Genomic DNA, 57,671 nt, shown 5'->3' on the forward strand with positions numbered 1-57,671 from the left:
GCCAAAGAAGAATCGTGACAAGGGCGGCGATCGCTAGCAGCAGTGCCGAACGAGGTTTCTCAGGGTCTGAAATATCCAGCGGCGTGGATTTGGGGTCTGGACGATAGCCAAACATACGCTCCCCAGCATGGATTACCGCTTCGGTGCCAAAAACATGATCATATTGCGCCCCTCTTGCTTGGGTGCCTGCTGCACTTCGGCCACCGCTTGCAGGTCATTGGCCATACGGTTGAGGAGTTCTTCGGCTAGGTGGGCGTGTTGAATTTCCCGCCCGCGAAAGGTCACAGTGGCCTTCACCTTGTCTCCAGCCTTAAGGAAACGCTCGGCGCGGTTGATGCAAACGTTGTAATCGTGTTCTTCGATTTTGTAGCGCATCTTCACCTCTTTGACATCGGAGGTGTGCTGCTTTTTGCGGGCTTCCCGCGCCTTCTTCTCCTGCTCAAAGCGAAACTTGCCGTAGTCAATAATTTTGCAAACGGGGGGATCTGCCTTGTCACTGACGAGAACAAGGTCAAGTTCCTTTTCACGGGCGATCGCGATCGCCTCTTGGGACGACATAATCCCCAATTGGGAACCATCACTATCCACCACCCGCACCCGAGGAAAACGGATGCGCTCATTAATCATGGGTTGTTCTTGCTGTGTTTTCTTGGTAAGAGCCACTGGTACCTGTACTGTCGTTGATAAAGGTTGGTGCAAGGACTGTCCTAGGCTCTAAGGTGAGCCAGCAATGACCCCCTGCCCCTTGCTCTACATCTTAGCGGAGGATTGCCAATAGGAGCTATTCTCGATTTCGCCTAGATACACAGAAACTAATTATTAAAGCAGCACTCGCCATAGGGGCCTCTAGGCTAGACTGAGGATGTTTATTGCCCACTCTGGGTGACATTGTAAGGTCTGAGGTATGGTGCAACGGCAACTGTTCACGTCAGCTCTCCTAGGCAGTCTTTGCTTCCTTGCTACCGCCTGTGGCCAACCAAAGGCAACGGCTCCCCCACCAGCGGCACGGGTGAAACTTGCGGCGGTTCAAACGGAAACCCTTTCGCAAACCGCTGTTTACAATGCCTCTTTGCAATCCCGTGAGTCGATCACGCTACAACCCCAAGTTTCGGGTCGAATCGCCCAAATCAATGTTCAAAACGGCCAGTTTGTCACTCAAGGCCAGCCCCTCATTCTTATTGACCCCTCAGAACAGCAAGCCGTTGTGGCCAGCAATTTAGCCGCAATTCAATCTGCCCAAGCCAATGTAGAGAATGCCCGCTCGATCCTCCGCGCCCTTGAAGCCCAGCGCCGCTCCAATCTGGCCACCGTAGAGTTCAATCGGATTCAAGCGCAACGCTATACAGCACTCTTTGAAGAAGGGGCTGTTTCCAAAGAACAAGCGCAATCCTTCATCACCAGCTTTCGCACTGCCCAAGCAGCACTCCAACAAACCGAGGCGGATATTCGTGCCCAACAGGCTACCATTGCCCAGTTAGAAAAAGCTCTCTTGGCTGCCCAAGCCAATGCCCAGCAGCAGGCCGTTGTCCTGAATTGGTTTCAGGTGCGTGCTCCCTTTAGTGGTGTTGTCGGCAATATTCCCCCCAAAGTGGGCGATTTTGTAACGCCCCAAACCGACCTCCTTACCCTGACCTCAAATCAACCCCTAGAAGTCTATATCCAAGTGCCCATTGAGCAAATCCCCCGCATTCGGATGGGGACGCCGGTGGAATTAATAGACATGAATGGCAATGCCGTCGGTACGAGTTCTGTCTTTTTCATTGCCCCCAATACCACAAACAATACCCAAACCATTTTAGTGAAAGCGCTCTACGACAATACGCGGAATAATCTCCGTGCCGATCAACAAATTCAAGCCCGCATTATTCTCGATCAGCAACCGGGGATTTTGGTGCCGACCACGGCGGTATCCAATCTTGCCGGGCAAAACTTTGTCTTTGTGGCCGAAAAAGACGCCGAGGGCAAAATGATTGCCAAACAAAAGCCCATTCAAGTGGGGGCAATCCAAGGAAATAGATATCAAGTTTTTGAAGGCCTCAAACCGGGAGAGCAAATTGTTGTCTCGGGAATTCAGCGCTTGCGCGATGGTGTGCCCATTACTCCTGAGTCCTAAAAGAGCATGATTAGCGATTTTTTTATTAAGCGCCCGGTTTTTGCCACGGTTTGTTCTCTGCTGATTATTTTGGTGGGGACGATCGCGCTGCCAACGCTGCCCATTGAGTATTACCCTAACGTTACACCGCCAACAATTCAGGTGTCTGCCAACTATGCAGGTGCCAACGCTGAAACCGTTGAAACGAATGTCACCACGATCTTAGAAACGCAAATTAATGGCGTGGAGGGGATGGATTACATTGACTCCACCAGTGACAGCTTTGGCAACAGCAATATCACGATCACCTTCACTGAGGGCTATGACCAAAACATTGCAGCGGTGGATGTGAATAACTTAGTGGCATCAGTCACCTCCCAACTGCCACCAGAGGTCATCAACACTGGGGTAAATGTCAGCAAATCCACAAATCAGATTGTTTTGGCCTTAGCCCTATACCCAGAGGAGGGATACAACTACGACGCCACATTCATTAGTAACTACGCGACCCTCTACGTGGTGCAACCCCTGCAACGTCTGAACGGGGTAGGGCAGGTTCAGGTCTTTGGTCAACGCACCTATGCCATGCGGATTTGGCTTGATCCCAATCGCTTAGCCAGTCGCGGTCTGACGGCTCAGGATGTGGTGCGTGCCCTCTCCGATCAAAATGTCCAGGTGGGAGCCGGGATTATTGGTGCCCCCCCAGCACCAGAGGGACAGGAGTTTCAAATTTCCATTCAAGCCCAAAGTCGCTTGGCCTCAGAAGAAGAGTTTGCCGACATTATTATTCAGCGCGGCGACGATGGTTCTGTGATTCGCATTCGCGATGTCGGTCGCACCGAGCTAGGAGCACAAAACTACAACACCAACTTTCAGTTTGATGGCCGTGACGCCGTTGGGATTGGTATCTATCAACTCAGTGGTGCTAATGCCCTCGACATTGCCCGCGCTGTCGAAGCGGAGATGGCTGTTTTAGCTGAGAAATTTCCCCCCGGTCTGAAGTGGAGCGTGGGATTTAGCACCACGGATGCGGTACAGGAATCAATCAAAGAGGTGGTCATTACACTCATTGTGGCCATCATCCTTGTCATTGCCGTGATCTTTTTGTTCTTGCAGGATTGGCGTGCCACGATCATTCCCTCGATCACGATTCCCGTTTCCTTGGTGGGCACCTTTGCCTTTATGAAGGCTTTTGACTTCTCAATCAATAGCTTGACCATGTTTGGTCTCGTGTTGGCCACGGGGCTGGTGGTGGATGATGCCATTGTGGTCGTGGAAAATGTCACCCGTCTCATGGAAGACGAGGGCATGACCCCCCAAGAAGCTGCCAGTCGCTCGATGGAGGAAGTGACAGGGGCACTGATTGCCACCTCGTTGGTAATGATGGCGGTCTTTATCCCTGTGGCCTTTTTTCCGGGGGTCACTGGGCGGCTCTATCAGCAGTTTGCTTTGACGATTGTTTTTGCGATCGCCCTTTCTACGTTTAATGCTTTAACCCTCTCTCCCCCTTTGTGCGCCCTGCTCCTGCGGCGGGAACGCCCCCCGATGGCGAACTTTATTTTGTTTCGCTGGATTAACCGCTTTCTCGATACAATGCGGCGGGGCTATGAACGCAACCTGACTGTGGTCGTGCGCCTAAAATACTGGGTGCTGGCAGGCTTTGTGGCACTGCTGGGGGTGACCTACGGGCTGTTTCAGATTGTCCCCGGTGGCTTTGTCCCCGAAGAGGATCAAGGTTATTTTGTTACCCTTGTGCAATCGCCTCAGGGGGTGTCCCTCGAATACACGAGCAATATTGTCTTCAAAGCAGCGGACGCGATCGCCCAAAATCCAGTGGTCGAACATACCTTTGCCATTGGCGGTTTTAGCTTCTTCGGCATAGGTTCAGACAAGGGGATTATCTTTACGAGTCTCAAGCCCTGGTCACAGCGGCCAACCCTTGATCAGTTGCTGCCCCAGTTTCAGAAGGCCGTCGTGGGTGAACTCGGAGCAGTGGTGTTTTCATCCAATGTGCCGACCATTAACCTTGGTGGCAGCGGCCTTGGCGGCTTTGATATGCAGGTGATGGATCAGCAGGGTCTCGGCCTTGAAGCCCTTGCGAGTTCAGTGAACGAGCTAATCCTCAAAGCCAATGCAACCCCCGGCCTTGTGTCAGTGAATACCCCCTTTGCCATCAACGCTCCCCAGTTAAATGTAACGGTCGATCGCACCCGCGCCCTTGCCTTGGGGATTCCCCTCAAGGACATTTTTAATGCCATGCAGATTTACTTGGGGTCGTTATACGTTAACCAATTCACGATTTTTGCCCGCAGTTACCAAGTGATTGTGCAGGCGGATAAGCAGTTTCGCGCGAATCCCGATGACATCAACCGCATCTATGTACGCTCGGAGCAAAATGCGCTCATTCCCCTCAGTAATCTCGTCACGATTGAACAGGTCTCGGCACCGCCGATTATTTATCACCATAACTTGTTCCGTTCGGCGGAGGTGACTGGTCAAAATGTGCCACCCCTCAGTGATAGTCAAGCGATGATGACAATGGCATCCTTGGCTCAGGAGGTTCTCCCCAATGGCATCGGCTATAGCTGGACGGGGTTATCCCTAGAGTCCACCCGCTCCGCAGGCCAAGCACCGTTGATTTTTGGCCTTGGTCTCGTGTTTGTGTTCCTCGTGCTCTCGGCGCAGTACGAAAGCTATATTGACCCCTTGATCATTATCCTTTCGGTGCCTTTGGCGATCATGGGCGCTTTGTTGGCACAGTGGTTGCGGGGGCTGAGTAATGATGTATTTTGCCAAATTGGTTTGGTGATGCTGATTGGCCTCGCCAGTAAGAATGCAATTCTGATTGTGGAGTTTGCCAACCAAATTCGCGAAAGCAAGGGCACGTCCATTGTCAAGTCGGTGATCTATGCCGCCGAGGAACGGCTGCGCCCCATTTTGATGACGGCCATCTCCTTTATTCTGGGCATCTTCCCGCTGGTCATTGCTACGGGTGCTGGGGCAAAATCCCGTCACTCCTTGGGAACAAGTGTCACAGGCGGCATGCTTGCAGCCACATTTCTCAGTTTCTTTGTGGTGCCGATCATTTACATCCTCATTAAGGAACTAGTGGCGCGGCTGACCAAGGAGAAGCTTGAGGAAGCAACCCCAACGGAGTCTTAACTTACTTTACAATTCGCAAAACGCTTGTATTGTGGGGAATGATCCTTTCGCTCGTTGGTGATCATGCCCAAACAACTGGATTTGCTGACCTCTGGACAGGTGATCCCAACACCACTGCACAGTGAAATGCAACGCTCCTATCTGGAGTACGCCATGAGTGTGATTGTGGGGCGGGCACTACCAGATGTGCGGGATGGGCTAAAACCAGTGCATCGGCGGATTCTCTATGCCATGTATGAGTTGGGGTTGACGCCCGATCGCCCCTTTCGCAAGTGTGCACGGGTGGTGGGGGATGTGCTGGGGAAATATCACCCCCATGGGGATCAAGCGGTCTATGAGGCACTGGTGCGCTTGGTGCAGCCCTTTAGCAGTCGCTATCCCCTCTTGGCAGGGCATGGCAATTTTGGCTCCATTGATGATGATCCTGCGGCGGCAATGCGCTACACGGAAACGCGCTTGGCAGCGATCGCCCACCGCACGCTACTGGAGAATATCAGCGACGCCATTGTGGATTTTGTCCCCAACTTTGACAGTTCCCAAGAGGAGCCATTGGTGCTGCCGGCGCAACTGCCGATTTTGCTGTTGAATGGCGCAACGGGAATTGCTGTGGGCATGGCCACAAACATTCCACCCCACAATCTGGGGGAAGTGGTGGATGCTCTGATTGCGCTTATTGACCGTCCCCATCTCTCCCTAGAGGAACTGCTCACCCACCTGCCGGGACCGGACTTTCCCACGGGGGGTGTGATTGTGGATGGGGCAGCATTGCTGCGCGCCTACGCCACGGGTCGAGGGACGATCACCCTGCGGGGGGTGGCCACCCTTGAGGATATTCAGCCCGGACGCGGCCGCCACCGTCGCCAAGCCATTGTGGTGACAGAGCTACCCTATCAGGTGAATAAGGCGGCATGGATTGAGAAGGTGGCGGATTTGGTGAATCAAGGTCGCCTTGAGGGCATTGCCGATCTGCGGGACGAAAGCGATCGCGAGGGGCTGCGGGTGGTCATTGAACTGAAGCGGGATGCCTCAGCGGCACAACTCTTGGAGCAACTCTACCGCCTGACGGCCCTACAAGTAACCTATGGCATCAACTTGATGGCACTGGTGGGCAATCAACCCCGCCAACTCTCCCTTAAGGAGATTCTCAGTGAGTTTCTGCAATTTCGCGAGCAGACCCTGCTACGGCAATATCGCCATGATCTCGAAACGGCTCAAGCCCGCCAGCATGTGGTGACGGGACTCTTAATCGGCCTCAATGCCGTGGATCAGGTGATTGAGATTTTGCGATCGGCAGCGGATGGCAGTACTGCTCAGCGGGAATTGATGACCCGCTTGGGTTTGAGCGATCGCCAAGCCAGTGCCCTGATTGCCATGCCCCTACGCCGCCTCACTCAACAGGAGCGCCAAGACCTAGAACGGGAACAGGCGGAGCTACAAGCGCGGATTGCCCAGTTGGCAACCCTGATTAGCCAGCGTCCTGAGCGCCTCAAGGCACTGAAGAAAGAATTGCGGCAGTTAAAGAAAGCCTTTGCCGATCCCCGCCGCACTCAAATCCTCACGGCAGCGCCGCCGCCCCCCACCGCCGTGGAGACCAATGATCGTGACGATACGCCCCTCTGGGTCGAAGTGAATCATCGCGGTTACGGGCGCTGTCTGTCCCAGGGCAGTCGGGGGAGTCTCCAGTGGCAAACGTGGCTACCGTGGTCAGAGCCATTGCCTTTGGCCTTCTCGGTACAGGCTAGCGATCGCCTGTGGGTGTTTACGGAAAGTGGCAAGGTGTATCCATTGCCCGTAGAGCGATTACCCGTTACCAGCCGCCGTGAGAGCGATCGCGGGCAACCGCTGCTGACCCTCTTGCCGGAGTCGGCGCAAGGGGAAACCCTCCTGACGGTCGTGCCCAGTCAACCCCCAGCAGAGAAGCTGATTTTGCTGACGCGCCAAGGCCGCACTAAGGTCATTCCAATCTCAGATCTGCAAGACCTGAGCGGGCGGGGTCTGCAACTGATGAAACTCAAGGCGGGGGATGCCCTCGGTTGGGTACTGCCTGCGGATACGGATCACTTAGTGTTGGCCACCTCGCGGGGGCGGGTCTTTCACTTTTTCATCCCCGACATTCCCGCTTTAGGGCGGCTGAATCCAGGTCAAGCGGCGGTGCGCCTCAGTGGGCAAGAAACCTTGGTGGGGGCGATCGCCCTGTCGGAACTGGAGAATGTGATCCTCGTTACCACTTCAGGCCTTGGTAAACAAGTGCCGCTGCCCCTAATGGAAGTTGTGCCCCTTGGTCATTTAGGCCAGTTGGCGATGCCTCTGCGGCAAAAAGCGGATCGCTTGGCGGGCATTGGCCGTGGCGGTAGCCCCCTGGCACTGGTGACGAACCAAGAGCGAGCCTGGATCACCAACGGCGAGGAGATCCCCATCCTCAATAAAGAGGCGGTAGGGGTGGCGATCGCTCCCCTTGATCCGCAGGAACAGATTCAGGCGGTGGTGCCGTTGGCCTGATCAGTTCAAGCCACTGACCACAGACCCGCAGGTGGTACCCCCCCGGCAGCGTTGAGGTTTGGCTGCCATTACCTGCCGTGATCAGAGGACGCACCGCTTCAATCAGGCTGAAATCAATGCCCCGTTTCAGGTGCTGACGCAAAAATCGCTGGATCAAGCGGCGTTGCAGCGCAAGGGGCAATTCCCGTAGGCGCAGCCGCTCCAAGGCAGGGGGATGCTCGCGGATCACGGTGGGGGCAAGACGCTCCACCTCAGCCTCGAAATAGGCGCGATCGCTAGCCAGCAGTTCAGCGGTTTGGGCAAGCACCTCTTCCACATTCGGATTAAAGTGCGCTTGCAGATAGGGAATTAACTCCAAACGCAGCCGATTGCGGCGATAGTTGAGATGGTGGTTCGTTGCATCCTGCCAGACGGGTAACCCGTAGGTTTGGCAAAAGGTAGCCGTTTCCGCTCGCGTCATCCCTAGGAGTGGACGTACTAACTGAATCGCACCCAAAGCACGGCTAGGTAAGAGGGTGGCTAGGCCATCGGGGCTGGTGCCGCGCAGTAGATGTAGTAGGAGACTTTCGGCGCGATCGCTCTGGGTGTGGGCGGTCACCACATGGGTGCAATCCAACGCCTTGGCCACGGTCTCAAAGACTTGGTAACGCCATGAACGGGCTGCGGCCTCAGTTTTCGGCAGCGGCGGCGCACTCACCACCTCACAGGGTAGATGCCATTGCTGCGCTAGCGCTTGGACAAAATTTGCATTGGCAGCGCTATCTGCCCGCCAGCGGTGATCACAGTGGACAGCCGCCAAAAACCACTGCCAGTAGGGCTGTAGATCCAATAGCAGGCGCGTTAAACAAACGGAATCTTGCCCCCCCGATAGAGCAATCAGAATTCGTGCCCCCCTAGGGAGCCATTGTTGGGTTTTTAAGGTGGTATGCAGGCGGGCGTGGTAGATGCCCCACACGGGCAAAAAACCGCTAGAAAAACCAACCGTAGGAGTGTAGGCCTTTCCCCAGCAGGTTCACCCCCAAGTAGCACACCCAGACCACCCCAAAGCCAACGGTGGCGAGAATGGCCGGCTTGCGCCCCTGCCAATCACGGGTCATGCGGGCATGGAGATAAGCAGCATACACCAGCCAGACAATCAGTGCCCAAGTTTCTTTGGGATCCCAACTCCAAGGCGCCCCCCAAGCCTCATTTGCCCAGACCGCACCAGAGATAATGCCGATGGTTAGCAGTGGGAAGCCAAGACCAATCATGCGGTAGCTCAAGTTATCGAGGGTCTCAGCCAAGGTGAGGCGTTGCAAACTCAATTGCAGGGTGGGTTGGGTCAGTACCGTGGTGCCGCCGCCCCCAGTCGAGGGTTCTAAGGAAGGTTCTGGCGCGCGACTGCGGAAGCTGCCTGTGCCCACAGAGCTGCCCTTAAGGCTGACGGGTTTGCCCCATGTGACCACTAGGAAGGCGATCGCCAGCAGTGACCCCACCATCAACGTGGCATAGCTGAGCATCATCACACTGACGTGCATCATTAACCAGTTGGACTTCAGGGCAGGCACCAGGGGCGCTGACTGCTGCATTTCCGGGGGGAGCGAGAGAGCCGCAAAAGCCGTAATTCCCATGGCAACAGGTGCAGTAACAACCCCCACAAGGCGCTGGCCACTGATGGACTCGGCGACAAAGTGCATGGCTGTCAAACCCCAGCACAGGAAAAAGAGGGATTCATAGAGATTGCTGATGGGAAAGTAGCCCCCCTCAATCCAACGCGCCGCCAGCAGGCCCGTAATACAGAGATTGGCGATCGCCATCCCCGTGCGACCCGCAGCCGTGAGAACAGGCCATTGGGGAAACGCTGCCCCACACCAGTAGAGCAACATCGTGATCAAAAGCACCGCAAAGGCACTGTTATCGAGCCAACCTTCTAGGGTTAATAAATCCATAGCTTTTTATTTTGCCAGCCTGCTACTCTTTTGTATTGTACTGTCCGAACCGTGCTTTTCTGGGATAGTGGCGCATCTCCCATTCTTGTGAAAAGGGTTGTACCACAATTTCAGCCTGAATCCCTATAATCAGGGGTGAAGAATCATCATGTTCTATTGTGCTGCTGCTGGAGCGAGAACCCCATGAACGAGCTACGGGCTGCGCTGGAATTGGCGACGGAGGAGGAGTTGCAAGACCTAACAGAAATTCTGTTTCGTCGTCGGCTCAATCCCTTGGACTATCTCACAACGCCGGATCCCATTGCCGTCCAAGCTCAGGATCGCCAAGCATGGCTCGATGATATTGAGGAGCGGTTTCGCTTTTTGGCGGCAGATGGTCTGACAGTACTCAAGGGCAAAGCACAGCAAATCAGCTATCGGCAAACGTTGATGCGGGTCTGTCGCTATCTGAAAATTAAGTTTTCCCCCAGTTGGACAGTCCCCGAACTGGAAATGGAAATCTTCTTGAATGTGTTGCAGCGGATGTGGAAAAAGCTGGGGGATGAGGATCGCAAGGTCTTGGCTGCCCAAATCCAAGATAGCTTGCCCGAACTGCGCAACGGCCACCCGATTTCTATGGAAACTGTACGCCTGATCCTAGAGGGAGGCGCGGCGATCGCCATCAGTTCTGTTGTCCGCTCCATGGTGGTGCAGCAGGTGGCTCGTCAATTTGCCATTCACTTTGCTGGGTACAAGCTCTCCATCACTCCCTTGGTGTCTCGGGGCGCTGCCGTGGGAGCCGCTAAATTTGCCCTCGGTCGCAGCGTCTTAGCCTTTGCCAGTACAGCTTTGTGGGTGTGGTTTATTGCCGACTTGGGTTGGCGTGCCATTTCCACCAACTATGCGCGCATTATTCCCACCATTTTCGCGATCGCCCAAATTCGCCTCCTACGCGGTGAGCAGGCATCCCAGTGGGCAATGGCCTAGAGTGTGATCACCCGCTCTTTGTCCAGGGTGAGCAGTTGCCGCAGTTGATCGAGGTTGAGTTCGGTTAACCACTGTTCGCCACTGCTCACAATCATGTCCGCAAGCGCTTTTTTCTGCTCAATTTGCTCGTGGATCTTTTCTTCAAGGGTACCCGTGCAGACAAATTTGTGGATTTGGACAGTGCGGGCTTGGCCAATGCGGAAGGCGCGATCGCTGGCCTGATTTTCAACCGCGGGGTTCCACCAGCGATCGTAGTGAAAGACATGATTGGCACGGGTGAGATTTAAGCCCACGCCCCCCGCTTTTAGGGAAAGAATAAAGACCGTGGGTGCCTCAGGATCGTGCTGAAAGCGTTCCACCATGAGTTCTCGCTGCGCTTTGGGGGTGCGTCCCGACAGGAAAAAGATCTCCTGCTGTAGTGCCTTTTCGAGATAGGTTTTCAGGTGGGTGCCAAATTCGGCAAATTGGGTAAAGACAAGAGCGCGATCGCCCACTTCCTGAAGCTCTTGCAACATTTCTATGAGGCGTTGCAATTTACCCGAGCGATCGGGGGCATAGTCTTCCTGTTTGAGATACTGGGCGGGATGGTTACAGATTTGCTTGAGTTTGGTCAGCGTAGCCAAGATATGGCCGCGCCGCTGGATACCTTCACTATTTTCAATGGCAGCAAGGGAGTCTTCCACCACCGCAGTGTAAAGCTGCATCTGCTCTAGGGTGAGACCGCAATAGACCAGCATCTCCTGTTTTTCGGGCAGGTCTTGGATAATGCTGCGGTCAGTTTTCAGGCGCCGTAGAATGAAGGGCTGAACATAGGTGCGCAGGGCGTTGAGGGAGGTAGTGTCACCATAGCGTTCAATGGGTCGCACATAGCGGTGCTGAAAGTAGGTGCGATTGCCCAAGTACCCCGGATGCAGAAAGTCCATAATCGACCAGAGTTCAAGCAGGCGATTTTCTAGGGGGGTTCCCGTCAGGGCAATGCGAAACTGGGCGGAGAGTTCTCGTGCCGCTTGGGACTGCTGGGTGTTGGCATTTTTGATGTTTTGGGCTTCATCGAGGACCAGATGCTGCCATGACACCTGTTGCAAGGTGGCGCGATCGCGCTGCAGGAGGGCATAACTGGTGAGAATCAGATCGTGAGTTTCGACGTTTTTCAGAAATGCCTTGCCCTTGGGGCGATCGCTGCCGTGGTGGACATAGGCACGCAATGTCGGTGCAAATTTTTGGCACTCCCGTAGCCAGTTGCCCAGGACCGAGGTGGGACAAATCAACAGTGTCGGTCGGTAGGCACGTCCTGCTTCCTTGAGGTGGAGCAAAAAGGCCAACAGTTGAATCGTTTTCCCTAAGCCCATATCATCGGCCAAGCAAGCCCCCAACCGCCAGCGTTCCAAGAAACTCAACCACGCCACCCCTCGCGCTTGGTAGGGACGCAGTTCACCACAAAATTCCTGCGGTGTCGGCACTGGATCAAGGGTTTGTTTACCCGTGAGGCCATCGAGTAGTGCCTGAAGGGCAGCATTGGCGTCTAAACCAAGAATGGGTAACTTGGCCACCGTTACCGTATCCCCGGTGGCAATGCGCAGCGTATCGGCAAGGGAGAGCTGGGTCTTTTGGGGAGACTGGAGAAACTCTTGAGCGGCCTTGACCTCTTGGGGACGCAGCAGCACCCACTCACCATTGAGATAAACAAGGGGACTCTCTTGGCGGCGCAGTTGATCAAAATCTGCTTCCGAGAGGGGATGCTGCCCCAACTGTAATTGCCACTGAAACTGCATCAAGCTCTCAATACTCAAGCCGCTGGTGGCGGTGGGCGGCAATGAAGCAATCATCCTCAGACCCAAGCGATGCTGGGCGCTATTGCGGCGCAAACTCGGCGGCAAAATAATTGCAACCCCCTGCTGCTCAAGGAGCGGAATGGCACTTTGCAAGAAGGCATAAACTTCCGTGGTTTGCAGCGTCAGACCCACAGGGGAGGGTTCTTGGAGACTGCGATCGAGGGGACGATAAATGCGTGAGGCCAAACCCAGTCCCCGCAGCAGGGTTTCTTGGGGCTGCCAGAGCACTTGTCCGTGATAGAGGAGGGACTCTTGCGTACATTGCCAAATCTCGGCTGCCGCCAGCATCGTTTCCGTTTCGCCCTCCGTTTGTAGGCCAAAGGCCAAGCGCCAATCACCCTCGGCAGTATCTGGGGGCACCAGTTGCAGTGCCAAGCGCCATTGGGGGCGCAGATCCAACTGCTCGCGGTAGGGTTCTTGCCAACGTTGGAGCCGTTCCACAAAAGAAGGTGGCAGTTCCGTTGCTTGCCCTGTTTTGAGGAAAGTCAGCCAGTGACTATGCTCCTTAGCCAAGCCCACTTTGGGTAACTCTAGGGTGGCAAGGGCAGTGTGGAGATAGCCCTGCAAGGTGTGGTGCAGAAAATCTGCCAATAGATCGGTGGCATGGGGCGGAAACCGCAGCGCCGTGGCATCAGTTTGATAACAGCGACATAAATGCGGCATCCGTTGGCTAAATTGCCGAAAGCGATCGCGATCGCCCCCATGGGTGAGCAGAATCCGCCACCCTTCAGCCGTAGGCAAGTATTGGCCGCGCACAATTAAATCCAGTAACCAGCGACTAACGTGCAGCCAATAGCGCAGATCATCGCCAATAGCAGCGCTTTCGCGACCCTGAAGACCCAGTTGATGTAGTTGCTCTAAAACCCCTGAGGCAGGAATCGCCCAACCCGGCACCTGCCAGAGAAACAGCGGTTCGCCGTTGACTTCCGCTAGGGGAGGCGGTAATAGGTGATGCTCCTGAATCTGTGCGGGCAAAGCAGCATAGGCAACACTCGGACTGGCCTTGACCAGCGGAGGTGTCTTCAGTTGGGTGGCATAGGGATAAACAGGCACAGCAGTCGGAACCCAAGGCGTGATTGCCTGAGTGAGCGATCGCCATTCTTCTGCCCATACAAAAAAGCGCGGCGTCGGCGTTGCCAGCCACGTCCCATGGAAAACAGCCATGCCAATATTTTAGTGGGCTTTCAAGAGGGATGCGAGTGCTTCAGCAGGCATGGGTCGGGCAAAGAGATACCCTTGACCATAATCACACCCCAGTCGCTGCAGGATGTGCAGTTGGTCGCGGGTTTCAATCCCTTCGGCAATAACGCGGTAGCCCAACTCCTGAGCAAGGACTAAAATCATCTTGGTAATTTTGAGGTTGCGCTGGTTGTCTTCCAATTGCTGGACAAAGGCGCGATCCACCTTGAGGTGGTGAATCGGTAGGCTGTGGAGATAACTCAGGCAGGAATAGCCCGTTCCAAAATCGTCAATACTAATTTCAATGTGGCGCTCCCGCAGTGACTCTAGGAGACTCAGCATTTCACTGCCCAATTCAAGGGCGATGCTTTCGGTGAGTTCTAGAACCAACTGTCCTCTGCCCAAGGGATACTGTTGCTGAATGCGGCTAAGGTGGTGGAGGAAACTGGGGTGCTTCAGTGTCTTGGCCGAGACATTCACACTCAGGATCAAGTTGGCTGCCCCTTGGAACTGCTGTTGCCACAACCAAAACTGTCGACAAGCCTGCTCCAAAACCCACTTGTCAAGGTCAACAATCAGCCCTGTATCCTCAGCAATTGAGATGAAAGCACCCGGCAGAATCAGTCCGCGTTCAGGATGTTGCCAACGCACTAGGCTCTCCATGCCCACCAGTTGTTGATCTGCCAAATTAAAAAAGGGCTGATAAAACAGCTGCAGTTCTCCATGCCTGAGGGCATGGCGCAGATCGTGTTCAAGGTGGAGGCGCTCTAGCACCTGTTCGTACATCTGGGCGTTAAAGATGGCGTAGCGTCTTGTGGAGTGGGCTTTCGCTTGATACAGGGCAATATCGGCATCCCTGAGGACAGCAAAAGCCGTTTTATACTCATTTTGGGCAAAGACGACACCAATACTACTGCTGAGGAAAATTTGCCGCTCCTCTACGACCAAGGGTTCTTGGAGGCAACGGGTAATTTGCTCGCAAAGAGCAATGGCACTCTCCAAGTTGGGTAAAGCGGTTGCCAAAATCACAAACTCATCTCCGCCGAGGCGAGCCACAATATGCCTATTTTCGATGAGACGCCGCAGCAAAGTGGCAAAGGCAATGAGCAGGCGATCGCCCACTGCATGGCCGAGGCTGTCATTGATCACCTTAAAGCGATCCACATCCAAAAACAGCACGGCATAGTGAAGCTCAGGATTCCTTTGAGCTGCGGCAATTGTGGCTGCCAACTGCTCCATGAAGTAGAGGCGGTTGGGCAACCCTGTCAGGGGATCGTGATAGGCCTCATGCTCTAGCTGCAATTGCACCTGTACCCGACTGGTGACATCGCGGGAACTGGTCTGCAACTGTTGCAATTGTCCCTGACTGTCGTAGCGGGGCTTGAAGAGGGTTTCTAGCCAGAGCAACTCCCGATTCGCTGTACAGGCTCGATGGGTGATGGGCCAAAACCGCTGCTGCTGAATCATCTGTTGCAGTTCCTGCTTGACCCGCGATCGCTCATCGGGATGGCACAACTGCGTAAAATGCTGACCAATGAGCCTCCCAGAAGACCAATCCAATAGGGTTTCATAGGAGGGACTAACATGCAAACACCGGCCTTCCCGATCTAAAAGGCACACAATATCGGTCATGTTTTCCGCCAGCAGTCGATAGCGTTCTTCGCTTTCGCGCAGCGCCAGTTCAGCAGCTTTGCGGTCTGTAATATCAATATGGGTACCCACCACCTTAGAGGGGCGACCTTGGGCATCCCGAATTAACACGGCATTGCTGTGGAACCAGCGGTAGGTTCCATCGTGGTGGCGCAGGCGAAAATCAATGTCATAGTCCGCTTCACCGCGCAGAAATTGCTCGTAGGCCGCAAGGGCGCGATCGCGATCCTCGGGATGGAGTTGCTCCTGCCAATCTGCGCAACTGAACGCTTCAGTCCTAGGCAGGTCGCCCAGCTGGGCTCTGTGGGTTGGCGAAACAAGCATGGTTCCCGTAGAGAGGTCATGAAAATAAAAGCCAATCTTGGAAGCACGGATAGCCACCTCTAACTGAGCCTGCTGCTCCTTGAGGCGCTCTTCGGCCAAATGGCGCTCAGTGACATCCAAGATCACGGTGTACCAGACCACGACCCCATTAGCCGCCAAGGTGGGCTGTCCGGCGCCCTCTAGCCAGCGCACTTCGCCGCTGGTGGGATGAATAATGCGCCATTGCCAAAGCCATGGCGTCAAATTTGCCGCAGAACAGAGAACCGATTGCCATGTGGCTTCCCGATCCTCTGGATGTACCAGCTGCCACAAACTTTCACCATCCTCAGCAGCCACCGCCGCCGGGATGCCCCAAAGACGTTCGCACATTGGATTCAGATAAAATACCCGATTGCGACCATCGGGGTACTGTTCATAGCGAAACAGGGCACCAGGTAGGTGAAGAGCTGTCAAACGAAACCGTTCTTCACTCTTGCGCAATGCCGCGGCAAGACGGGAACGTTTAGCCAGTTCTTTGCGGGCTTGGGCGTATAGATTGGCCTGGTAAACCGCCACCTCCAGTTGGGTGGCAATGGTACGCATAAAATTGATTTCCACTTCTGACCACGCATGGGTTTGGTGCGGCACAAACAAACTCAGGCTGCCCCAAGGGCGCTCTTTAACAATCAAAGGCACCAGTAACCATGCCCCCGGCAATTGTTCCGCAAAGGCTCGATTCACTGCATCGGTCAGTTGGCAGGTGTCGGCGATGGCAACCACTTCTCCTGCCTTCAGCCGTGTGGCCAAGGGATTGTCCTGATCTGGGATTTCAAAGCCAAGAAACCGCGGCGCATTGGCATCGCTGTGATATTCAGCAACCGGCTGCCACACCTGCCTTTCCGGAAGGTAGCGAACCACACAGGCATCCCATCCCAGCCCTATTTCCACAATTTCCCGCACAGCGGTGTCAAAGATGGTTTCAAGGTCAAGGGAATTGCGGATGGCTTGAATGACACGATTGAGAGCCTGCTCGCGCAGTAGTTGATTTTTGAGCGTGGTCACATCTCGGCCAACGGATTGAATCCCACTGAGGGAACCATCAGCCGTAAAAACCCCTGAATTCAGCCACTGGATCCAGCGACTCCCTTTTTGGGGATGAGGTAGGCAACTTTCGCAGGTAAATAGGGGCGCAGCGGGTGTAAGCTGCATCACCTGCGCTTGGAAACAAACGGCATCTTCACAGCAGACCAACTCCCCTAAGGGGCGACCAATGACTTCAGCAGCAGAACAGTTAAAGAAGCGGCAAAAGGCCTCATTGGCAAATAGGATGGTGGTATCTGGGTGCAGGGATAGAAGAAAATCACCTTGGTCTTGGAAGATGCCGGAGTCACACTGCCTAGAATCAGGCTGCTGCTGACGAGAACAGGCAAGCCCTTGGGGCTGTATTTTCTGAGGTTGGCGCCCAGTAATGTCCTGAAACGTGAGCACAATGCACTGCAGATTGCCGCTGGGATCAACAATGGGGCGGGCGTGGATTGCTAGGGTTAATCGCCGATCGCTCAACAGCAGATCTACGGCCACAGAACAGGGTTCTAAACGCTGGTGGACTTGCCTATTGGGCAACTCTTCCTTGGGATAGGGGCGATCGCTACCGCAGTAGTAAACCTGCAGATTTGCCCAAATGTCGGCTGCCGCCGCTTGGGGATCCGTCACCGCCAAGAGTCTTTGGCCAAAGGGGTTAATGTAGCTAATTTCCCCCGCGGGATCAGCAAGAGCCACAGCAATTGGTAACGCCCCTAGGATTGCTGTTAGGTAGTGCCCCCCATCACTTTTCCCCATTCCATCTGACCGGTCGATCACTGAATCTGCACCGCCACTGGCATTGGGGGTGGCAGGCCTTAGGAAAGTGGGGAACAAACTATCCATAGGATTAATCGTAGGAAGTTACTGGGGCTCCTGACTAAAGCTAAGCGCAGCAGCTTTCTGATTACATATTCGTAATAATTACGATGGTACTTGCTATTATTTTTTTTTTTTTTGACATATAACTGATTTATAACTGATTTTCTTAAGAAGTATAAAGTAATTTCCTATTCTCCTTCCTTGGTTTTGAGTGTGGCTTCCCGCTGAGCCAGCCAGCGCGCATACAGATCTGGGCGGCGTTGGCGAGTGCGTTCAATTTGCTGTGCCCGCCGCCAAGCAGCAATTTCCCCATGGTGACCAGAAAGTAAGACCGGCGGTACCGTCCACCCTCGAAACTCTGCGGGTCGAGTGTAGTGGGGATAGTCCAATAAACCGTCCTCAAAACTGTCTTGATGCAGGGAAGCCGCTTTGCCCACCGTGCCGGGCAGCAGTCGCAGCACACCATTGAGAATCACCAGAGCTGGAATTTCCCCACAAGTGAGAACAAAGTCGCCAATGGAGATCTCTTGGGTCACCAAATGCTGGACGACCCGCTCATCCACGCCCTCATAGTGACCACAGAGAATCACTAGTTGATCTCGCTCCTGCGACCAATGCCAGAGGTGCTGTTGGGTCAGGGGTTGCCCTTGGGGGGTGACATAGATCACTTCACGGCGGGGCAAGGAGGGCAGCGATTCCACCGCCGCAAAGAGGGGTTCAGGCTTCATCACCATGCCCACACCCCCCCCGTAGGGTTCATCATCCACCCGCTGGTGCTTATCAGTACTAAAGTCACGCGGATTCGTCAGGACGACCTCGGCAATCCCGCGTGCCAAGGCTTTGGCCATTAAGCCACTGCCGAGGGGGGAGGCAAAGAACTCTGGAAAGAGGGTAATAATATCGAAACGCATTACTGGCGGTGGCAAGAGAGGGAACCATAGTAGGCAAGGGCGCGCAATTGGCTGAGGGCACACAGTTGCTCTTGTTTCCACACCTGCTGGGTTTCTGGTGCTGGGGGAGGTGACTGGACACCAAAGAGTTGATTGATCAAAGGGGAGCGATCGCGCCGAAAACGGACAAGGGCATATTCTCCTTCCTTGAGCTTGGCAGCACTAGCAAGGGCACTGAGGGTGTCTGGACGGCTGCGGGTGCCATCAATGAGGCGATAGCGCTGCGCCTGCTCGTTACTGAAAATCATTGCTCCCATTTTGTTGCGAATAACACTGGGATCAATGCCCCGTGCCTGCGCCACATGATTAATAAACTTGCTGTACTCCTGTTCAAGGCCGGCTTGGAAGACCTCAATTTCTTGGGGGGTGAGGCGACGGAAGGGATTGCCAATATCTTTGCTACGACCGGCGCTCAGTGTCCGTTCTTCAATACGGTTGGCAGTAACGCCTCCCATCAATAGGCCATTATCGAGACTGGTGGGGCGATCGTAGTAGAAAACACTAGGGCCGAGAATGCCAATACTGCCAATCATGCTGCCGTGATCAGCGTAGATCCGATCCGCTGTCACCATAGCCCAAACGCCACCGGAGGCAGAAATGCCCTCAATAAAGGCATAGAGCGGTTTTTGGGTGGCTGCGCGGTAGCTCCTAATGCCTTCGGCGATCGCCTGCGAGCCAAAGATCGTGCCGCCGGGAGTGCTGATATTGACAAAGACAGCCTTAATCGTTTCGTCCTTAGCCGCCTCTGCCAACTGCCGCTGCACTTCATAGCCGTAGGTGACACCGACAAGGGGCGCAAAGAAGCTATCTTCTTCGTTTTGCGGGCTGCCGAGAATTGGCCCAGTAATGTCAATTCTGAGAATGCGATCGCGACTGCCCTCCTTGCCGCTAACGTGCTCGTAGGGACTGGTTTCACTGGCGGGCGCCAACAAGACCCCGAGGAGGGCAAAGAAGATCGTGGCACTGAAGCCCACCACCCCCAATGTGAAAAAAAACGTTAGCGTGCCAAAAAAGATCACACCGCAGCGGTGAAACACACTGGGCCAAAAGGGGGGAAGGGAGCGCGTCATAGAGGAGGAAAGGGTTGAGTATAATCTGAAAAGTTTTTAGTCAAATGTTTTACTTATTTTAGCCGCCCCCTGCGGTTTTCTCCTGTTTTTGCCCCTCACAAGCCACCCTTGCCGTGTTGACCTGTCACGATCCTTTTGCGAGGTAGGTTCTCTCTACGAATGAAACCCTCGATGACCGCTGAGCAGTATCTCAATCACCCCACCTTTGGCTTGCTTTATGGGGTGTGCCCTATTGATGAGCATCGGCAACTTTTTACCACGTTGTATGCACAGCGGCTGTTCTTCATTGTCAGCCAACGGCCGGCAGGGATGGCGTTTGAGTCTATTAGTCGCACCGATGCGCGGATGCTCATTGAACAGCGGTTGCGATCGCTGCGCCGTCTTGGCAAAACTGCTGAATACCAAGCCCTACAAGCGATTCATCGCCAAGCCTTCATGTAACCCGATCCAGATTTCGCTAGACTGAGGCTAGGTTTTGGGGAGCAAGGATGAGCTACGACTATGACCTATTTGTGATTGGTGCCGGCTCCGGTGGCTTGGCGGCCTCAAAGCGGGCAGCTTCCTACGGCGCTAGGGTGGCCATTGCCGAAGGGGATAAAGTCGGCGGTACCTGTGTGATTCGGGGGTGTGTCCCTAAAAAGCTCATGGTCTATGGCTCCAAGTTTAGCCACCTCTTTGAAGACGCTGTCGGCTATGGCTGGCGCCCCGTTGCAGCCAAGTTGAACTGGGAGCGACTGATTCAAGCAGTGAACCAAGAGGTAAATCGCCTCAGTCAACTGCACATTAGCTACCTTGCCAAAGCCGGGGTCGAACTGCTGCCCTTTTTTGCCCGCTTTGCTGACCCCCACACCCTAGAACTCGTGGATCGCCAAGGACAGGTGCAACGGCGAGTGAGAGCGGCGAAAATCTTAATTGCTGTCGGGGGCGAAGCGATTAAGCCCAATGTGCCGGGCATTGAACACAGCATTACCTCGCGGGAGATGTTTTTGTTGCCCAAGCAGCCAAAGCGCATGGCTATCCTTGGGGGCGGCTACATCAGTGTTGAGTTTGCCGGCATTATGCAGGGACTCGGCACGGAGGTCATTCACTTTCTGCGGGGCGATCGCCCCCTGCGCGGCTTTGATCAAGACATTCAAGATGGTGTCTATGAGGGGATGATTCGCCACGGCATTGATGTCCGTCCCCAGTGCCACATTACGGGCTTGAAGCTCACCAAGAAGGGCAATATCCGCATTCGCTACGAACAGCAGGGGCAAGCCTGTGAAACTAAAGTTGATATGGTGCTGTGTGCCGTGGGGCGTGCGCCCAACTTGCAGGGGCTAGGTCTTGATCAGGCGGGGGTGCATCTTACGGCCAATAGTCAAGGGATTGTCGCCATTGCTGTGGATGAATACTACCGCACCAATCAAGAACACATTTTTGCTGTCGGGGACTGCACTAACCGCGTCAACCTCACTCCCGTAGCCATTGCCGAAGGACGCGCCTTTGCTGATACGCAATTTGGTAATCTACCGCGCACCCTCAGCTATGAGAATATTCCCTCGGCGGTGTTTTCCCAGCCGGAGGCGGCTTCGGTGGGGCTGTCTGAGGCGCAGGCCAAGGCGAAATTGGGGGAAGAGAATGTGACAATCTACCGTGCGGCCTTTCGCCCGATGTACCACAGTCTCACGGGTCGAGATGAAAAGGTGATCGTCAAATTGGTGGTGGAGAAAAATACGGAGTGGGTGCTCGGTGCCCACATGGTGGGGGATCATGCGGCTGAGATTATTCAAGGGATCGCGATCGCCCTCAAAATGGGCGCCACCAAGAAGGACTTTGATGCCACGATGGGCATTCATCCCTCGACGGCGGAGGAGTTTGTCACCCTGCGTTAGTGGCCACTTGCACCGGACTGTGGAGCAGCTCTAGGGCCGCCAGATATTGGGGATCTGCTGCTGTACCCATAGCCATGAGACTCTCGGGAGCATCGAGAACCCGCCGATCTGGCTCAATCCCCACTTTGTTGATGTTGTGGTGATTAGGGGTTTCGTAGTGGGCAATGGTAACCGCAAGGCCAGAGCCATCACTGAGGTTAAAGAGGGACTGAATCGAGCCTTTACCAAAGGTGCGATCGCCCACCAGTCGAGCACGGCCATGATCTTGCAGGGCACCGGCTAAAATCTCACTGGCACTGGCGGTTCCGCCATTCACGAGGACGACGAGCGGATCATGGGTGAGGGCACCGCCACTGGCATTGAGGCTATCCACAATCCCTTGGCGATCGACGGTATAGACAATGACCCCCGAATCCAACCACAGTTGAGCAATTTCCACCCCCGCCTGCAACAGTCCCCCCGGATTATTGCGCAGATCAAGAATGTACTCCTCCGCTCCCTGCTGCTCTAGCATTTGAATGGCTTTGCGCATTTCTGTGGCCGCCATAGCGCTAAATTGACCAAGGCGAATATAGCCAATGGTGTGTCCCTGCACTTGGCGAACCTCAGCCATAACCGGATTAATCTCAATGTGTCCCCGTTTCAGGGTGATTTCTTGAGGAGCTTCACTGCCCCGTTGTAACAACAAATGCACAGCAGAACCGGCGGCTCCCCGCATTCTTTCGGCGGCTTCATCAAGGCTGAGCTGGGTGGTGGAGACGCCATCAATGGCAAGAATGCGATCGCGGGGTTGAATCCCCACTTGGGCAGCAGGGGAGCCATCAATGGGAGCAATCACTTCGAGGACACCGGTTTCAGGGTCAGTGCTAATTTGCAAGCCGACACCAGTGAGTTCCCCAGCCGTGGTGGTTTGCAGGCTACGAAATTGGGCGGGGCGCAGTAGCCGTGTAAAGGGATCCTCTAGGCTCGCCAACATGGTTTGAATGGCCTCATAGGTCGCCTCGCGATTGGGTAGGGGACGTTTCAGCGCCTTTTCGCGCACCAGCCACCAGTTTTGGCCATTAAAAGAGGGATCTACGTAGGCTTGGTTGACAATGCGCCATGCCTCATTAAAGAGTTTTTGTTCCTCCGTTAGGGCGATCGCCGAGTCAGTGGGGAAAATGCCCCAGACTCCCACCAAGACCACCAAACAACAAATGAGACGTTGCAGCCAACGAACCCCCATTCCTTCACCTGCTGATTGCTTCTTTTTCCTAAGCTAGCACTAGAAAAATGTTTCGGAAGACACCGTTATGCCTTGAGAACCACCTTGGGATGCAGGCGATCGCCCCCACTCACTCCGATCCCCACACAGGTAGCGGCAAAGGTGACGCCCACGAACCTCTCCGCCGGCGGTAGCCCCTCACCAATCACGGCGCGGCCATGATACCAGTCGTTGAGTTGTACTTCATTGAGTTCAAGCCACGGTAGATGTGAGAGAACCGCTTGGGGCGGGCGCAGTGGTAAATGCTCTGGCGAAATGCTTTCTAGGGAATGGCTCTCCTCAATCCTCAGGCCACCACTTTCAATCCGTTGCAGGGCTGCCAGCGTTCCCCCTACCCCCAGTGCCGCCCCCAAATCGCGGGCAAGGGCGCGAATATAGGTGCCACCGCCACAGGTAATGCGCAGGGTCAATACTGGGTAGCATCCTGCTTGCCAATCTAAGACATCAATGCTGTACACCTCAACGATCCGCGGCGGCACGCTCACGACTTCACCCGCACGGGCACGGGCATAGAGCCGCTGGCCATCCACTTGAATCGCACTATAGGCGGGGGGATATTGCTCAATCTGGCCAATGAATTGGGGAAGCTGTTCCTCAATGGCCTCAAGGGTGAGGTGACTGGCAGATTGTTCTTGGCAAATGTCACCCGTAATGTCATCCGTGGTTGTGGTGATGCCAAAGCGCACCGTGCCAATATAGGCCTTGCGATCGCTCAAATAGGGGAGGAGTCGCGTCGCTGCACCAAGGGCGATCGGCAGCACCCCTGTGGCCATTGGATCTAATGTGCCCCCATGACCGATGCGTTTGAGCCGCAGCCGCTTTCGCAGTTCGTTAATGCAGTCGTGGGAAGTGCAGCCGGGCGGTTTATTGAGATTCAAAAAACCAAACATCAAGGCGTTGCCGTCAAGGGTAAGCCACTCACAAAGCGTTGCAGGGCAGCGATCGCTCGGTTGTAGTCAATGGTAGAACTCAACAGGTTGCTCTGGGCTTGAATCAGAGCCGTTTCTGCATTGCTCACCTCCGCTTGGGTGCCAATCCCTGCTTGGAAGCGCAGACGGGCAAGGCGCAGTCCCTCGGTGGCTTGGCGCACTGCCACTTCATTGGTGCGGATATTTTCCTGACTGGATTTGAGCGTGTAGTAGGCCTGCTCCACTTGAAAGCGAATTAAGTTGCGAAAGGCGGCATACTGGGCTTCAGCGATCGCGGCAGCGCTTTCCTGCTGGGCGGCACTGGCACGGGAGACCCCGCCATCAAAGAGGGTCAGGTTCATTTGACCCCCAACCGTATATCCCCAACGGGGTGCCCTCCCATCTGTGAGGCTATCAAGGGTGTTAAAACTTCCGCCGGCCACCAACTGCGGCCCTAGATTCCCCAAGGCCACCCGGCGCTGCTGCAGTGCTGCATTTCGTTGTGTCAGTTGCTGTTCCAATTCCACACGATTCCGAAACGCCAAGGCAATGCTCTCCTCAAGGGAGAGTTTCCATTCCCCAACTACCCGAATGGGGTCAGCCGCCCGCACATTGGTTTTGTCATTGAGACTGAGCAGCTGTGCCAGTTGGCGTTGAGCCGTTTGCAGTTGGCTTTGGGCTTGCACGAGTTGCTGTTGGTTATTGGCCAGTTGCACCTGTGCTGTGAGGACATCGAATTGCGTGCCTAAGCCAGCCCGTTCGCGGGCGATCGCATCCCGTAGACTAATTTGCGAGTTTTGTACCGCTGCTTCACCAATGCGCACCAGCGCCTCCGCCTGTTGAATGTTGTAGTAGGCATTGGTGACATCCTGCTGCAGTTGTTCAAATTCTCGCTGCAGATCCAGTTCGGCATTGCGCACCTGTTCCTGTGCTGCTTTGATACTGCCATCCCGTTGGCCAGAGGTGAAAATGTTGTAGCCCAGTTGCACCGTGCTGGTCCAAGTATTGCTGGTGGGATTGGCCTGCAAGGGGGGTGGTAGTTGGGCATTTTGCAGGCGAATCGCCGCTGAATCCGTGCGACTAATCCCCAATTGCAAGGAGATGCTGGGATAGAGAGCCGCCTCCGCTTGGCGCAGAACCGCCCGACTTTGTTGCAGTTGCGCCTCAAGGATTTGCAGTTGGCGATTATTCCGCCGCGCCAGTTCAATCGCTTCATTGAGGGTAATGGGGCGATCCAAATCAATTTTTACTTGATCGGGACGACTCGGGAGATAGAGGGGATCGGGATTGGGATTGAAGGGCAGGAGATCGGTGGCCGTAGGGTTGGGTTGGGCGATCGCCCCCCCGCTCATGGTGATCAAGACCGCCACAAGGCTCCCCAGCAGCAGACTGCTTTGTTGGCAGATGGATGGTTGACCCATGCTCACTCCCGACACCGTTACAACTACGGATTCTTGCTACCACATAAGACTATAACAGTCCTTTCTCAAGGAATCGTTACCCAAAAGGCGGTACACTGACACTGAACTGGTTCCAATTCTGCAAAATTCAAGGCTTGATCCAGCGCTGTGGCAACCATTTTACGCACTTGGAGCTATCAATATCCGTGGCTCTACGACACCATTAGTGCCCTCGCAGCAATAACGGTGGGGGGGAGCGATCGCCTGCATCGGTTGGCTTGGCAAGATTTGGACTTACCCCGCAGTGCCGTGGTTTTAGACCTTTGCTGTGCCCATGGCGTGGTGACTCAAGCCTTAACTCAAGCCTTTGATCAGGTCACGGGACTAGATGCTTCCCCGAAGGCGATCGCCCGTGCTCGGCAGCGCGTGCCCCAAGCCACCTATGTGGAAGCCTTTGCGGAGAAGATGCCCTTTGCCGATGCCACCTTTGATCTGGTACACACCAGCATGGCGCTGCACGAAATGACTGCGGAACAACTGCGTGCCATTGTGGCGGAAGTGTGGCGGGTTCTCAAGCCCGGTGGCTGGTTTGCCCTGATTGATTTTCATCGTCCCCAAGTGCCTCTCTTTTGGCCGGGGATGGCCCTTTTTTTCTGGCTCTTTGAAACGGAAACCGCTTGGCAACTGCTGCAAACGGACTTAGCTGAGCAGCTACGGTTACAGGGCTTCACTGTCGAGCGGCAGACCTACCACCTCGGGCGCAGCTTGCAGGTGCTCCATGCCCGCAAACCCTGCCCAAAGAATTAAGATATATGAACGATTTGCAACACGAGTGCGATAGCGATGGTAAGTTCACTGCCCCAACTGGAGATCAACTTAGAGACCGATGCCGAATTTGTCGCGCGGCACATTGGCATTACGCCCACCGATCTACCCAAAATGTTGAGCCTGTTGGGGTATGGCAGCCTCAAGGAGCTGATCACTGCCGTCATTCCCCCGGAAATTCGCTTGCAACGCCCTCTCGCTCTGGGTGAAGGTCTCAGTGAAACAGCAGCCCTGCAAAAATTACGCACCCTTGCCCAGCAAAACCAAGTTTGGCGCAGCTACATCGGCATGGGCTATTACAACTGCATTACGCCAGCGGTGATTCAGCGCAACATTCTGGAAAACCCCGGCTGGTACACCCAGTACACCCCTTACCAAGCGGAAATTGCCCAAGGACGCCTCGAAGCCCTCCTCAACTTTCAAACCCTTGTCAGCGATCTAACGGGCTTGCCCATTGCCAATGCCTCTCTCCTTGATGAGGCGACGGCTGCCGCTGAAGCCATGACGCTGAGCTTGAATGCCTGCCGTCAAAAGGGAGCCAACCGCTTCTTGGTGGCGCAGGATAGCCATCCCCAAACCCTAGCAGTGCTGCGCACCCGTGCCCTGCCCCTTGGCATTGAGATTGTACCCATTGACTCGATCGCCAGTGAATTGCCTTGGGAGAATGCCTTTGGCCTGCTCTTGCAATATCCCGCCAGCGATGGTGCGGTGCGATCGCCCCAAGCCCTGATTGCCGCTGCCCATGAACGGGGACTCTTGGTGACGGTGGCCACTGATTTGCTGGCCTTGACATTGCTGACACCGCCGGGAGAATTGGGGGCAGATATTGCCGTCGGCAGCTCCCAGCGTTTTGGTGTGCCCTTGGGCTATGGGGGGCCTCACGCCGCCTTCTTTGCCATCCGGGAAGACTTTAAGCGGCAATTACCCGGACGACTAGTGGGGGTTTCCCACGATGCTCTCGGTCAAAAAGCATTGCGCCTTGCCCTGCAAACCCGTGAACAGCACATCCGCCGCGAAAAGGCCACCAGTAACATCTGCACTGCCCAAGTTCTCCTCGCGGTTGTTGCCAGTATGTACGCCGTCTATCATGGAGCCGCGGGGCTGCGGCAAATCGCTGAGCGCATCCATCAACGGGCAGTGACCCTAGCAGCAGGCTTAGCAGCAGCGGGCTATCCACTCTACCATTCTGAGTTTTTTGACACCCTACGCATTGGCTTGGGGAACCTGCCAGTACAGGTGCTCAAGGAGCGGGCAGCAGCGGCGCAAATCAACCTGCGTTACTTTGAGGATGGCAGTGTCGGCATCAGCCTCGATGAGACCACCACCGAGCAAGATGTGGCGGATTTGCTGGCGCTCTTTGGCACAAGTCCTGCGGCAGTTGCCGCGGGCGATCGCCTACCGCCAACCCTAAAACGCCAATCTGCTTACCTGCAGCACCCCGTCTTTCAGGACTACCACAGCGAACACGCCCTGCTGCGCTACATTCACCGCCTTCAGGCCAAGGATCTCTCCCTCACCACCTCGATGATTCCCCTTGGCTCCTGCACCATGAAGCTCAATGCCACGGCGGAAATGCTGCCCATCAGTTGGCCAGAATTCAATCAACTGCATCCCTTTGCCCCGGCTGAGCAAGCCCAAGGCTATCAGCAGCTGTTCCGTGAGCTAGAGGCAATGCTGGCAGAAATTACCGGCTTTGATGCCATTTCCCTACAACCCAATGCCGGTTCCCAAGGGGAATATGCGGGACTCCTAGTGATTCGCCAGTACCACCACAGCCGCGGCGAAAGCCAGCGCAATGTGTGTTTGATTCCCACCTCTGCCCATGGCACCAACCCTGCCAGTGCGGTCATGGCTGGCATGCAGGTGGTGGCAGTCAATTGCGATGCCCAGGGCAATATTGATGTGGCGGATCTGGCGGCCAAGGCCGAAACCTATGGCGATCGCCTAGCGGCCTTGATGATCACCTATCCCTCGACCCACGGTGTCTTTGAAACGGGAATTCGCCAAATTTGTGAGATCATCCATCGCTACGGCGGTCAAGTCTATATGGATGGTGCCAATATGAATGCCCAAGTGGGGCTGTGCCGTCCGGCGGACTTTGGTGCCGATGTCTGCCATCTCAACCTCCACAAAACCTTTTGTATTCCCCACGGCGGCGGTGGGCCGGGGGTGGGACCCATCGGGGTCAAGGCGCATTTAGCCCCCTTCTTGCCAACCACGCAGCTGATTCCCCAAGGATCGGAAATTGGCCCGGTGACTGCCGCCCCTTGGGGCAGTGCCAGTATTTTGCCGATTTCGTGGATGTACATTACCCTGATGGGGGGGGTGGGGTTGACACGCGCCACCGCAATTGCCATCCTCAATGCTAACTACATTGCCAAACGCCTTGAACCCTACTACCCGGTTCTCTACAAAGGTGCCCACGGTTTGGTGGCTCACGAGTGTATTCTCGATCTGCGTCCGCTGAAAAAATCCGCGGGAATTGAGGTAGAAGATATTGCCAAGCGGCTGATGGACTATGGCTTCCATGCCCCCACCATTTCTTGGCCGGTGCCGGGCACGCTGATGATTGAACCGACAGAAAGTGAAACCAAGGCGGAATTGGATCGCTTTTGTGAGGCGATGATTGCCATTCGCGCCGAAATTGCTGAAATTGAGGCGGGCGTCAGCGATCGCCAGCAAAACCCCCTGAAAAATGCCCCCCATCCCGCCCTGATGCTGGCCACAGAGCCATGGCCTTACCCCTATTCACGGCAAGTGGCTGCCTACCCCGCCCCTTGGCTGCGGGAGTACAAATTTTGGCCAGCGGTTGCCCGCATTGACAATGCCTATGGCGATCGCCACCTCGTGTGTAGTTGCTCAGTGCCCATCACTTCACCAGAGTCTTAAGCAAAGCTGAAATTTTTGCAGCGGTTCGCCATTCTCCTTGTCACCGCTCAAAGGGGGTTGCTAAAAGTAAGGCAGATCAACCCCTAGGGTGGCGTTATGACCTTGGCTAGTCTCGATACCATTGTTCTCTCCCGTTGGCAATTTGCCCTCACGGCCATTTTCCATATGCTCTGGCCGGTCTTGACGACGGGCATGAGTATTTACCTCGTGGTCATTGAGGGGCTATGGCTGAAAACCAAGAACCTGACCTACTATCACCATGCTCGCTTTTGGTCAAAGCTGTACATCCTCAACTTTGGTATTGGCGTGGCTTCGGGGTTGCCCATGGCCTTTCAATTTGGCCTCAACTGGGCACCCTTCTCGGAAGCAGTGGGGGATTTCTTCGGCACTGTCTTGGGGTTTGAGGGCACCATGGCCTTCATGCTGGAAGCCAGCTTCTTGGGCATTATGATTTTTGGCTGGCAACGGGTACCGCCAGTGATGCACTGGATTTCGACCATCTGTGTCGCCTTTGGTGCGAACCTCTCCACCTTCTGGATTCTCTCGGCCAACTCATGGCTCCAGACACCAGCGGGGGGCGTCTTTGTCGAGGGTAAGTTCCGCGTTCAAGACTACTTCCAAGCCATTGCCAACCCCTTCATGGTCAAGAGTTTTTTCCACATGTTCTTTGCCACCCTAGAAACCTCGCTGTTTGTTATTGGCGGCATTAGTGCTTGGTATCTACTGCAAAATCGCCTGCCCAATTTCTTCACGAAATCCCTGAAGGTGGTGTTGGTGATGGCCTTGGTGATTGCACCGCTACAGGTGTTTGTTGGCCACCTCAGTGCTGAGCAGGTCTATCATTACCAACCCGCCAAATTAGCCGCCATGGAAGCCCTGTGGGAAACAATACCCGCAGGCACCCCTGCCAATTGGAGTGTGATTGCCTTACCCAATGAGGCCGCCCAAGCAAATACCTTGGAACTGAAAATTCCCGGCCTGCTGAGCTACCTACTGGAGTTGAAACCGCAGTTAGACACACCGATCTTGGGCTTGAAGGAGTGGAACGCTAGCGATCGCCCCCATTTGATTGGCCTGATTTACTATTCTTTTCGCCTGATGGTGGCCATTGGTCTGTACCTCGCGGCTCTCGCGATCGTCACCGTTTTTGTCTGGTGGCGCACAGGCCTCGAGGGCGATCGCCTACGCAATTACCAGTGGCTCTGGTGGGGCTGGATCTTTGCAGGACCCTTGGGATACCTTGCCGTCGAAGCCGGTTGGATTGTCCGCTGTGTCGGGCGTCAACCGTGGATTGTCTATGGCCAGTTGCGGACGGCAGAAGCGGCCTCCAATTTACCGCCCCAAGTGGTGCTCTTTTCCCTTAGTGGCTTGGTTGCCCTGTACACCATTTTCTTCTTTGCTGCCCTCTTCTTTGGCAGTCGCATCATCCAAAAAGGCCCCAATGTTGCCTTGCCGGTGCCGGGGCTGCACAATGCTGAACAACTGGAAATCCGCATCAAACTAGCAGAGCACCAACCGGATCGCCGTCCCCTAGAAACTCAACAATAAGGGAGTACACCATGGAACCGAATCCCCTTGCACCCTTGGAGCACTTTTTGCCGCAGGTATGGTTTTTTATCCTAGGGTTGTTTCTCTTTCTCTACATTCTCCTAGATGGGTTTGATCTGGGCATTGGCATTCTTTCTCTCACCAGCAGTAACGAACGGCGCCGCAATATCCTCATGACCAGCCTTGGCAATGTTTGGGATGCCAATGAAACATGGCTGGTGCTGATGGGGGGGTCGCTGTTTGGTGCTTTTCCCTTGGCCTATGCCACCATCCTCAATGCCCTTTACCTACCCGCAGTGATTATGGTGGTGGGGCTAATTTTGCGGGCAGTGTCCTTTGAGTTTCGCGAGAATGCCAATAATAAACGGGTGTGGAACCTTGCCTTTGGCATTGGCAGTTTTTTGGCTGCCTTGGGGCAGGGCTTTGCGGTGGGCACTGTTTTTGAGGGCATCAAAGTAGATGCTGCGGGTCACTTTGCTGGAGGCATGTGGGATTGGTTGACGTGGCACTCGGTGTTAGTGGCACTGACGCTGATTCAGGGCTATGTGCTGATTGGGTCAACCTATCTGATTTACAAAACCACGGGTGAGTTGCAGCAAACCCACTACCGCACGGCCACGATTGCAGCTTGGACAACGTTTATTGGTGCTGTGTTGATTACCATTAGCGCCCCCATTTTCCATGAGCACCTGCGTGCCCAACTGTTTCAGCCACCGCTGTTCTACATTTTTGCCGCCATTCCCATTTTGGGTATCTTGCTGATTTTTCTATTGCTGCGTAGTTTACAAAAACGGGAAGAAGTCATGCCCTTAGTGTGGACGTTTTTACTGTTTCTCCTGTCATTTATTGGCTTGGGCTTTGTCATTTTTCCAAACATCATTCCCCCCAGCGTCACCATTTACGAAGCCGCTGCCTCTCCTAGCGCTCAAGTCTTTATGCTGATTTTCGTCGCTTTCTTAATTCCAATTATGCTGGCCTACAATCTCTACAATTACTTAGTGTTTCGTGGCAAAGTTGTGGCCTAGGTATTGAAAAAATTCAGGCCTAAAACACCCTAGCAGAGGAGGCAAAACAAGGCACAATAGCAACAGATAGCCTTTTTCTCTCGCTTGAGGACGCATCAGCAGAATTAGCGGCAAGCTTAGCGGCTTTCAATGGTTGTGAAAAGGCTGTTAACTTCCTTTGCTGCTCATTTCCGTCCATGTCCTGTTGGCAAGTTGACCTTTACCGTCGGCCGTTGCGTACCCCCAGTGGTCTTGATCTGTGGGAACTTGTGATTTGTGACCCTGAGGAAAATTTTTACTACACGGCTTTTTGCCCAGAACCCCTCGTGAGCAGTTCATGGCTGGCCACAGAGTTTAAAAGTTGCGGGCAGCCCCTGCCGCAGCGAGTGCAGGTTTTTCGTCCCCAGAGTTTAGGCCTCGTGGAAGTGGCTTGCCAAGAACTCAACCTTCCCCTCGAAGCCACCCGCCGCACCCCGGCTCTGAAGCACTACCTGTGCCAACGCACTCAGGAATACCAAAGCCTGAAAACCTACACCGGTGAAGCCTACGATCCCTTGGCCATTGAGCAGCCGCCGCCATTGCCCCTGCCCGATGATATTTGGGGAGATTCTTGGCAGTTTGCAGCAATTACTCCCCCCGACTTGGCACAACTGATGCAATATCCGCTGCGGATTCTGGCCTTTGAGATGGCAATGTTGCCAGAGTCTTTGGGGCTGGCTCCCGATACGTTGATTCCGGGAATTATTCTCTATGGCGGTCGCAAGTCCCTGAAGCTGGCGCGGTGGTTCCAAGAGCAACTGCCCTATCGCTTAGAGTTTGTGCCGGGGCGACCCTGTGGGGTGGTGTTGCACAGCGGCTTGCGCGATCGCTGGGTCTTTTTGACGTTTGAAGATACTGACATTGCTCGGGCAGGGGAAGTGTTTCGCGATCGCCTGCGCTCCACTCAGGGTCTGCACTTTCTCCTCATTCAACCGACTCCCAATGACACCACCTACACGGCTCTCTGGCTGCTCCAACCTCTTGAATAGCCTAAGGTTTGAGCCGTCCCTGTTCTAAGCTTTCCTGCAGGGCACGGGTTTCATCCAAAACCGTTTCAATGCCTTCAATGTGGGTCTGGCGCACAAAATTAATTTTGATTTCCTCTAGCCACATCACCAACAGATCTTGAATCACCTTGCCCACCTGTTCCTCTTGGAGTTCGGCAGTCAGGGTTTGGCCAAATTTTTGCGCCAGTTGACTCGCCAGTAATGCGCCTTCGCGGGGTGGATTGCCTTGGTGTTTGCTCGCTTGCTCCAATAGCAGAAAGAGGCGATCGCTAATCTCCTTGGCAAGGGATTGGTGCCAGTGGCGCGGTAAGGCCTCAAGGGATGGAATTTCCAATAACCGCCGATAGGGGGGCGCTTGCCGTAGGACTTGATCGACACTGTAGGCCACTAAGCCTTCCACTTCTGGTCGCAGTTGGGGGATCACGCGGTAAATGACTACCTGCACAACTAAGGCTGCCAGTTCCCCCAGTTCATCAATGTCATTGAGCGTCTTGCTCCCTTGGCCGCCAGAGACACGCGGTAGCCAGCGACTCAATTGGCCGCGACGGATTGCTTTTTGCAGTTGGGTGAGGACTTGCAGGACAACCACTTCCGAAATATCGGTGGCGATCGCTGCCACAACCCCCTGCGACGCCTGCCGCTCAAGGGTATCAAGGCAGATAATCTCCGCTTGATCCAAGCGAATGGTCACTGGGATAATCCGCAGCCATGCCCACGTCGGTGCCAACCACCAAAAGGGAAAAAAGAGGAGCACATCATACCAGCGCCAAAACATGGCATCTCGCCAGTGATAAGCGCGATACTGGCGACTCAGCCAAAACGTCCGCCCCAAAAATTCAACAAAGAACAGGAGAGTGAAGGGAAGATCAATGGCATCAAAGCGGTCAATAAAATTTCCATCCTCACCGTAGCGGCGCCAATAGTTGGTAGCCATCAGGGGAATGATCTGCGCCTCAAACCAAGCAAGGCTGGTCTGCCAGTCCCGTTCATTGATGTACTCCGGACTCCAAAAGCGCTCAAAGGACTGTTTAGAGGAGGCATTGCGATCGCCAAAGACCCGCAACCGCATCAGGTTCTTGATTCGCTCAAGGGTGCCGGTTTTATTGGCAAGGGCAAAGGGGTCGGTGTCCACCATAGTTTTACTCTGCTCGCGCAACTGAGCTAGGAGTGCTTGCGTCGCCGCGGCATCCACCCCTTCAGTGGTAATCGTTTGCCGGAGTTGGTTGACCGTGTTGATGTACCGCTCCGTCGTCCGGTGGGGTTCGATTCCCTTAATGGGGTCATAAAGGGCAGTCATCGGCAAGGGCTGGGGCAGATAAATCACCCGCTGAATCAGGGGAATGCGGATCTTTCCCAAAAGCCAGAAGTCCCGTAGGGGAATATAGGTGAGATCAAAGAGCACCAACAGAAAATTGGCGCTGGCAATGGCCACCATGATCCGCTCATAGGTTCGATTCAATGGTTTATCAAACATCTGGCTCCCCTAGCGCAAGCGGACATAGCCGGCTTTTTCAATTGCGGCTTGACCCTGATCCGTTAATAACAGGTCTGCATAGGCACGACCGGCTTGGGCATCCGGGCTATTGTCATCCTTAGTAATGACAAACAGACGACGGGTGAGGGGGTAACTGCCCTCCTGAAAGGCGCGATAGTTCAGCGTATTCCGTCGCTGTGGACATTGAGACGGATCCACATAGGGCTCCTGATAGGGGGGAACATACTGATTGGGCTGCCGTCCCAACGGCAAGGGTCGCACACTACACTGACCAACAATTTCCGGTGCCGAGGCATAGTAAATGCCGCCGGGGGTCGCCCCCACCCGCCGTAGGGCATCTGTGGTATCCCGCACCATCACCACCTTGGGACTGAATGGCTGGTTCCCCAAGACATCTTGGACGAAAAACTCTACCGTTCCGCCATCTTCCAGCCGCCGTGAAAAGGGAGTAATGGCTAGATTCGGACCGCCCACTTGGCTCCAGTTCGTGAGTTTTCCGGTATAAATATCAACCACTTGCTGTACCGTGAGGCCAGGAATCTGGAGGTTGGGATTGACAGCGATCGCGATGCCATCGATCGCCACCGGTAGTTCCAGCAATTTTATCCCTTGGCTCTGCGCCTGCTGCCGCTCCTGTGGATTGAGGGAGCGCGAGGACTGGGCAAAGGCAAGTTGATTATTGAGAACCATGCGAATGCCACTGCCCGAGCCTGGCGTGCCGGTGGGGGGGTTGGTGTAGCGCAGGCGAAAATTGGGCCAAGCTAACTGAATCAGGGGATCGACATCGCGGCGAATCGGTGCCCACGTCGTACTGCCCCCGTATTGAAACGTACCACTGGGAACATTGCTGACATCGCTGAAATTCGCAGCCGCCATCTCTGGCGTACTCTGGGGCACCCCCAAGTTTTCAGTCACCTGTTCAAGGGGATTTTGATTGCCCAGTAACCGAATCACGAGCACCGCCCCCACCCCCAATAGACCACAGGTGAGGACAAGAGACACCAGCAAAGGCAGCAGGTTGCTATTGCGAGACATGGCAAAACCAGTCAAAACTCTGACCCTAGCCTAGCTCAAGGTTGTCCCCACACTGATCTTTTTTTAGCCAATGTTTAGGTTTAGACGCCGTGGTGCAGGGTTTTTACCCACTTGAGACGCTTCGCCCGTACGGCCATACGCAGCGTCGTCGTACTCACCACTGGTAACCAATGGAGCATATAGAGGGTTCCCCGCAAACTTTGCCAAAAGAGTTGCCAGATGCTCACCGATTGTGCCTGCGGAATGCCCCGCAACATCCCCACCATCGAAATCGTAAAGCTCAGTGTCGTCAGGGGTACTAGCATCGGGCTGCGGTGACGCAGTAGAGCCATCAGCAGGTCGGGAATTGTGGCCGTGGGAATGGCGTATTTGATCAAAAACCAGCAGAGCACATCCCAACTTTTTTGCCAGCCAAGGCGATTGCGCAGCAGCGGTTGCCAGTAGTCCAAGTAGCTTTGATAGCCCCCTTCAGCCCAGCGGTTGCGTTGGTGCCACAGCGCCACGAGTGTGGTCACCCCCTCCTCCTGTACCGCTGGATTCATCAGCACGTCAATCTGCCAGCCATGGAGATGCAGCTTCAGACTGAGATCCAGATCGTCAGTAATGGTTTCTTCATTCCAGCCGCCACAGCGCTCTAGAGCTTGCCGCCGCACAAATTGGCCATTGCCCCGCAATTCCCCCATACCCCCGCAGGCGACCCGCTGCTGTTGATAGTAGGCATCGAGGATCATTTCTGCCGCTTGGCCTTGGGTCAGCAAATTGATGTCGGCATTACTAATTGCTTTGCGCACTTGCACCGCGCCAACGCTGGCCACCTGAAAGCGGTTGACCACCTCTTGCAATAAATCTTGGGGTACCGTGGCATCGGCATCAAAGACACCAATAATCTCCCCCCGCGTCAGGGGCAGGACTTGATTGAGGGCACCGGACTTACCCCCGCCCGCCCCCGGCAGCCGCCGCAGCACTTTGAGGTGAGGATATTGCTTTTGTAGTTCACTCAAAATATCGGGGGTGCGATCGCTACTGTTGTCATCAATAATCCACACCTCGTAGTGGGGATAATCCAAGCGGCAAAGGTTTTTGACGAGGCGACCAATCACCGCCTCTTCATTTTTCGCCGCTACCACCAAAGACACCATCGGCTGCACACTTTCTGCCGTCTCCAACGCAGGTAGCGTTTGTGGCTTGGCTCGCCAGTAGCGCAGTGTTTGCAAGCTCATTAGCAGCGTTAGGGCATAGATCAGCCAAATGCCACCCACAATCAGATGCAGGGCGATCGTGCTCCCCCAAATCAGAGAAAGCGCTAGGAAAGCCTTGCGACGGCGACCCTCAGAACGCGGTTGTAATGGAGGACTCTCTGGGGCATCAACCCACTCCGACAGGAGTTCGTCGAGGGGATCGGCTTCGTTGTAGAAACTGTTTTCGGGCCAGGAATTCTCCGGCATAGGTCACCTGATTGAGAAACCAGTACTTATCCACTCCCTTAAAGAAGCTGGGAATGAGATAACACCACACTGTGCAGCCTTCGCAGACGGAGAGTCGGCCTTGGGAGCGGCGATACTCCTCTACCACCTCGGAGGACTTGTACAGCTCGTACAGGCGACCATTGATGGGGACTCCCTTCTGCGCAAAGTGGTAGCAGGGTAGAAGCAACTCATCATTGGGGGAAATGGCAATCACCGCATCCACCGCCTTGCAACGGGGATTTTGGGTATTGTTTCCCCCCGCACGGATGAGGGCTAATGCTGCCTTATTGTAACCAACATTGTTATACTTCTTCGCATTTTGTTCAATGTGGTCGGCAATTTCAGGGGTGGGGTTCTTCTTGTCGTTGTAGTGTTCATGGGCGGTAAAAGCGGGATTCAACCAAACCCGTACCCCTAGACTTTGGGCAAATTCGGCCACCTCACCAATCCGTTCATAATTTTGAGCAGTGACGGTGTGATTCAGCACTGGATATTCACCAAGCTCAAGGGCAATTTTGACGGACTCCACCAACGTGTCAAAAATTTTCACGCCCCGCGACTGATCATGGGTGGCCGCATCAGGCCCATCGAGGGAGAAGTTCAAGAAATCCACCAAGCCCTGAATTTCCCTAGCACGGCGGGGATAGAGAATCGTGTTGGTCGTCATGCTGGTGATGAAACCCAGACGCTTGGCTTCACGGTAGATGGCTGGGGCATCGGCACGCAGCAGCGGTTCACCCCCCGTAAAGTCCACATATTTGACCCCCAAACGTTTCAAATCGCGGAGATTGGTTTGGATGGCGCTAAAATCAGCTTCTTTGCCCGGTTCCAGTGCCCAAATGTCGCAAAAGTGGCAGCGGGCGTTACAGCGGTAGGTCAGGTAGTAGTTAGCAACCAGTGGACGCATTGAGTCTCTTCCTTAACGAATTCAAGCAAGGCCAAAATGAATAAAGCAGTCAATGAGTTTATGCAAGCAATTGAAAAATTTCTAGACAAAACTTCATCAGAGTTTGAGTTGCTGAACAGTTTAGCACTCTGCTGAGCTGAGGAATGGAGATCTATCCCTGAAGCGGCTGCAAGTTTAGCAATGCTTATTATTGATAAATATTTTTTATATTAAAAGCGTATTGCTATTTGCCTAGATTATCTTTTACCGTGAGGGTATGCGCAATTGTGAGGATAGCCCCATGAATCAACGCCTTGCCCAACGCACGTCTACTTCATTTAACGACCAAAATCCGTCAGTGGCTAATGACTTATCCGATCACAACGCCAGCGATCGCCCACCGCATTTGCCGCCTTATTCCAGCCCAATCTCCCTTTGCCCGCACCCTCTGCTTCTTGGGTCGGCCAGTCATCACCATTCCCCTCTGTGTAAACTCAATCCCTTTTATGAAGAAGTCGTGATGCTGCGGTTTCGTGCCCTCACCGACCTCAGCAATGTCTGGCAAGAGGACATCAGCCAATACGTCTAGGCAGCGAGGAACTTGCAGTTGCTATACGATTAAAATGTATAGCTTTGTATCCATGGTGCCCGTCCCATGCTGAAAGCCCTCTTTGGCGATCCCAATCAGCGCAAGATTAAAAAGTATCAGCCCCTTGTGGTCGAAATTAACCTGCTGGAGGAACAAGTTCAGGCTCTCAGCGATAGTGAGCTACAGGCAAAAACGGCTGAGTTTCGGCAGCGACTCGACAATGGCGAGACCCTCGATGATTTACTGCCCGAGGCCTTTGCTGTGGTGCGCGAAGCCTCACGACGGGTACTGGGGATGCGCCACTTTGATGTCCAGCTCATCGGTGGCATGATTCTCCACGATGGCCAGATTGCCGAAATGAAAACGGGGGAAGGGAAAACCCTCGTGGCCACGCTGCCGGCCTACCTGAATGCCCTGACGGGGAAAGGGGTGCACATTGTTACAGTCAACGACTATCTGGCACGGCGGGATGCGGAATGGATGGGGCAGGTGCATCGCTTTCTGGGTCTGACGGTCGGGCTGATTCAGCAGCACATGGCTCCCCAAGAGCGGCAGAAAAGCTATGCCTGCGATATCACCTATGCCACCAACAGCGAAATTGGCTTTGACTACCTGCGGGACAATATGGCTACGTCCATGGCTGAGGTGGTGCAGCGTCCCTTCAACTACTGCATCATTGACGAGGTGGATTCGGTACTGATTGACGAAGCCCGCACGCCCCTGATTATTTCAGGTCAAGTGGAGCGTCCCACCGAGAAGTACCTCAAGGCGGCTGAAGTTGCCCGCCTCCTGAAAAAAGACGAGCACTACGAGGTGGATGAAAAGGCTCGTAATGTCCTCATGACCGATGAGGGGTTTATCGAAGCTGAAAAACTATTGGGGGTGAGCGATCTCTATGACCCCCAAGACCCTTGGGCACACTATATCTTTAATGCCATCAAGGCCAAGGAACTCTTCCAGCGGGATGTGAACTACATCGTCCGCAATGGTGAAGTGGTGATTGTCGATGAATTCACGGGACGAGTCATGGTGGGTCGCCGCTGGAGTGATGGCCTGCATCAGGCGATTGAAGCCAAGGAAGGCCTAGAGATTCAAAATGAGTCCCAAACCCTCGCCACAATTACCTACCAAAATCTCTTTTTGCTCTATCCCAAGTTGGCGGGGATGACGGGGACAGCCAAGACGGAAGAGGCGGAATTTGAGAAAATTTACAAGCTGGAAGTGACGGTGGTGCCCACCAATCGCCCCAGCCAGCGGCGGGACTTTCCCGATGTGGTCTATAAAACGGAGCGGGGTAAATGGCTGGCCGTGGCCTCTGAATGTGCCGAGATTCACGCTACGGGTCGCCCAGTGCTCGTGGGTACCACCAGTGTTGAAAAGTCGGAGCTATTGTCCCAACTGCTGCGGGAGTTGGACATTCCCCATAACCTGCTGAATGCCAAACCTGAAAATGTGGAGCGAGAGTCGGAGATCATTGCCCAAGCCGGCCGCAAGGGCGCAGTGACGATCTCAACCAATATGGCAGGCCGCGGCACCGACATTATCTTGGGGGGGAATGCCGACTACATGGCACGCCTCAAGGTGCGGGAATACTTTATGCCTCGCATTGTCATGCCCCCCAGTGACGACCCGATGATGCTATTGGGGCTGAAAATGGATCGTGGCGGTGGCCAAGGCTTTAGTCAGGCGGCGCAGAAAAACTGGAAAGCCTCACCGGGACTCTTCCCCTGCGAAATTAGTAAGGAGGCGGAAAAGCTGCTGCGCCATGCGGTGGATGTGGCAGTTAAGACCTATGGTGAGCGCAGTCTGCCGGAGTTGCAGGCGGAGGATATGCTGGCGATCGCCTCGGAGAAAGCACCGACCCAAGACCCTGTGATTCAAGCCCTGCGGGATGCCTTTAACCGTATCCGCGAAGAATATGAGCTGGTCACCAAGAAAGAACATGAAGAAGTGGTCGCCCTCGGTGGTTTGCACGTGATTGGGACAGAACGCCATGAATCGCGGCGGATTGACAACCAGTTGCGGGGACGGGCAGGACGCCAAGGTGACCCCGGATCCACACGCTTTTTCCTGAGCTTGGAGGATAACCTACTGCGCATCTTTGGGGGCGATCGCGTCGCCAGTATCATGAATGCCCTGCGCGTTGACGAGGATATGCCCATTGAGTCGGGACTCCTTACCCGCAGCTTGGAAAATGCCCAGCGCAAGGTGGAAACCTACTACTATGACATCCGTAAGCAGGTCTTTGAATACGACGAGGTGATGAATAACCAGCGGCGTGCCATCTATGCTGAGCGGCGGCGGGTGCTGGAAGGGGAAGACCTCAAGGATCGGGTGCTGGAGTACGCCGAAAAAACCATGGACGACATCATTGCCGCCTATGTCAATCCCGATCTGCCGCCAGAGGAATGGGATTTAGAGGGCTTGGTGGCCAAAGTACAGGAATTTGTCTATTTGCTGTCGGATCTGCGCCCTGAGCATCTGGCTCATCTCAGCGTACCGGAGATGCAGGCCTTTTTGCATGAGCAAGTGCGCACCGCCTACGAGCAAAAAGAAGCAGAAATTGAGCGCATTCAAAGGGGTCTGATGCGACAAGCGGAGCGGTTCTTTATCCTACAACAGATTGACCTGCTGTGGCGGGAGCACCTACAACAAATGGATGCCCTGCGGGAGTCGGTCGGCCTACGGGGCTATGGTCAAGAGGATCCCTTGGTGGAGTACAAACGGGAGGGCTATGAACTGTTCTTGGACATGATGGTGATGATTCGCCGCAATGTCGTGTATTCTCTCTTCCAGTTCCAGCCCCAAGTGGCACCGCCCCCAGAGGAGGTGTCCTCGTCCTCAGATCAGGCCTAGCCGAGTTGCCCAAAATTGATCCTTGTTGCTCTGGAGCAATCTGTAGCGCTACGGGGTCAACTATACTGGCAGAGTTTCAGTGGGCAGGGTGTGGCGTTAAGCGTGTTGGCAAGATCGGCTTCTCGGGTTGTTGGCAGTGGGATTGCACTTGCGATCGCTAGCTCCAGCGCCAATATCGCATTACCTCAGGAAATTCAAGGCGATCGCCTGAACTTAAATGGCCGCGACTACCCCGTGGCTTGGCAGCAGTGGCGCGATAACCAAAATCAACTGCGCATAGGGATTAGCGATGGTGGCCTTGCCAATCGCTTGGGGGTGCTCCTTGGGGATACTACAGACCCGTTTCAGCAACCAGTGGCTTGGTTTCAGCCGCAATTTAGCCCCTTGGCGGTGCGCTTTAGCCCCAACGGCATGTATCGCTACTTGGACATTACACCGTGGATTGAGCAATATCAGTGGCAGGTGCAACCCCAAGGGAATACGCTCCAGATCAGTACCCCCCCGGCACGGATTCTCAGTTGGCGGCAGGGACGACAACCGTGGGGCGATCGCTGGGTCTTTGAATTAGACCGCCCCACCCCTTGGCAAATCAATCGGCTCACCTTTAGCCGCACAGGTCTTACCCCTCGCGATCTCAGCCTGACGATTGAGGCGACGGGACAATTGGCCACGATTCCCAATGTCAAAATTACCGCTACCCCCAATCGCACAGTACTGGAAACACAAATTCCTGGCACGGCTCGCCCAGTGGCCTCAATGCTGCTCAATCCACCGCGTCTGGTGATTGATTTTCGCAGGGATGCGCCCCCCCCGCGTACGATTCAATGGGCACCGGGGCTACGTTGGCAACAGCAAACCGTGACCCTCGGCAATCACCAGTTTCCAGTAGATTTGCTGGTCATCAATCCGCAACAGCCGGGGCTGCGTCTGCGTCCCCTCGGCATGACCCCCACAACCTTGGTGGGCTTAGCAACGGTGCCCGAACTGGCTCAACGCTGGCAAGCCGCCGCCGCCATTAATGCTGGATTCTTTAATCGCGATCGCCAAGCTCCCTTGGGGGCCATTCGCAGTGAGGGCAACTGGCTCTCAGGCCCGATTCTCAATCGCGGTGCCATTGGCTGGGACGATCGCGGCCAGATGGTTGTCGGTCGCCTGAGTTTGCAGCAGCGGGTGAGGACGCCGGCCGGTACGGTGCCCATTGTCACGTTCAATTCTGGCTATGTCCAAGCCGGTCTTGCCCTTTATACCCCCAGTTGGGGCGCGAGCTACCAAGGGAAAACGGGCAGCGAAGTGGTGATTACGGTGCGCAATCAGCAGGTGGTGGGGCAGCAACCGATCCATAACAATCAAGCGATTCCTATTCCCGCAGATGGCTTTCTACTGGTGGCGCGTAACTTTAATTCCGCCTTGGCCAACTTCCCACCGGGAGCTTCCGTGCAACTGGAAACCACGGCTGTGCCCGCTGTGTTTAATAGCATTCCCAATATTGTTGGTGCAGGTCCCCTACTGGTGGATCAGGGGCGAGTGGTCTTGAATGCGGCACTGGAGCAATTTGGAGCAGGTTTAGATGCGCAGGCAGCCCCCCGCAGTGCCATGGGCAACCGCAGTGATGGCAGCATTGTCTGGGTCACCACCCACAACCGTATTGGGGGTATGGGGCCAACCCTCGCCGAATGGGCACAAATTGTGCGGCAGTTGGGCTTGATCAATGCCGTCAATCTGGATGGTGGCAGTTCCACGGCTCTCTACATTGGTGGGGTCTTGGTGGATCGCCATTCGGTGACAACAACGCGGGTCAATAATGCCATTGGGGTCTTTTGGCAGCCAACCCCCTAAAGATAGGCCAAGGGATCGCTGGGTTCGCCATTGAGGCGCACTTCAAAGTGGAGGTGGGGGCCTGTTGAGAGTCCCGTCGAGCCAACTTCAGCAATGGGCTGCCCCTGTTGCACGAATTCACCTTCTCGTACGAGCAATCGCTGGGCATGGGCATAGAGGGTCGTCATGCCGCCGCCATGATCCAAAATCACGGTTTGGCCGTAGCCCCCTGACCAACCGGCAAAGATCACGGTGCCCGCTTCAGCAGCAAAGATGAGGGTGCCAAAATCTGCCCCAAAATCCACCCCAGCATGAAATCGCCGTGTGCCTAAAATTGGGTGAATCCGCCAACCAAAGGGACTGGTCAGCGGTGCTTGAATGGGGTAGGCAAGACGACCACTGCGGGGAAGGGGTGGGGCGCCCCTAGGGACATAACCGAGGCGTTGGTTAATGAGCTGCTGAATGGCGGCACTATCACGGGCGAGTTGGGCTTCAATGGAGGCAAGGGCTTGGCGATCGCTCCGTAGGCGAGCAATGAGTTGCCGTTGGTTTGCAGCTTCGCGCTCATAGATGGCCTGTTGCTGTTGCAGTTGTTGGCGTAGGGCTTGAATGAAGCGCTGTTGCACTTGAATTTGTCGCTCCTGCTGCTGAAGTCGCTGGCGATCGCGAACCAAGGCGGCCAAGTGCTGGCGATCGCGCTCATAGACCTGACGCAGACGCCCCTGCTGCTCAAACCAATCGTTAAGGGTTTCCGCCTCAAAGACCATTGCCCACTGCGGAATCTCGCGGTAGCGTTGGAGCCGCCGCAGGCGATCGCTAATCACGGCCACACTGGCTTCGTAGCGCTGGCTGAGGGTTTGTTGCTGTTCCTTGAGGTCTTTGAGCAGTTTTTCCGCTGCTTGCAGGCGATCGCTGGCCGCCATTAATTGCTGCGTTGTTGTGTCCACATTGGTTTCCAAACTCTCAAGGCGATCGCTCGCCGCTGCCTCAAGGCGTTCGAGTTGTTGACGCTGCTGACCCACCGCCTGCTGGTGCTGCTGATGTTGTTGGATCACCCGCTGCCAATACGCCAAGTTTTGGGAGGGCGCCGTTGCCCAAGCCACTAAAGTGGCGCTGAGGGTCACAAGTACCCCAAGGCAAACGTAGAGGCTATAGCGGTATCGCATCGGCATTGAGCGCCCTCAAATACTGCAAACATTACGTTGCCGTGAGTGGCATTATCCAACCTTTGCTGCCTGCTGCAGAAAGCGAATCGCCCACTGTGGATGGCCGCCCCAATGGAGATGGAGATAACTGGCGTGGAGTTGAGAACTGCCCCAGCCCTCGGCTTGACCGTCCAATTGCCACAGCGGCGTTGGCGGCGGCACACTCAAACAGGAATAGTGAAATTCATGGCCTTGAACCGTCTCTCCTGCCCGCAGACACACCGTTGTTTGTAAAGCCGTGGCTTGGCGATAGCCGAGGGTGAGTTTTTTACCCATGTGGGCAACCGTCGGCAAGTATCCCACCAAAGGATAGTAGTGTCCCTCGCAGGTTTGGATGCCTTGGCTGAGGTACATGAGGCCACCACACTCGGCATAGAGAGCTAAGCCCCCTTCAATGGCCTGCCGCAGTGATTCAAGAAACGAGTGATTCGCCGCTAGCTCTGGGGCAAACACCTCTGGAAAGCCACCCCCCAAGATCAACCCCTGTAGACCGGTGGGCAAGGGGGCATCCCGCAGGGGTGAGACCGGAATTAACGTTGCCCCTAAAGCGTGGAGCAGATCAAGGGTGTCAGCGTAGTAAAACTGAAAGGCGGCATCTTGGGCAACGCCAAGGGTGACTGGGGTCAGGGGGGAAACGCTAAAAGGGGGGGCTGCGGGGGTGGGGGCTGGGGCAAGGAGTGGCGTGAGGCGCTCCCAGTCAAAACAGGTGTTTCCTAAATGGGCAAGGCGATCGCCGAGGTGATGAAATTCCCCTGATTCGTGGGGCGGCACTAAGCCGAGGTGGCGACTGGGGAGTGCCAAGGCCTGATCGCGATAGATGATGCCGAGAATGGGCACCCCAAGGGGGGCAAGGGCAGCTTCTAACATTTGCCGATGGCGATCGCTGGCCACCCGATTCAAGACCACGCCAGCAATCTGGAGGGAGGGATCATAGTGGCAAAAGCCATAGACCAAGGCCGCCACGGAAGCTGCCTGTTTTTGCACATCCAAAACCAGTAGGATGGGAGCCTGCAAGAGTTGGGCAATGTGTGCCGTACTGCCCTCATGGCTGCCCCCTCGGCCATCAAATAGCCCCATCACTCCCTCAATGAGCACTGCATCCATCCCCTGACTGTAATAGCCCACACAGGCGCGGACATAGTCAGCACTGGTCAAGACCACGTCAAGGTTACGGCAAGGCCGGCCACTGATAGCACTGTGAAACAGGGGATCAATGTAGTCAGGCCCCACCTTAAATGTTTGGACGCGCTGCCCCCGTGCCGTTAAGGCTGCATTCAAGGCCAAAGCAACCGTTGTTTTGCCGACACCACTGCGATCGCCCGCTATCACCAATGCCATCGTTAATCCCGTTCCCCAAGAAAAATCAATCTATGGCCACAATCCATCGCAATGCCTGCATTTCAGGGAGATTCCCTGCCCCAGCCGCCGTGAGAGCGCCCCCCACCCCTGTAAGATAGGAGACTAAGCGTGCAGTCAACAGTTGGGTCAGGGTCTATGACAGCGGTAACTTCGGTGCCCAGTTTCTGTGAAGGAATCCAGTATTTTGGCGACGATTGGCCAGACTGGGATCGCTATGGTCAAACACCGCTTCTGAATGCCCAACAGCCTGCCCTTACCGACTTAGACGCCACCGAGGCCGCTTATCAAACGCTGCTCTATGCCGATGCCCTCCGCTATCTGATCTTACAGATGACCGGCAGTAAAGCCTCAGGTCACCCCGGCGGGTTTGCCAGCCAAGCGGAAGCCTATGCCGCCCTAGTGATGTTGGGGCACAAGAATATCATCACGGAAGTGGGGCACCATGCCCCCGGCTTCTATGCCGCCATGTTCTTGGATCGCTCCCTCGAAAAGATGGGCATTTATACGGTTCAAGACCTGCGCGATCGCTTCCGCGAAAAACATGGCCTTCTGGGTCATCTCTCTGGCTATATTCCGGGGATTCTTGCCCCCGCCGGCCCCCTCGGACAGGGGCAGCACTTTGCCATGGCCGCTGCTTGGTTGCACCGCCAGACCCTCTTTCCCTTCACCTTAGGCGATGGCGGTCTGGGGGAACCCTACGTCATGAGCAGTATGGCCCACTTCCACACGGCTTTCCCAGAGGTGACCAACTTCCTGCCTGTCCTCGTGTGGAATGGCTTTAGCCAAGAGCACCACAGCATGGTCTCCCGCAAAACCAATCCCGAAATGATGGCCTACTGGCACGGCAATGGCTTCCAAGAGGTGGTGCTGGTGGATGCCAAGGACTTTGATGATAGCGACCAAGAGGGGGATTACGTTGATAGCACGCTCTTTTCCTTTGGTCAGCGATTGGCCTTCATGCAGGCGGTGCTCAAGGGGGTACAGGAGGCGGCGCGATCGGCTCTCTCCGGCAAGTTAACGGTCTTTATCCTCAAGCAACTGAAAGGCGCCGGCGTGCATGCCAAGGGGGCAAAATCCCATAACCTCTATGCCCAGCACACCCTCGACAACCCCGATATTGTCAATGCCCTGAAAGCCCGTGCCCTGTCTCCCGCTGCTTGGGAACTGGTGCGCCAAAACTGTGTTGCTGCGGCCGGTGGGCCTGCGGCAGAGGTGGTGGTCACTGAGCAGGTCTTAGATTTACCGCCCCTTGGGGAGATTTCCCTTGAGGCCTATGCCTTGGGGGAAAACAAAGTAGCCACAACGGCGATGGGGCGCATGGTGGCAGAAGTGGGACAGCGCGATCGCCGCTATCTGGTCACGAATGCCGATGGCAATGAGGCCTCTGGCATTGGCAACATCAACCAAGCCCTGAAGATCATTCACCCGACCACGGATCCCCTCTACAATCAAGTGCCCAATGGCCAAGTCTATGAACCCCTCAGCGAAGATGCCTGTGCCGGTCTAGCGGCAGGGCTTTGCTTGATGGGCAGCCGCAGTCTTTGGTGCTCCTATGAGTCCTTTGCCATTAATGGTCTCCCCATTTGGCAAACCGTCACCCAAGCCATGGCAGAGCTGCGCCGTCCGACGCCAGCCACAGTAACCCTCTTTACCGCCGGTGCCCTTGAGCAGGGGCGCAATGGCTGGACGCACCAACGCCCAGAAATCGAAGCCTACTACGCTGCCCTATTGCGCAATGGCAATGTCTTTGTCCTCTTTCCGCCGGATGCCAACAGCATTCAAGTGTGCTACCGCTGGGCACTCACAGCACAAAACAAGGGGATTGCCATCTTTGCCAGTAAAACACCGCTGCCGGTGCGCACCACGTTTGCCCAAACCGAACAGGCCCTTGATGAGGGCGCGGTAACCCTCTACGAGTCTGCTAGTGGTCGTGCCACATTGGTGCTAGCGGTGCTAGGGGATATGATTTTGCAGCCCGTGTATAGTGCCCTACCCCAGTTGGAACAGCTCGGCTATCGGGTGCGCATTGTCTCGGTCATTAACCCCCGCCGCCTATATCGGCCTACGGATGTGGCTTGGCAAACCTGTGCCGAACCCGATGGTGGCTTTGCCGATGAGGCCACCTTCCAACGACTTTTTGGTGGTGATGCCCTTTTGGGAGTCACGGGCGGGCCTGCGGCACTGTTGGAGCCAATTCTTTTGCGTGCCACCTGTCCCCGCGATGTCTTGGCTTGGCAACGGGGAGAAACGACGGCTAGCCCCGCCGAACTCATGGCCTACAATGGCCTCACTCCCGAAGCGATTTGCGATCGCGCCCGTTCACTGCTGAAGTAAGTGCCCATGACTGCTGCCCATCAAAAAGCCCGTGCCCTCAAGCCCGGCAGCCCTCGCCCCGCCAAAGCCCTCTGTAGCGAGTGTGGTCTTTGCGACACCTACTATATCCACTACGTCAAAGAGGCCTGTGCCTTCCTCAATCAGCAGTTTGAGACTCTCGAGCAGCAAAGTCATGGCCGTGCCCGTGATCTTGACAATTGGGATGAGTGCTACTTTGGCGTTCACCAGCAGATGATGGCGGCTCGCAAAACCGAACCCATTGCGGGGGCGCAGTGGACGGGCATCGTCAGCAGTATTGCCATTGCCATGCTGGAGTCGGGGCGGGTTGAAGGGGTGGTCTGCGTTCAAAATAGCGAGAGCGATCGCTTTACCCCCAAGCCCGTGATTGCCCGCAGCCGTGAAGAGATTCTCGCTGCTCGCGTCAATAAACCGACCCTGTCTCCCAATCTATCGGTTCTCGAGCAGGTGGAACAATCTGGACTCAGGCGGCTGTTGGTGATTGGGGTTGGCTGTCAAATTCAGGCGCTGCGAGCCGTACAGGACAAACTGGGTCTTGAAAAGCTCTACGTCCTAGGCACTCCCTGCGTGGACAATGTCACCCGTGCCGGTCTGCAAAAATTCCTAGAAACCACCAGCCGATCGCCCGCAACCGTCATTTACTACGAGTTCATGCAAGACTTTCGGGTGCATTTCAAGCACAGCGACGGCTCCACGGAAACCGTGCCCTTCTTTGGCCTCAAGACCAATCAACTCAAGGATGTCTTTGCCCCCTCCTGCATGAGTTGCTTTGACTACGTGAATGGCCTTGCCGATCTGGTCGTGGGCTACATGGGCGCCCCCTTTGGTTGGCAGTGGCTGGTGGTGCGCAACGAGCTTGGCCAAGAAATGCTTGACCTCGTGCGCGATCAGTTAGACATTCAGCCTGTTACGAGTGCCGGCGATCGCCACGCTGCCGTGCAACAAAGCATTCCTGCCTACGATAAAGGCGTCACGCTCCCCATGTGGGCGGCGAAACTAGTCGGCCTAGTAATTGAGCGCATTGGTCCCAAAGGGCTTGAATATGCTCGCTTTTCCATTGACTCCCACTTCACCCGCAACTATCTCTATGTGCGGCGCAACTATCCCCAAAAACTGGCTGCTCACGTGCCCGCCTTTGCCAAAAAAATTGTTGATCAGTATCAACTCCCTGCCCAATAATCGCGACAAAAAAAGCCCCCCCTGTGGGGAGCGATATTTGGACTTATCACTAGAGCGGTTTAGGAGCGACCTGTTTAGGCTTCAATGCTTGGCGCAATCATCGCCACAGGAGCCGATTCACCGCTTGCCAAGTCGAGGGGGAAGTTGTGGGCATTGCGTTCGTGCATCACCTCAATACCAATGTTGGCGCGGTTGATGATGTCGGCCCAAGTATTGATGACATTCCCTTGCGCATCCACAACGGAGTGGTTGAAGTTGAAGCCATTGAGGTTAAAGGCCATCGTGCTAATGCCAAGGGCAGCAAACCAGATGCCCACCACTGGCCAAGCAGCGAGGAAGAAGTGCAGCGAGCGGCTATTGTTGAAACTGGCGTATTGGAAGATCAGCCGACCAAAGTAACCGTGAGCTGCCACGATGTTGTAGGTTTCTTCCTCTTGACCAAACTTGTAGCCATAGTTGGTGGATTCGGTTTCGGTGGTTTCACGGATCAGGCTGGAGGTCACCAGAGAACCGTGCATAGCGGCAAACAGGGCACCACCAAAGACACCCGCCACACCCAGCATGTGGAAGGGGTGCATGAGGATGTTGTGCTCCGCTTGGAACACAATCATGAAGTTAAACGTACCGGAAATGCCCAGCATCAGGCCATCGGAAAAGCTGCCTTGACCAATGGGGTAGATCAACAGCACAGCCGTTGCCGCTGCCACGGGAGCCGAGAAGGCCACGGGAATCCAAGGCCGCATCCCCAGACGGTAGCTGAGTTCCCATTCCCGACCCATGTAGCAGAAAATGCCGATCAGGAAGTGGAAAACAATCAGTTGATAAGGACCACCGTTGTAGAGCCACTCATCGAGGGAAGCAGCATCCCAGATCGGGTAGAGGTGTAGCCCAATGGCATTAGAGGAGGGCACCACTGCCGCTGTAATGATGTTGTTGCCATAGAGCAAGGAGCCAGAGACAGGCTCACGGATACCATCAATATCCACGGGGGGTGCCGCAATAAAGGCAATGACAAAGCAAATCGTTGCGGCAAGGAGCGTCGGGATCATGATCACCCCAAACCAGCCAATATAAAGGCGGTTTTCTGTGCTGGTAATCCAATCGCAAAAACGCTCCCACAGATTCGCTGTCTGACGACGTTGCAGAACTGTAGTCATAGTCGTTATGAATCCATGAATAACAACAGAACTTAAGCAGCAGCAATGAACGCTGCAAGTTCCTATTTATTGATTATATGGTTATATTTCTGAGCGGCAAGGGGTTTGAGGTCGGCTTTTATAGAATCAAAAGACCTTTGTCTATCCATTGACTTTTATCAATCTTTTAGATTGACGTTGGGCGGGTAGCAGCGTCTCTGAGACGTGGTTTCTTACCGTGTTGAGCGTGTTAATGCCTGTGGGCTATAACGCAATAAAAAACCGCCCCTAGTGCAGGAGCGGCTGTGTCAAAGTTCAGCAGATGAGTGTTGCTTAGCTGTTGATGCTGGGAGCAATCATGGCCACAGGAGCAGATTCAGCGCTAGCCAAGTCGAGGGGGAAGTTGTGAGCATTACGCTCGTGCATCACTTCCATACCCAAGTTGGCACGGTTGATGATGTCAGCCCAGGTGTTGATCACGTTGCCCTTGGCATCAATGACCGAGTGGTTGAAGTTAAACCCGTTGAGGTTGAAGGCCATCGTGCTGATACCCAGAGCGGTGAACCAAACCCCGACCACCGGCCAAGCGGCGAGGAAGAAGTGCAGCGCACGGCTGTTGTTGAAGCTGGCGTATTGGAAGATCAAGCGACCAAAGTAACCGTGGGCAGCCACGATGTTGTAGGTTTCTTCCTCTTGACCGAATTTGTAGCCGTAGTTGGTGGATTCCGTTTCGGTGGTTTCACGGATCAAGCTGGAGGTCACCAGAGAACCGTGCATGGCGGAGAACAGTGCGCCACCAAAGACACCGGCCACACCCAATTGGTGGAAGGGGTGCATTAGGATGTTGTGCTCAGCTTGGAACACAATCATGAAGTTGAAGGTACCGGAGATACCGAGGGGCATCCCGTCAGAGAAGCTGCCTTGACCAATGGGGTAGATCAAGAAGACCGCAAAGGCAGAGGCCAAGGGAGCGGAGTAGGCCACGCAAATCCAAGGCCGCATACCGAGGCGGTAGCTGAGTTCCCACTGGCGCCCCATGTAGCAGGAGGCACCCAACAGGAAGTGGAAGACAATCAACTGGTAGGGGCCACCGTTGTAGAGCCACTCATCGAGGGAAGCAGCTTCCCAAATGGGGTAGAAGTGCAAGCCAATGGCGTTGCTGGTGGGCACCACTGCACCAGTGATGATGTTGTTGCCATAGAGCAAGGAGCCAGAAACAGGCTCACGAATGCCATCGATGTCCACAGGGGGAGCAGCGATGAAAGCAATCACAAAGCAAATGGTTGCGGCCAGCAGGGTGGGGATCATAATCACACCGAACCAGCCCACATAGAGGCGGTTATCGGTGCTGGTCACCCAGTTACAAAACCGCTCCCACAAATTCGCGCTTTCGCGACGTTGGAGAGTTGTGGTCATAGTCGTGATAAGTCCAAATATATTTCCCGTTACAAACCCTTGAAAACAGTTATAAACTGCAAGGGCTTAAGCATTAACTTAATATTTGCCCCAAGGGATCGGGGAGAGACCTAAATTATTGTTAATAAAGCTAAATAAGCAGTTGTATTTATTTATTTTTCTTAATGATTTTATTTCCATTGATTGCGAGCGATCGCCCCCCCCTGAGGACAAGCTCAAGGGTTAAGATATTTTAAGCAACCGTGTTTAGGGCAGGGCCTTCCCATGCGCGTAATTTTAATGACTGGCAAAGGTGGCGTTGGTAAAACCTCAGTGGCGGCAGCAACGGGGTTACGCTGTGCTGAGTTGGGGTACAAAACGCTGGTGCTGAGCACCGATCCCGCCCACTCCCTTGCTGATAGTTTTGACCTTGAATTGGGGCATGTCCCTGTGCCCGTCGCCGAAAATCTCTGGGGAGCGGAACTCGATGCCCTCATGGAACTGGAGGACAACTGGGGTGCGGTGAAGCGCTACATTACCCAAGTCTTGCAGGCGCGCGGGCTAGAGGGCGTTCAAGCTGAAGAATTGGCGATTTTGCCGGGGATGGATGAAATTTTTGCCCTTGTGCGCATGAAACGCCACTATGACGAAGGCCAATACGATGTCTTAATTATTGACTCTGCCCCCACAGGTACGGCACTGCGGCTGTTGAGTCTACCCGAGGTGAGCGGCTGGTACATGCGCCGCTTCTATAAACCCCTACAGCGGATGTCCGTGGCCTTGCGACCGATTGTGGAGCCAATTTTCAAGCCCTTGGTGGGGTTCTCTTTGCCCGATCAAGAGGTGATGGATGCGCCCTATGAATTCTATGAGCAGATTGAAGCCCTCGAAAAAGTCCTCACCGACAACACGCAAACCTCAGTGCGCTTGGTCACCAATCCAGAAAAGATGGTGATTAAGGAGTCGCTGCGCGCCCATGCCTATCTTAGCCTCTATAACGTGGCCACCGACTTAGTCATTGCAAACCGTATTCTGCCGAACACGGTACAGGATCCCTTCTTTGCCCGCTGGAAAGAAATGCAGCAGCAATACCGTCAAGAAATTCACGACAATTTCCGCCCGCTACCGGTGAAGGAAGTGCCCCTGTTTGCTGAGGAACTCTGTGGTTTGGCGGCACTGCACCGCCTGAAGGAGACCCTCTACGCTGATGAAGATCCAGCTCAGGTTTATTACCAAGAGCAAACGATTCGGGTGGTGCCCAGTGATGGCCAGTACAGCCTTGAACTCTATCTACCGGGGGTACCCAAGGAAAAAATTGAACTGAACAAGACGGCAGATGAGTTGAATATCCGCATTGGTAACCATCGTCGTAATATGGTGCTCCCCCAAGGATTAGCAGCACTGCAACCGGTGGGCGCGAAAATGGAGGCGGACTACCTGAAAATCCGCTTTGCTAGTGCCACCAGTAGCTAATTCGGCTAATCAATGACTGATGAGACTTGCCACTGTGACAACAACTGGGCTGGCGATCGCCACCACCAATCTGACTAAAGTTTATCGTTCTGGCCATGACGAGACCCCTGTTCTTCAGGGCATTAACCTGCAAATCCAGCGCGGTCATATCCATCTGCTAATGGGACCTTCGGGGTCAGGGAAAACCACCCTGCTCTCGATTTTGGCTGGCATTCTTGCCCCCACCAGTGGCCAAGTGGTTGTCTTAGGCCAAGAGATTACGCAACTGTCCAAGGCTGCACTGGCGAAATTTCGCTTGCAAAATATTGGCTTTGTCTTTCAGAGTTTTAATCTTTTCCCCGCCTTGACCGCGCTGGAAAATGTGGAACTGGCGCTCAATCTCAAGGGAATCAAAGGCAAACAGGCCAAGGAACAGGCGGCAGCCCGTCTAGAGGAAGTGGGGTTGGGTCATCGCCTCGACTTTGTGCCCGCAAATCTTTCTGGGGGTCAGAAACAGCGAGTGGCCATTGCCCGTGCCCTAGCGGGTGAGCCGCAGATTATTTTTGCTGATGAACCGACGGCTTCCCTGGATTCCCAAAATGGCCAACAGGTGATCAAAATTCTCTACAAGCTAGCAAAGCAAAAAGGCTGCACAGTGTTGATTGTTACCCATGATCCACGGATTACAGCCATTGCCGATCGCATCACCAAAATCGAAGATGGCAAAATTAGCGACGGTTAAGCCTGCTCCCGTTGTACCCAGCGTTCCCAAAGCAGTTGCAGCGTCAGCGCCACCAGACCCACGGCAATAATGCTAAAGACCCCCGTTGCGAGGGTACACAAGCCCACCACAAGGGTGCGCACGGCCACGGCCAAGCTATAAACCAGTTGATTGTGGTAGCTCACTGCGTGAGTGGCAAAGACGTAGGCGATCGCCCCTGTTAGCCGATAAAGGAGAATCCCAAGCGTGCCAGCAATCAGCGCACCAGTTAAACAGCGTAATGGGTTAGTTTTTGGGGGGAGGAGGGTCATGGATGGTATTCACCTTTGTGAGCCGATGATTCCAGAATACGGTAGCCAATGTCACGACGATAGTAGCAGTCGGCAAATTCAATGGCGCTGACGCCCGCATAGGCCTTGGCTTGAGCCGTGGCAAAATCAGGAGCCAAAGCGGTAATGTTCAATACCCGACCGCCATTGGTGTACCATTGCCCCTCTTGCCAGCGCGTTCCAGCATGGAAAACGAGAACCCCTTGGGCGATCGCTGCGGGAATACCCTGAATCACATCCCCCTTGCGGTAACTCCCCGGATAGCCCCCCGCCGCCATCACGACGGATAGAGCTACCTCATTGCGCCATTGCAACGCTCCCAAACTGGCTAAGCGTCTCTCGACACAGGCCAAGAGCACCTCAATCAGAGGGGTTTCCAAGAGGGGGAGGACGACTTGGGTTTCAGGATCACCAAAGCGACAGTTAAATTCCACCACGTAGGGATCCCCTGCGGACGTCACCATCAGACCGGCATAGAGCACCCCACAGTAGTGGATTCCCCGATCCTGCAACGCCCCAAGGGCAGGTTCAAGAATCGTCTGTTGAATTCGTTGCATTAACTCTGGTGTCACCCAAGGGACAGGGGCATAGACCCCCATTCCTCCAGTATTTGGACCTGTGTCCCCTTCGCCAATGCGCTTGTGGTCTTGGGCGGGCAGCAGCGGCAGAATGGTTTTGCCATCCGTAACGGCGAGTACGGAGACCTCTTGCCCCTCTAGTACTGATTCAATGACCACCTGTTGACCAGCGGCGCCAAATTCACCCCCAAAAATCCGCTCGAGGGCAGCGATCGCCTCCCCTTCGGTGGCCGCTACCGTCACTCCTTTACCTGCCGCTAAACCATCGGCCTTAATGACAATGGGTGCCCCTTGGGCTTGAACATAACGAGAGGCCGCCTCATAATTGTCAAACACTGCTGCTTTGGCCGTAGGAATCTGAGCCGCCTGCATGAGCGCCTTTGCCCAAGCTTTACTGGCTTCAATTTGTGCGCCGGCCTTGACCGGCCCAAACACAGGGATGTTCAACGCCTGTAGGTGATCGGCCAAACCCACTGCCAAGGGAACCTCTGGCCCGACAACCACTAAATCAACGTTATTCTCTTTGGCAAATTCACCAATACCCGTGAGGTCGGTGGCTGCAATGGCCACATTCTCACACCGCTCCAGGCTGGCTGTGCCCCCATTCCCCGGCAGACAATAGACCTGTGTCACGCGAGGAGAATCGAGTAATTTCCAAGCGATCGCGTGCTCTCGACCACCACTGCCAACGACAACGACCTTCACAGATGCACTCCAAAAAGATAAGCCATATTTTGAAATCAATCTTCAGGAGACTATCAAGTTTATCAGTCAATAGGCAACGTTCTCTCCAAAGGTAAAATGATTGGCTTATTCCTTTGCAGAAGTATTGAACAACAGTTTGAAGAGGTAGGAAAAAGAGAAGAAATATTGTATTCTTCCCTTAAAAGATTAAAAAACAGTCAATTTACTATGGCATCTTTTGGAGCTATTGTCAAGTCTATTCTCAGGCGCCTCAGCCCTTGCGACTATCCCGTCCTGAACTCACAACTGCTCTTCAAAATCTGGCTGACGTACATTTTGGACGCCAGCTTAAACAGTATGAGAGCCTTGTTTTATCGGCTCAATCAGTCAGGAATAACAGCCGTTTTCACAAGGATGACGAGAAACAGTAGTCTGGCTATGGCGTAAAGTCTGGCTATGGCGTAAAGTTACGTCCTATCAAGATATTGACCCGAATAGGAAACGGCTGTTCAGGTAGATATAGCTATTTCGAAAGGGAGTGAGATATTTTCAAGAGGGATAGGCTATACTCAAAGCGTCATGAATGTTACTCAAGAATATGAGCTATAGCTTGGACTTACGAGAGCGGGTTGTCTCCTATATCAAGCAAGGTGGCAAAATCAGTGAAGCGACTCAAATTTTTCAGGTCAGTCGCGCCACCATCCATCGCTGGCTGAAGCGAGAGGACTTAGCGCCCACGGTTGTCCCCCGTCGTCCTTGGAAACTGGATTGGGCGGCCTTAGCAGCGGATGTTGCTACCCATCCCGATGACCGTTTAATCGACCGTGCCCAGCGATCGAGTGGAGTCTGAGTATGGGTGGTCAGCGCGAGGCCAACGAATTGATGGAGAGCGAGCGGGGAAGCGTCAGAAAAGAGAGAGTTTAGTCGCAGGACGGTATAGACACCAGAAAGACTTCATCGCCCCAATGCTGTTTTGCGGATACTTGAATGCGGTAGGGTTTGTGAGCTGGCTGAGTCAGTACTGTTTGCCGGCGTTAAAGAGACCGTCGTTGTTGATGATGGATAATGCACCGATTCATCCAAAAGGGGCGATTCAGGCAGTGGTGAAAGCGGCGGGTCACGCGGTGTTATTTTTACCGAAATACTCTCCTGATTTGAATGTGATTGAGCACGACTTCAGTGCGCTGAAGCGAGCGCGGAGGTATGCAGGGTCAAACAGTTCGATTGATGAAGTGATTCGCAAGTATTGTGCTGGATAATGTCTCATTCTTTATTGGAATAGCTATATCCTGAATCTCACCGGGCGTCTTCGCTACTTCCGCGCGCCATCGCCCGAAGCCGCCGTGCGCGTTCACAGCTTCGCACCACTCTGCAAGATACTGACGCTTCACCTTGTCCTGCTCCGTATCCTGACCCTTTGTTTCTAGAATCAGATGATCACCGTTCTTCAGCCGCACCAGGAAATCAGGCCGGTACTTGCGCACCACACCGCGATAAACGTAGAGCACTTCGAAGCCTAGGTGGTCATTCTTGACCCAGGCAGCCACCGCGTCACTGCTATCGAGCGCGAAGGCGTCGGACGCTTCCCATGTGCTGTCGTAGACGCAGACGTTGATATGGGATTTCTCCGTGCGCTCGCAGGGCTTGCCCGTGTACCAAGTGCGCATCTCGCCTGTGGAGCGGATAGGATGATCGCGGTCGAAGACCGGCTCGATGCGATCGGTGTTCTCCTGCCGAACCGCCTCCCATATATGCTGCACCACCCGCGACAGGTTCAGCGTGATGATCAGCCGTCGGCGCAATTCGTCCTGATAAAAAAGCGGTGGCGTAATATGAATACGGTCGGAGCGGATGAATTGCTCGACGATGCGAATCAATTGCGCCAATAATACTTCGCGGCTGCCTTTCCAAGCGGTCTGCATTTGGTCAAAGACATCGCGCACCGTCTCAAATATGATGCGCTGGGTGCGGAATTCCCGCGCCAGCCGCTCCAACTCGATGCGGTTGATCCGGGTGACGTCTGGCTTGCCTTCGAGGATCGGCGCCAGCTCGGCGACCTTCGCTGTCTGCGCCGCGTCCAGTTCCAATGGTCGCACCTTCGACCAGTCCAAGGTCAGCGTCGGTTGAAAGAAGCGCTCGATGCGCACCACATTCGGCCAGCGGATCTCGAGCTGTGCCTTGGTCGGGTCTGGCTCAACGGCGGTCTTGGGCGTGGGCGGCGGTGGCGGGTCGTTCTCGCCGCCTTCGTGGGGCAAGAAGGTGAAGGGCACGCCGAAGATGTTGACGTATTCCGGCTCGAACAGCCCCGTTTCCGGGTTGACTTCGTACGAAGTGCGCCGCAAGCCGCGACCAACCACCTGCTCGCACAGCAGCTGCGACGTGAACGCCCGCAGTCCCATGATGTGCGTCACCGTCTTGGCATCCCAGCCCTCGGAGAGCATGCCGACGGAGATGACGTTTTGGATTCTCTCGCCCGGCTGTCCCACCTTGCCCACCGTGTCCACCATCTGGCGCAAGCGCTCGGCCTGCTGAGCCTTGGTGAGTTTTGCGTTTTGAGTTGCTGGTTTTGCGTTTTCTGCCGTTGCCTCGACCCCTTCTTCATCTTCGACAAACTGACCACTCGAAACGAAAAACTCTTCTTTCGCTTCCGCCTCATCGAGCACCTTCGAGTCGATATGCAGGATGCGCTCTGGGTCGCACAGTTCGTCGATGTGGATGCGCCGCGAATCGAAGGCGTGCTTCACGCGCGCCGCGGTCTCGGTGCGGTTGCAGACGGTGATCATCACCGGCGGCGTGGACAGCCCGGCCGCCTTCCATGCCTTCCACGTCTCGCGCCAATCGTAGCCCA

The 57,671-nt window shown here is 54.8% G+C and carries 41 protein-coding genes and 1 pseudogene (2 of these 42 running past the window's edge); 20 read left to right on the forward strand and 22 right to left on the reverse strand.

Annotation, left to right across the window (positions count from 1 at the left end; genetic code table 11):
* Both RHH27_RS00830 and infC read right to left on the reverse strand, forming a co-directional pair.
* A protein-coding gene (locus RHH27_RS00830; protein WP_302677006.1) for a M50 family metallopeptidase crosses the window boundary here: on the reverse strand, nucleotides 1-115 show its 5' end (the start). The gene continues 629 nt to the left of window position 1, outside the view; only the first 115 of its 744 coding nucleotides appear in the window; it begins with the start codon at nucleotides 113-115; the stop codon falls past the left edge of the window.
* 17 nt (nucleotides 116-132) lie between these two features.
* Nucleotides 133-627: a translation initiation factor IF-3 gene (gene infC / locus RHH27_RS00835; protein WP_225901679.1), complete on the reverse strand. Its 495-nt coding sequence runs from the start codon at nucleotides 625-627 to the stop codon at nucleotides 133-135.
* 277 nt (nucleotides 628-904) lie between these two features.
* Here infC and RHH27_RS00840 point away from each other — a divergent pair, with 277 nt between their 5' ends.
* From RHH27_RS00840 to RHH27_RS00850, 3 genes are all read left to right on the forward strand, one after another.
* Nucleotides 905-2,113 (forward strand): efflux RND transporter periplasmic adaptor subunit, encoded by a 1,209-nt coding sequence (locus tag RHH27_RS00840; protein ID WP_206200649.1) that lies wholly within the window; start codon nucleotides 905-907, stop codon nucleotides 2,111-2,113.
* 6 nt (nucleotides 2,114-2,119) lie between these two features.
* On the forward strand, nucleotides 2,120-5,254 hold the full coding sequence (locus tag RHH27_RS00845; protein ID WP_302678598.1) for an efflux RND transporter permease subunit: 3,135 nt from the start codon (nucleotides 2,120-2,122) through the stop codon (nucleotides 5,252-5,254).
* 63 nt (nucleotides 5,255-5,317) lie between these two features.
* Nucleotides 5,318-7,753: a DNA topoisomerase (ATP-hydrolyzing) subunit A gene (locus RHH27_RS00850; protein ID WP_302678599.1), complete on the forward strand. Its 2,436-nt coding sequence runs from the start codon at nucleotides 5,318-5,320 to the stop codon at nucleotides 7,751-7,753.
* On the opposite strand, the gene tilS is transcribed toward RHH27_RS00850, so the two are convergent.
* Both tilS and ccsB read right to left on the reverse strand, forming a co-directional pair.
* The gene (gene tilS, locus RHH27_RS00855) at nucleotides 7,674-8,708 is read right to left on the reverse strand and encodes a tRNA lysidine(34) synthetase TilS (RefSeq protein WP_302678600.1); all 1,035 of its coding nucleotides are present in this window, start codon (nucleotides 8,706-8,708) and stop codon (nucleotides 7,674-7,676) included. The two genes, RHH27_RS00850 and tilS, sit on opposite strands and share 80 nt — an antisense overlap.
* Nucleotides 8,709-8,721: 13 nt before the next feature.
* Nucleotides 8,722-9,681, reverse strand: coding sequence for a c-type cytochrome biogenesis protein CcsB (gene ccsB / locus RHH27_RS00860; protein ID WP_206200653.1), 960 nt, complete (start codon nucleotides 9,679-9,681; stop codon nucleotides 8,722-8,724).
* 183 nt (nucleotides 9,682-9,864) lie between these two features.
* Between ccsB and RHH27_RS00865 the strand changes: the two genes are divergently transcribed.
* The gene (locus RHH27_RS00865) at nucleotides 9,865-10,647 is read left to right on the forward strand and encodes a YaaW family protein (RefSeq protein WP_190278036.1); all 783 of its coding nucleotides are present in this window, start codon (nucleotides 9,865-9,867) and stop codon (nucleotides 10,645-10,647) included.
* Here RHH27_RS00865 and RHH27_RS00870 read toward each other — a convergent pair.
* The 4 genes from RHH27_RS00870 to RHH27_RS00885 all read right to left on the reverse strand — a co-directional run bounded on the left by RHH27_RS00870 (nucleotide 10,644) and on the right by RHH27_RS00885 (nucleotide 19,533).
* Nucleotides 10,644-13,643, reverse strand: a complete 3,000-nt coding sequence (locus RHH27_RS00870; RefSeq protein WP_302678601.1) for a DEAD/DEAH box helicase — start codon at nucleotides 13,641-13,643, stop codon at nucleotides 10,644-10,646. The genes RHH27_RS00865 and RHH27_RS00870 overlap by 4 nt on opposite strands.
* Nucleotides 13,644-13,652: 9 nt before the next feature.
* Nucleotides 13,653-17,450 carry an EAL domain-containing protein gene (locus RHH27_RS00875; protein WP_302678602.1) on the reverse strand — a complete coding sequence of 1,266 codons (3,798 nt, stop codon included), beginning with the start codon at nucleotides 17,448-17,450 and terminating at the stop codon, nucleotides 13,653-13,655.
* 251 nt (nucleotides 17,451-17,701) lie between these two features.
* Nucleotides 17,702-18,424, reverse strand: a complete 723-nt coding sequence (trmD, locus tag RHH27_RS00880) for a tRNA (guanosine(37)-N1)-methyltransferase TrmD (RefSeq protein WP_206200656.1) — start codon at nucleotides 18,422-18,424, stop codon at nucleotides 17,702-17,704.
* On the reverse strand, nucleotides 18,424-19,533 hold the full coding sequence (locus tag RHH27_RS00885; RefSeq protein WP_302678603.1) for a S49 family peptidase: 1,110 nt from the start codon (nucleotides 19,531-19,533) through the stop codon (nucleotides 18,424-18,426). The genes trmD and RHH27_RS00885 overlap by 1 nt, the downstream gene beginning before the upstream one ends.
* Before the next feature lie 159 nt (nucleotides 19,534-19,692).
* On the opposite strand from RHH27_RS00885, the gene pipX reads away from it, so the two are divergent.
* Both pipX and gor read left to right on the forward strand, forming a co-directional pair.
* A complete protein-coding gene (pipX, locus tag RHH27_RS00890) occupies nucleotides 19,693-19,974 on the forward strand; it encodes a transcriptional coactivator PipX (RefSeq protein ID WP_225901608.1) in 282 nt (93 codons plus the stop codon).
* Nucleotides 19,975-20,021: 47 nt separating this feature from the next.
* Entirely contained in the window at nucleotides 20,022-21,407 is a 1,386-nt protein-coding gene (gene gor / locus RHH27_RS00895) for a glutathione-disulfide reductase (protein WP_302678604.1), read from the forward strand.
* Here gor and ctpA read toward each other — a convergent pair.
* From ctpA to RHH27_RS00910, 3 genes are all read right to left on the reverse strand, one after another.
* Nucleotides 21,394-22,632, reverse strand: coding sequence for a carboxyl-terminal processing protease CtpA (ctpA, locus tag RHH27_RS00900; protein ID WP_302678605.1), 1,239 nt, complete (start codon nucleotides 22,630-22,632; stop codon nucleotides 21,394-21,396). The two genes, gor and ctpA, sit on opposite strands and share 14 nt — an antisense overlap.
* A 65-nt stretch (nucleotides 22,633-22,697) precedes the next feature.
* Nucleotides 22,698-23,561, reverse strand: a complete 864-nt coding sequence (gene truB / locus RHH27_RS00905) for a tRNA pseudouridine(55) synthase TruB (RefSeq protein WP_302677018.1) — start codon at nucleotides 23,559-23,561, stop codon at nucleotides 22,698-22,700.
* Complete coding sequence (locus RHH27_RS00910) at nucleotides 23,561-25,000, reverse strand: TolC family protein (RefSeq protein WP_302678606.1); 1,440 nt, start codon at nucleotides 24,998-25,000, stop codon at nucleotides 23,561-23,563. Before RHH27_RS00910 ends, truB begins: the two co-directional genes overlap by 1 nt.
* Before the next feature lie 147 nt (nucleotides 25,001-25,147).
* Between RHH27_RS00910 and RHH27_RS00915 the strand changes: the two genes are divergently transcribed.
* The 5 genes from RHH27_RS00915 to RHH27_RS00935 all read left to right on the forward strand — a co-directional run bounded on the left by RHH27_RS00915 (nucleotide 25,148) and on the right by RHH27_RS00935 (nucleotide 32,273).
* On the forward strand, nucleotides 25,148-25,786 hold the full coding sequence (locus RHH27_RS00915) for a class I SAM-dependent methyltransferase (protein ID WP_206200662.1): 639 nt from the start codon (nucleotides 25,148-25,150) through the stop codon (nucleotides 25,784-25,786).
* A gap of 36 nt (nucleotides 25,787-25,822) precedes the next feature.
* Complete coding sequence (gene gcvP / locus RHH27_RS00920) at nucleotides 25,823-28,693, forward strand: aminomethyl-transferring glycine dehydrogenase (RefSeq protein ID WP_302678607.1); 2,871 nt, start codon at nucleotides 25,823-25,825, stop codon at nucleotides 28,691-28,693.
* 96 nt (nucleotides 28,694-28,789) lie between these two features.
* Entirely contained in the window at nucleotides 28,790-30,241 is a 1,452-nt protein-coding gene (locus tag RHH27_RS00925; protein ID WP_302678608.1) for a cytochrome ubiquinol oxidase subunit I, read from the forward strand.
* An 11-nt stretch (nucleotides 30,242-30,252) separates the two neighbouring features.
* The gene (gene cydB, locus RHH27_RS00930; protein WP_206200665.1) at nucleotides 30,253-31,266 is read left to right on the forward strand and encodes a cytochrome d ubiquinol oxidase subunit II; all 1,014 of its coding nucleotides are present in this window, start codon (nucleotides 30,253-30,255) and stop codon (nucleotides 31,264-31,266) included.
* A 176-nt stretch (nucleotides 31,267-31,442) separates the two neighbouring features.
* Nucleotides 31,443-32,273, forward strand: a complete 831-nt coding sequence (locus RHH27_RS00935) for a Tab2/Atab2 family RNA-binding protein (protein ID WP_302678609.1) — start codon at nucleotides 31,443-31,445, stop codon at nucleotides 32,271-32,273.
* Between the two features lies 1 nt (nucleotide 32,274).
* Here RHH27_RS00935 and RHH27_RS00940 read toward each other — a convergent pair whose 3' ends face one another.
* The 4 genes from RHH27_RS00940 to RHH27_RS00955 all read right to left on the reverse strand — a co-directional run bounded on the left by RHH27_RS00940 (nucleotide 32,275) and on the right by RHH27_RS00955 (nucleotide 37,194).
* Complete coding sequence (locus RHH27_RS00940) at nucleotides 32,275-33,765, reverse strand: hypothetical protein (RefSeq protein ID WP_302678610.1); 1,491 nt, start codon at nucleotides 33,763-33,765, stop codon at nucleotides 32,275-32,277.
* 9 nt (nucleotides 33,766-33,774) lie between these two features.
* Nucleotides 33,775-34,821: a PstS family phosphate ABC transporter substrate-binding protein gene (locus RHH27_RS00945; protein WP_302678611.1), complete on the reverse strand. Its 1,047-nt coding sequence runs from the start codon at nucleotides 34,819-34,821 to the stop codon at nucleotides 33,775-33,777.
* Nucleotides 34,822-34,901: 80 nt separating this feature from the next.
* A complete protein-coding gene (locus tag RHH27_RS00950) occupies nucleotides 34,902-36,266 on the reverse strand; it encodes a glycosyltransferase family 2 protein (protein ID WP_302678612.1) in 1,365 nt (454 codons plus the stop codon).
* A complete protein-coding gene (locus RHH27_RS00955) occupies nucleotides 36,187-37,194 on the reverse strand; it encodes a radical SAM protein (protein WP_206200669.1) in 1,008 nt (335 codons plus the stop codon). The genes RHH27_RS00950 and RHH27_RS00955 overlap by 80 nt, the downstream gene beginning before the upstream one ends.
* Before the next feature lie 344 nt (nucleotides 37,195-37,538).
* Between RHH27_RS00955 and RHH27_RS00960 the strand changes: the two genes are divergently transcribed.
* The 4 genes from RHH27_RS00960 to RHH27_RS00975 all read left to right on the forward strand — a co-directional run bounded on the left by RHH27_RS00960 (nucleotide 37,539) and on the right by RHH27_RS00975 (nucleotide 42,454).
* Nucleotides 37,539-37,694, forward strand: a complete 156-nt coding sequence (locus tag RHH27_RS00960) for a Mo-dependent nitrogenase C-terminal domain-containing protein (protein ID WP_255521475.1) — start codon at nucleotides 37,539-37,541, stop codon at nucleotides 37,692-37,694.
* Entirely contained in the window at nucleotides 37,658-37,762 is a 105-nt protein-coding gene (locus RHH27_RS00965; RefSeq protein WP_255521522.1) for a Mo-dependent nitrogenase C-terminal domain-containing protein, read from the forward strand. The genes RHH27_RS00960 and RHH27_RS00965 overlap by 37 nt, the downstream gene beginning before the upstream one ends.
* 66 nt (nucleotides 37,763-37,828) lie before the next feature.
* Nucleotides 37,829-40,618, forward strand: a complete 2,790-nt coding sequence (gene secA / locus RHH27_RS00970) for a preprotein translocase subunit SecA (protein ID WP_302678613.1) — start codon at nucleotides 37,829-37,831, stop codon at nucleotides 40,616-40,618.
* 102 nt (nucleotides 40,619-40,720) lie between these two features.
* Complete coding sequence (locus tag RHH27_RS00975) at nucleotides 40,721-42,454, forward strand: phosphodiester glycosidase family protein (RefSeq protein ID WP_302678614.1); 1,734 nt, start codon at nucleotides 40,721-40,723, stop codon at nucleotides 42,452-42,454.
* Here the strand turns inward: RHH27_RS00975 and RHH27_RS00980 are convergent.
* Nucleotides 42,451-43,605 carry a M23 family metallopeptidase gene (locus tag RHH27_RS00980; RefSeq protein WP_206200672.1) on the reverse strand — a complete coding sequence of 385 codons (1,155 nt, stop codon included), beginning with the start codon at nucleotides 43,603-43,605 and terminating at the stop codon, nucleotides 42,451-42,453. The two genes, RHH27_RS00975 and RHH27_RS00980, sit on opposite strands and share 4 nt — an antisense overlap.
* A 45-nt stretch (nucleotides 43,606-43,650) precedes the next feature.
* Nucleotides 43,651-44,976: a cobyrinate a,c-diamide synthase gene (locus tag RHH27_RS00985; RefSeq protein WP_302678615.1), complete on the reverse strand. Its 1,326-nt coding sequence runs from the start codon at nucleotides 44,974-44,976 to the stop codon at nucleotides 43,651-43,653.
* A gap of 156 nt (nucleotides 44,977-45,132) precedes the next feature.
* Here RHH27_RS00985 and RHH27_RS00990 point away from each other — a divergent pair, with 156 nt between their 5' ends.
* Together RHH27_RS00990 and RHH27_RS00995 are read left to right on the forward strand one after the other, a co-directional pair.
* A complete protein-coding gene (locus RHH27_RS00990) occupies nucleotides 45,133-47,331 on the forward strand; it encodes a phosphoketolase (RefSeq protein ID WP_206200674.1) in 2,199 nt (732 codons plus the stop codon).
* Nucleotides 47,332-47,337: 6 nt separating this feature from the next.
* A complete protein-coding gene (locus tag RHH27_RS00995) occupies nucleotides 47,338-48,528 on the forward strand; it encodes a Coenzyme F420 hydrogenase/dehydrogenase, beta subunit C-terminal domain (protein WP_206200675.1) in 1,191 nt (396 codons plus the stop codon).
* A 74-nt stretch (nucleotides 48,529-48,602) separates the two neighbouring features.
* On the opposite strand, the gene psbA (RHH27_RS01000) is transcribed toward RHH27_RS00995, so the two are convergent.
* Both psbA (RHH27_RS01000) and psbA (RHH27_RS01005) read right to left on the reverse strand, forming a co-directional pair.
* Nucleotides 48,603-49,685, reverse strand: coding sequence for a photosystem II q(b) protein (psbA, locus tag RHH27_RS01000; RefSeq protein WP_181494996.1), 1,083 nt, complete (start codon nucleotides 49,683-49,685; stop codon nucleotides 48,603-48,605).
* 312 nt (nucleotides 49,686-49,997) lie between these two features.
* On the reverse strand, nucleotides 49,998-51,080 hold the full coding sequence (gene psbA, locus RHH27_RS01005; protein WP_206200677.1) for a photosystem II q(b) protein: 1,083 nt from the start codon (nucleotides 51,078-51,080) through the stop codon (nucleotides 49,998-50,000).
* A 264-nt stretch (nucleotides 51,081-51,344) separates the two neighbouring features.
* Here psbA (RHH27_RS01005) and RHH27_RS01010 point away from each other — a divergent pair, with 264 nt between their 5' ends.
* Both RHH27_RS01010 and RHH27_RS01015 read left to right on the forward strand, forming a co-directional pair.
* Nucleotides 51,345-52,532, forward strand: a complete 1,188-nt coding sequence (locus tag RHH27_RS01010; RefSeq protein ID WP_206200678.1) for a TRC40/GET3/ArsA family transport-energizing ATPase — start codon at nucleotides 51,345-51,347, stop codon at nucleotides 52,530-52,532.
* Between the two features lie 19 nt (nucleotides 52,533-52,551).
* Nucleotides 52,552-53,253, forward strand: a complete 702-nt coding sequence (locus RHH27_RS01015; RefSeq protein WP_315862896.1) for an ABC transporter ATP-binding protein — start codon at nucleotides 52,552-52,554, stop codon at nucleotides 53,251-53,253.
* Here the strand turns inward: RHH27_RS01015 and RHH27_RS01020 are convergent.
* Together RHH27_RS01020 and purD are read right to left on the reverse strand one after the other, a co-directional pair.
* Complete coding sequence (locus RHH27_RS01020; protein WP_206200680.1) at nucleotides 53,250-53,543, reverse strand: DUF3082 domain-containing protein; 294 nt, start codon at nucleotides 53,541-53,543, stop codon at nucleotides 53,250-53,252. The genes RHH27_RS01015 and RHH27_RS01020 overlap by 4 nt on opposite strands.
* Entirely contained in the window at nucleotides 53,540-54,844 is a 1,305-nt protein-coding gene (gene purD / locus RHH27_RS01025) for a phosphoribosylamine--glycine ligase (RefSeq protein ID WP_302678617.1), read from the reverse strand. The genes RHH27_RS01020 and purD overlap by 4 nt, the downstream gene beginning before the upstream one ends.
* 577 nt (nucleotides 54,845-55,421) lie before the next feature.
* On the opposite strand from purD, the pseudogene RHH27_RS01035 reads away from it, so the two are divergent.
* Nucleotides 55,422-56,082 (forward strand): annotated as a pseudogene (locus RHH27_RS01035) (IS630 transposase-related protein).
* Here RHH27_RS01035 and RHH27_RS01040 read toward each other — a convergent pair.
* Nucleotides 56,035-57,671, reverse strand: partial view of a BPTD_3080 family restriction endonuclease gene (locus RHH27_RS01040; RefSeq protein ID WP_302678618.1) — the 3' portion only. It continues 1,252 nt past the right edge of the window; the window shows 1,637 of its 2,889 coding nt (coding positions 1,253-2,889); the start codon falls outside the window, past its right edge; it ends in the stop codon at nucleotides 56,035-56,037. The pseudogene RHH27_RS01035 and the gene RHH27_RS01040 overlap by 48 nt on opposite strands.

This window comes from Thermosynechococcus sp. PP555, assembly GCF_031583225.1.
Classification (GTDB): domain Bacteria; phylum Cyanobacteriota; class Cyanobacteriia; order Thermosynechococcales; family Thermosynechococcaceae; genus Thermosynechococcus.

Excerpts from the sequence above, each read along its gene's own strand:
- infC (WP_225901679.1), bottom strand. The coding sequence starts at position 627 with ATGATTAATGAGCGCATCCGTTTTCCTCGGGTGCGGGTGGTGGATAGT.
- RHH27_RS00840 (WP_206200649.1), top strand. The coding sequence starts at position 905 with ATGGTGCAACGGCAACTGTTCACGTCAGCTCTCCTAGGCAGTCTTTGC.
- RHH27_RS00845 (WP_302678598.1), top strand. The coding sequence starts at position 2,120 with ATGATTAGCGATTTTTTTATTAAGCGCCCGGTTTTTGCCACGGTTTGT.
- RHH27_RS00850 (WP_302678599.1), top strand. The coding sequence starts at position 5,318 with ATGCCCAAACAACTGGATTTGCTGACCTCTGGACAGGTGATCCCAACA.
- ccsB (WP_206200653.1), bottom strand. The coding sequence starts at position 9,681 with ATGGATTTATTAACCCTAGAAGGTTGGCTCGATAACAGTGCCTTTGCG.
- RHH27_RS00865 (WP_190278036.1), top strand. The coding sequence starts at position 9,865 with ATGAACGAGCTACGGGCTGCGCTGGAATTGGCGACGGAGGAGGAGTTG.
- RHH27_RS00870 (WP_302678601.1), bottom strand. The coding sequence starts at position 13,643 with ATGGCTGTTTTCCATGGGACGTGGCTGGCAACGCCGACGCCGCGCTTT.
- RHH27_RS00875 (WP_302678602.1), bottom strand. The coding sequence starts at position 17,450 with ATGGGGAAAAGTGATGGGGGGCACTACCTAACAGCAATCCTAGGGGCG.
- trmD (WP_206200656.1), bottom strand. The coding sequence starts at position 18,424 with ATGCGTTTCGATATTATTACCCTCTTTCCAGAGTTCTTTGCCTCCCCC.
- RHH27_RS00885 (WP_302678603.1), bottom strand. The coding sequence starts at position 19,533 with ATGACGCGCTCCCTTCCCCCCTTTTGGCCCAGTGTGTTTCACCGCTGC.
- pipX (WP_225901608.1), top strand. The coding sequence starts at position 19,693 with ATGAAACCCTCGATGACCGCTGAGCAGTATCTCAATCACCCCACCTTT.
- gor (WP_302678604.1), top strand. The coding sequence starts at position 20,022 with ATGAGCTACGACTATGACCTATTTGTGATTGGTGCCGGCTCCGGTGGC.
- ctpA (WP_302678605.1), bottom strand. The coding sequence starts at position 22,632 with ATGGGGGTTCGTTGGCTGCAACGTCTCATTTGTTGTTTGGTGGTCTTG.
- truB (WP_302677018.1), bottom strand. The coding sequence starts at position 23,561 with ATGTTTGGTTTTTTGAATCTCAATAAACCGCCCGGCTGCACTTCCCAC.
- RHH27_RS00910 (WP_302678606.1), bottom strand. The coding sequence starts at position 25,000 with ATGGGTCAACCATCCATCTGCCAACAAAGCAGTCTGCTGCTGGGGAGC.
- gcvP (WP_302678607.1), top strand. The coding sequence starts at position 25,823 with ATGGTAAGTTCACTGCCCCAACTGGAGATCAACTTAGAGACCGATGCC.
- RHH27_RS00925 (WP_302678608.1), top strand. The coding sequence starts at position 28,790 with ATGACCTTGGCTAGTCTCGATACCATTGTTCTCTCCCGTTGGCAATTT.
- cydB (WP_206200665.1), top strand. The coding sequence starts at position 30,253 with ATGGAACCGAATCCCCTTGCACCCTTGGAGCACTTTTTGCCGCAGGTA.
- RHH27_RS00935 (WP_302678609.1), top strand. The coding sequence starts at position 31,443 with ATGTCCTGTTGGCAAGTTGACCTTTACCGTCGGCCGTTGCGTACCCCC.
- RHH27_RS00940 (WP_302678610.1), bottom strand. The coding sequence starts at position 33,765 with ATGTTTGATAAACCATTGAATCGAACCTATGAGCGGATCATGGTGGCC.
- RHH27_RS00945 (WP_302678611.1), bottom strand. The coding sequence starts at position 34,821 with ATGTCTCGCAATAGCAACCTGCTGCCTTTGCTGGTGTCTCTTGTCCTC.
- RHH27_RS00950 (WP_302678612.1), bottom strand. The coding sequence starts at position 36,266 with ATGCCGGAGAATTCCTGGCCCGAAAACAGTTTCTACAACGAAGCCGAT.
- RHH27_RS00955 (WP_206200669.1), bottom strand. The coding sequence starts at position 37,194 with ATGCGTCCACTGGTTGCTAACTACTACCTGACCTACCGCTGTAACGCC.
- RHH27_RS00960 (WP_255521475.1), top strand. The coding sequence starts at position 37,539 with ATGACTTATCCGATCACAACGCCAGCGATCGCCCACCGCATTTGCCGC.
- secA (WP_302678613.1), top strand. The coding sequence starts at position 37,829 with ATGCTGAAAGCCCTCTTTGGCGATCCCAATCAGCGCAAGATTAAAAAG.
- RHH27_RS00980 (WP_206200672.1), bottom strand. The coding sequence starts at position 43,605 with ATGCCGATGCGATACCGCTATAGCCTCTACGTTTGCCTTGGGGTACTT.
- RHH27_RS00985 (WP_302678615.1), bottom strand. The coding sequence starts at position 44,976 with ATGGCATTGGTGATAGCGGGCGATCGCAGTGGTGTCGGCAAAACAACG.
- RHH27_RS00990 (WP_206200674.1), top strand. The coding sequence starts at position 45,133 with ATGACAGCGGTAACTTCGGTGCCCAGTTTCTGTGAAGGAATCCAGTAT.
- RHH27_RS00995 (WP_206200675.1), top strand. The coding sequence starts at position 47,338 with ATGACTGCTGCCCATCAAAAAGCCCGTGCCCTCAAGCCCGGCAGCCCT.
- psbA (WP_181494996.1), bottom strand. The coding sequence starts at position 49,685 with ATGACTACAGTTCTGCAACGTCGTCAGACAGCGAATCTGTGGGAGCGT.
- psbA (WP_206200677.1), bottom strand. The coding sequence starts at position 51,080 with ATGACCACAACTCTCCAACGTCGCGAAAGCGCGAATTTGTGGGAGCGG.
- RHH27_RS01010 (WP_206200678.1), top strand. The coding sequence starts at position 51,345 with ATGCGCGTAATTTTAATGACTGGCAAAGGTGGCGTTGGTAAAACCTCA.
- RHH27_RS01015 (WP_315862896.1), top strand. The coding sequence starts at position 52,552 with ATGAGACTTGCCACTGTGACAACAACTGGGCTGGCGATCGCCACCACC.
- RHH27_RS01020 (WP_206200680.1), bottom strand. The coding sequence starts at position 53,543 with ATGACCCTCCTCCCCCCAAAAACTAACCCATTACGCTGTTTAACTGGT.